This window comes from Ruminococcus sp. AM42-11, assembly GCF_003480145.1.
Lineage (GTDB): Bacteria > Bacillota > Clostridia > Lachnospirales > Lachnospiraceae > Blautia_A > Blautia_A faecis.
Genome location: NZ_QUIO01000006.1, coordinates 57,672 through 115,342 on the forward strand (window position 1 = coordinate 57,672; position 57,671 = coordinate 115,342).

Here is a 57,671-nt window from a genome sequence, read left to right on the forward strand (position 1 = left end):
CGTTAGATAAATAATAGCGTTTCTTCTGCTTAAAGGTCTGCCATCCGGAATAACGAATACCACCTTTCTGAAGATAATATTTCTTACCCTGGATCGTAACCCATCCAGACTGCTGAAGGAAACTACCATCCTCCTGCCTCCACTGGTATCCCTTTTCCACAGATACCCAGCCAGGTTTCGGCTCGGGCTGAGCACTTTCATTCTCATCTCTTATCTCGGCTCCGGTCTCCTGGGAAACAGTTCCTGTCAGATTATCCACTGCAGGCTCTGCATATACCAGCTGTAAGGGCTCAATAGCAAGTGCAGCTGTTATTAACAAAATCAGCACACGACCTCTCTTCTTCATATAATTCTCCCCTTCCACTTGATACCTCATTATATCGCATTACTTTATTTAATTGTAAAAGCAGTTTTCCATATTATAACAAAATCGAGTATAATTTTCCACTTTTAGAGCGTAGAATGTATAAAATTAACTTTTTCGTAAAGACTTTTATATAAACTTTACAAGGAGGTTTTTATGTTGCCTGTAATTTTACTTATTGTTTTATTTTTTGCGTTGCAGCTGCTTGTACTTTTCTGTTGTGTTGCGGCGGGAAATGATCCTTATTCACAGTTTCTTTCAGACGAGGAACAGGTGGAATATCTGGCGCATTGGAAAAAAGAACATGGATATAAATAATCTTTGATAAGGAAAGGGAAGCGCCACAGTTTTCCGTATATTGGTAAGTACCCATAAAGTATTTTTATATATGAAAAAAGGCAGTGCTTATAACAATACTGCCTTTTTTCATAAAACACCTATATGATAATACACACAAGACCGCCTTTACTGTCATTTACGATTTTCTGCATGGTATCCTGAAGCTTCACCTGGCTTTCCTCTCCGATCATGGTCAGCTTGCTGCGGATGCCATCCTGTACCAGCTGTTCAATGGATTTCCCGAAAATATTCGTCTCCCAGATGCTCTCTCCTCTTGCATCGCTTTCTCCAATATAAGTGATCAAGTCTTTTGCCTGCTGCTCCGTACCTACGATCGGAGCAATTTCAGTTTCAATATTTGCTTTGATCATATGAATAGACGGACTCTTTGATTTAATTTTCACACCATATTTATTTCCCTGGCGGATCACAGCCGGCTCTTCCAGCTGAATCTGGGAAAGCTCTGGTACAACTACACCGTAACCGCTGCTATTTACTGCATCCAGGGCATCTTTAACCTTTACATACTTTTCCTTCATTGCAGCAAGCTCCTTCATCGTATGGATCAGCTCATACTCACTTTCCATGGGGATTCCACTCATATCGCTAAGCATCTTATAGTAATATTTATCATCTATCTGAAGCCGTATCTGAATGGTTCCATCAGAAAGACCTACGTGATCCAGAAGAGTATCCTGTACATAAGGACCTTCCAGTTTTACCGATTCCCTAGTAACATCACGAATGTGTAAAAGCTTCTTCATGCACACTTTGATCTGGGAAAGGATCTGGCTTTTCAATTCGCTGTCTGCAGGCAGCATTTCCACCCATTTGGGAATAAAAAACTGCAGCTGGGCAATGGGAAATTCATATAAGATTTTTTCCAGGAGCAATGCGACATCTTCTTTTTTCAACTGCTCACAGTTAACTGCAACAACTGGTACCTGGTACTTCTTCTGAAGCCCGTTAACCATCTGAGTAGTTTCCTCTTTATATGGAAACTGAGAGTTTACTACAATGAGAAATGGCTTTCCCTGTGTTTTCAATTCAGCCACAGTCTGTTCCTCGGCCGGAACAAAATTTTCCCTTGCTATTTCTCCAAAGCTTCCATCAGCGGTAATCACAAGACCGATTGTGGAATGTTCCTGGATAACCTTTTCTGTTCCTGCTTTTGCAGCTTCATGAAAGGGGATTGCCCTGGAAAACCAGGGTGTTTTTACCATCCTCTCTTTACCATCCTCAACGTTTCCTCCGGCATCCTTTACAAGAAAACCAACACAATCGATAAGCCGCACTTTTGCCTTCCTGTCTTCGCCAAGATCAACTGATACAGCTTCTTTTGGGATAAATTTGGGTTCCACAGTTGTGATCATTTTTCCGGAACCACTTAATGGAAGCTGGTCCCTGACCTCTTTCTGCATTTTTTCATCCATTCCGGGCAAAGCCACCAGTTCCATAAATCTGCGGATAAATGTTGATTTTCCTGTACGGACAGGGCCTACAACGCCTATGTATATATCGCCTCCGGTTCTGGCCTGTATATCACGGTAAACCTGAAAATTTTCCATACAAAAAAGCCCTCCTGCCTGATTATTTAAAGGTCTGCAAGATTTGTTTACAGCGTAATGCTTATACTCTTCCTCTAAATAATATGCAGTCGGGCTTTTTATTATACTTGTACATCGAAAATTAAGTTTCTGCTATATTGACGCAGGATGATCTCTTCATATGCAAGGCGGAGGAAGAAGGCGTAGCGGTGGTTACGGTGGCTGACGCAGCCGCTTTCAAGAGCCTTTTCAAGCGCGCTCTTGCGCACCATATTATTGCCTGTCCAGCTACTATATTTCAGCATCAATAGAAATCATTATGGAGCAGTTTGTGTTCTTTGCCTTTAAGCAGTCCCTGATACAGTTCCAGAACCATAGGGTTCTCGTCGGATTTCTTGATCAGCATTGTATTGTCGGCATTATACAAACCTTTCGCTCTTGCAGCTTTGGTTCTGTCACCGGCCCGTACCGGCTGGCCACCGCCCATAATACAGCCACGGCGGCATGCCATTACTTCAATGAGATGATAGTTTGCTTCGCCGTTCTTTACACGTTCCATAACGGTTCTTGCATTTGCAAGACCACTGGCCACACATACATTGATATCCATTCCCTTGTATGGAACTGTGAATTCTTTGATTCCTTCATCTCCACGGACACCACACTCAGAAATCTCCCGCATGGTCTCCTTGGAATGATCCGGGCTTAAGCGGCGTAGAACCGCCTCTGTAACACCGCCGGTAACTCCAAAAATAACACCTCCGCCAGAGCCAAATCCAAATGGCATATCACATGCTTCAGGCTCTAACTGTGCAAAATCAAGACCAAAGTTATCGATCATGCGCAGCAGCTCTGTAGTTGTAATTACAATATCTGTATCCTGTTTCTCATCGGTAAAACTGTTCGGACGGATTGCCTCAGCCTTCTTGGCTGTACATGGCATAATAGATACCATAACGGTCTTTTTACCCTTGGCATTCTCCGGATCACGGAAGTATTCTTTAATAACTGCAGACATCATTCCCTGTGGGGATCTGCAGGTAGACAAATTCGGGATATAATCCTTATACTGGTCCGTAATAAATTTCACCCAAGCAGGACAGCAGGATGTCAGAAGCGGAAGCTTCTCCCCTTTCTCAACTCTTTTTAAGAACTCTGCGGACTCTTCCATAATGGTAAGATCGGCACTGAAAGTGGTATCATAAATCTCGTCAAATCCCATTCTGTGGAGTGCATTGACAATCTTACCCATTACGCTCCGTCCCTTCGGAAGGCTGTAATGATCACCTACCGCAACACGAACTGCCGGCGCAATCTGTGCTACTACACGTACATCAGGATCTGCAAGAGCTTCCCAGACTTCATCCATATGCGTCTTAATGGAAATGGCACCTGTCGGACAATATACACGGCACTGTCCGCAGTTTACACACTGGGTTTCTGCGATTTTCTTATTAAACGCAGGAATTACAATAGCCTCTGTTCCACGGTATGCAAAGTTCAATGCTCCGATTCCCTGAAGCTCCTCGCAGGCACGGACACAGTCACCACAGAGGATACATTTGTTCGGGTCACGGATCAGAGATGGTGAACTGTCATCAATCTCATACTGCTCTCTTGTATTCTGAAAACGGATGTTATGTACTCCAAGACGGTGAGCCAGCTCCTGAAGCACGCATTCTCCACTCTTTACACAGGTTGTACAGTCACGGCAATGTGCTGCGAGAAGCAGTTCCACAATCAGTTTCCTGTATTTTTTGATCTTACCTGAGTTTGTATAAATTACCATTCCATCCCTTGGCTCCTCAGAACAGGAAGCGAAGGTTCTTCCTCTGTCATCCTCTACTGTGCACAGACGACAGGCTCCAAAAGTGGAAACCTCTGAGTGATAACAAAGTGTAGGAATATTAATGCCTGCCTTGCGGATTACGGTCAGGACATTTTTTTCATCTGTAAATTCGACTTTTCTGCCGTCAATCGTCATTGTACCCATAATCTGTCCTCCCTACATTTCCACATATATTGCATCAAAGTTACAGTTATCCTTACAGCTGCCGCACTTGATGCATACATCGTTATTAATATGATAAGGTGATTTGATCTTGCCGGAAATTGCCCCGGCAGGACAGTTCTTGGCACATTTTCCGCAGCCGATACAGAATTCCGGATTAATGTGGAACTGACGGAGTGCTGTGCAGACCTTTGCCCGGCACTTCTTGTCCCGGATATGCTCTTCGTATTCCTCGCGAAAACGCTTCATGGTACTGAGGACAGGAAGAGGTGCACTCTTTCCAAGTCCGCAAAGAGCCATGCTCTGAACCATTTTGGCAAGCTCTTCCAGCTCGTCAAGATCAGACATCTCCCCATTGCCTGCTACAATCTTCTCCAGGATCTCCAGCATACGCTTGGTACCCTCACGGCATGGAACGCATTTTCCACAGCTCTCCCGCTGGGTAAAGCTCATGAAGAAACGGGCAACTTCTACCATACAGGTATTCTCATCCATGACAACAAGACCGCCTGATCCCATAATAGCATCAAGCTTCTTTACAGAATCAAAATCAAGAGGAGCATCCAGCTGGTCTTCTACAAGACATCCGCCAGATGGTCCGCCAATCTGAACGCCTTTAAATGCAGCACCGCTCTTCAGACCGCCGCCAATATCATAAATAATCTCACGAAGTGTTGTTCCCATTGGAACTTCAATAAGACCTGTATTCTCAATTGCTCCGGTCAGTGAGAAGGTCTTGGTTCCCGGGCTTCCCTCTGTTCCGATGGTGTGGAACCAGTCAGCACCCTGTATGATAATCTTCGGAACATTTGCGTAAGTCTCAACGTTATTTAATACAGTTGGCTTGCCCCACAGACCTTTCTCAACAGTACGAGGTGGTTTTACACGAGGCATACCTCTGTTTCCCTCAATGGAAGAGGTAAGGGCAGAACCTTCACCACATACGAAAGCTCCTGCACCACGATTAATATGCAGATGGAAATTCACACCGCTGCCAAGGATATGATCTCCAAGGAGACCATATTTCTCAGCCTGGGAAATAGCAAGACGAAGTCTGGCTACGGAAAGAGGATACTCTGCACGAACATATATGTATCCGTTCTCAGCGCCAACTGCGTAAGCGGCAATGATCATGCCCTCGATCATCTTATACGGATCGCCTTCCATAACGGAACCATCCATAAATGCTCCCGGGTCACCCTCATCACCGTTACATACTACATATCGGGTTTTCTCAGCCTGTCTGGCTACCTGTGACCACTTCTTACCAGCCGGGAAGCCGGCGCCTCCGCGTCCGCGAAGACCAGATCTGGTAACTTCATCAATTACATCCTGGGGAGTCATCTCTGTAACTGCCTTGGCAAGAGCAGAAAAACCGCCTGCTGCAATATATTCGTCAATGGATTCCGCGTCAATCTTACCACAGTTTTCAAGAACGATCCTGGTCTGACGGTTAAGGAACGGGATATCCTCAGGCTTTGGACAGATTTCATCTCCATGGCGGTAAAACAGACGATCTACAGGATGTCCAAGGCGTACAGTTCGCTCCACGATCTCCAGGCAGTCCTCCTCCTGAACATGTACATACTGATATCCGTATGGTTCAATCCTTACAAGAGGTCCCAGCTCGCAAAGACCCTGGCAGCCAGTCTTGATAACGCCTACGTGAGGGATATCTTTCTGCATTTCAATCTCTACACCATCAATACCTTCACAGAGTCTTACCATCTCATCATAGATTTTCTGAGCACCGGAAGCCATACATCCGGTACCGGAACAGACAAGAACACGGCATGTGAAGCTCTGGATATTCTGTTCGATCTCAGCTTTTTTGCTTTGCAGCTCTTCTTTACTGTTAATCCTCATCCGTTCTCACCTCTCAATCTGTTAATAAGCTCTACTACCTTCTCCGGTGTCATCTTGGCATGCACTTCTTCATTCACCATACAGGTGGGAGCAAGCCCGCAGGCACCAAGACAGGATACGGTCTCCACAGTGAACATCATGTCATCTGTGGTATGCTTCTTATTGCTTAATCCCAGTTCTTTCATGAATGCTTCTTTAACCGGGATTGACTTTCTTACATGACAGGCTGTGCCATCGCATACCTTGATAATGTATTTTCCTTTAGGTTCAAAAGAAAAGTTCTCATAAAAGGTTGCAACACTGAAGGCCTCGCTTCAGTAACGCCGATCTGTCCGGCTACGTAGGTCAGAAGTTCTGCAGGCAGGTACCGATATTCCGCCTGGATATCCTGCATGATGGGGATTAATGAGGCAGCACACCGCTCATAATGCTCAATAATCTCATCTGCTTTCTTGTAATATGACTGATCTACCATTTTGTTAACCTCCTTACTTGCCAGATGCCTCCAGGTCTTTTGTCCCCGTCCTCCAAAGCTTCCGGCTTTGCGTATTTTTTAACAGACATGACTATTTTTGTAATGAAATTATATATTTTTTTGTTCATTTTGGCAAGCAAATATGAATAAGTTTATTTATTAACAATATTTTTGCACAATTATGTATCTGGAATTATATTGAAATATACAAAAAGCCGGATTGCTTAAGTTGTACAAATGATACAACAGCAAATCCGACTTTTCTAAATCGTGTTTTCTTTTATTTTTCAAAATCATCCACCGATTTGAGCCATGATGTGGGATTCTTCGTTTCCCTTCTTATGTTCCTGAAAATTGTGGCCTACAGGCTTTTCATAAATGACTTTTTCTATCGTTTCTTTAAGCATCCCATCAGAACAACCACTTCGAAGCAAAACCTTCAGATCTGCTCCGTCCTCAAATTGCAGGCAGCCTTTCAGAAATCCGGTAGAAGTAAGCCTTACACGGTTGCAGCTGTCACAGAATTTGTGGGACAGGGCACTGATAAATCCGATCCTGCCTGTAAACTTCTCCAGGGTATAATAATGACAGGGACCATTTCCAAGCTTTTCTTCCGTTGGTGTCATTGACCCATATTTCTTTTCCAGAACAGACTTTATCTGTTCCTCTCCCCTGGCTGCAAACTCCTTGCCCAGACCGATTGGCATCATTTCAATGAAACGCACATGAAGAGGATTCTCCCTTGCAAGAGCTGCCACCTGTAAAAGTTCCTCGTCCGACTGAAAAGTGGGGACACAGTTCAATTTCACTTTCAGGGAAGGGTAGGAAAGTGCTGCCCTAAGTCCCTTTAAAACCTGGTGAAAATCGTCCCTACGGGTGATTTTGCGAAATGTGGTTTCTTCTAAAGTATCCAGACTGATGTTTACGGCATCCAGACCGGCCTCCATCAGGCCCGGAAGCTGTTCTCCCAAAAGGATTCCGTTGGTGGTCAGTGTAACCTGGCAGATCCCGGGAATGGCTTTCAGCTCTTTTACTAATGGGGTGCAAATTCTGCGGACAAGAGGCTCTCCTCCTGTCAGTTTGATTCTGGAAATCCCAAGTTCACTGGCCACCTTACAGATTCTCACGATTTCATCTGTATCAAGAAGTTCTGTCCTTGGAATCTGACGGATTCCCTCTTCCGGCATACAGTAGATACAGCGGAGATTGCACCTGTCTGTCAAAGATATCCGCAGATAATCAATATTTCTTCCGTATCTGTCAAGCATAAACCATTTCATCTCCCTCAGAGATCACACCGCCTTTGATTACTCTGGCAAAAACACCTTCGCGGGGCATAATGCAATCTCCCATGATCTTGAAAATCTCGCAGCCGTTGTGACACTGCTTTCCAATCTGCGTGATTTCCAGAATCACATCGTTGCATTTCAGACGGGTTCCTACTGGAAGGGTCTTAAAGTCAAATCCCTGTACGATCAGATTTTCCCCGAAAGCACCATCCTTTACCGGCGCGCCTTTTGCCTTAAATTCTTCTATTTTTTCATAAGACAGAAGGCTGACCTGACGATGCCAGTTTCCTGCGTGGGCGTCATTCTCCAGTCCATAATTTTCAATCAGTTTTACAGTGTGCACATTGACCTTCTGAGTTCCTCTTTTAACACTGATGTTCACTGCCATCACTTTTCCCATAGTGAGTTACCTCCATATATCTGTACCCTCTATAGTACAATATCTTACTGAGAAAAGCAAATTTTTTGTAATAGCAAAACAAACTTTTGCCGCAATAAGGATTTCAATAAAATTTTCTGCAACAAAAAAACTCTCCAGTTTTTACCCTGAAGAGTTTTTCTTCCGCTTGTACACATGATGTACTTCAGGTACATCGTTCTATTAACTCTAAACCAATTAAATATTAAGCGTTCACTTTACGCATAGCAGCCTCTACAACATGTCCAACCAGGACAGATGTTGTAACGCTTCCAACTCCGCCAGGAACTGGTGTAATAGCATCTACGATCGGCTCTACTGCTGCGTAGTCAACGTCTCCGCAGAGCTTGCCTTCTGCATTTACGTTGATTCCTACATCAATAACTACCTGTCCTGCTTTTACATAATCAGCGCCAACAACGCCAGCACGGCCTGCTGCTACGATGATAATATCCGCTTCGCGTGCCACAGACGGCATATCGACTGTTCTTGTGTGGCAGATGGTTACAGTTGCGTTTTTCTTAACAAGCATCATAGCTGCCGGTTTACCTACAACAAGGCTTCTTCCGATTACTACTGCCTTCTTACCTGTACAGTCGATTCCGTAATGATCAAGGATTTCCATACATGCCTGTGGTGTACATGGCGGGAAACCGATCTTCTTGCCTGTAAAAACACCAGACATGGAAAGGTCTGTCATACAGTCGACGTCTTTCTCAGGAGCAAGTGCATTCTCGATCACAGCCTGATCCAGATGTTTCGGAAGCGGACGGAACAGAAGTACACCATGGATATGATCGTCTTTGTTTACCTTATCAATGACTGCAAGAAGCTCGTCCTGAGCAACATCCTCCGGAAGAAGAATTTTCTCGCATGCAACACCTAATGTCTCACAACGCTTTGTTGCACCTTTCTCATAGGAAATATCACTTGGATTCTCTCCTACACGGATAATGCAAAGTGTTGGGTTAACGCCTTTTTCCTGAAGAGCTGCCACATTGCCTTTGATACGCTCGTTTAATGCAGCAGTTACTTCTTTACCTAATAACTGTTTTGCCATTTTTTAGTAATCTCCTTATATTATGATAAATCCAGTCATGCTCATACCAGTTTCATGGTAATACAGCATTTTGAGACTGCAAAAAAGACTTGCAGGATTTTGCTCCTGCCAGTTCTTTTCTTTTTTATCTTTATTTCAGTCTGCCAAGTACGCTGTCAAATGTCTCGTCTGCAAGCTTGCAGTATTTTTCAAGCATTGCATCAGCCTTTGCATTTAATTCTTCTGCATACTCTCTGTCTGCCATGGACTTTGTGTTGATATAAACGTTCAGGCTTGCACCTTTTAATGCAGCTTTGCAGAAAGTTGCAGCTACACCAGCGTCACTGATGGCAAGCTTGGAGCCTTTTGCAGCAAATTCCTTGATCAGGTCAAGTGCCTCACAGCATTTCTCCATGATTTCCATAGGAACAGAGCAGGCATCTTTTAATACGATTGCCATAACTCTTGCTTTTTCAGCTTTCTCTTCTTCTGTTTCTTTCGGCATTCCATATGCTTTGGAAAGCGGCTCGAATACTTCGGCGTCACGCTCAATCAGACGAAGGAAATCTTTCTGAAGCTGGTCGCATTTACCTTTCAGCTCCCACATTTCTTCCTCAACATCAGCATATTTCTTCTTACCAACAGTAAGGCTTCCTACCATGTTTCCAAGTGCAGTTCCCACAGCACCTACCAGTGCAGATGCTCCGCCGCCGCCTGGAACCGGGGCTTTAGAAGCAAGAACTTCTACAAATTCTGTACATGTACTTGTTGAAAATCCCATTTCGTTGTCTCCTTATTGTTCTTAGTCATCATGTAAGCCATGACCTTTTTATAACGCCAGGCGGACAGGTATATCCGCCTGATGTTTCTTTTTTCTTTGATTAGAACAGACCTGTGATCTTACCAGTCTCGTCAACGTCGATTCTCTCAGCTGCCGGAACTTTCGGAAGACCTGGCATGGTCATGATCTCACCCGTCAGTGCAACAACAAATCCAGCACCTGCGGAAACCTTCAGGTTACGAACTGTGATCTCGAAATCTGTCGGTGCACCGAGTTTTGTCTGGTCATCTGTTAAGCTGTACTGAGTCTTTGCAACACAGATCGGGCAGTTGCCAAAGCCAAGAGCTTCTAACTGTTTTGCCTGTTTCTGAGCGTTTGCTGTGAGAACAACTTTCTTTCCGCCGTATACTTTCTGAACGATCTGGTTCAGCTTATCCTCTATAGAACCGTCAAGCTCATAGGAATAAGAGAAGTCATTTGGCTCTTCGCAGAGACGGATTACTTCCTCAGCAAGCTTCAGGCCGCCTTCACCGCCTTTTGCCCATACTTCGGAAAGTGCAACGTTAACACCAAGCTCTTTACATTTTGCTTCAACAAGGTCAAGCTCTGCCTTGGTATCGGTCGGGAATGCGTTGATTGCAACAACACATGGAAGTTTGTAAACATTTTTGATCGTGTTTACATGTCTTAAAAGGTTCGGGATACCTTTCTCAAGAGCCTCAAGGTTCTCATTGTTAAGGTCTGCTTTTGCAACACCGCCGTTGTATTTAAGGGCACGTACAGTAGCAACGATCACAACTGCATTTGGATGAAGACCTGCCATACGGCATTTGATGTCAAGGAATTTCTCTGCACCAAGGTCAGCACCGAATCCAGCCTCTGTGATGGCATAATCAGCCAGCTTCATAGCCATCTTAGTAGCTGTTACAGAGTTACATCCATGAGCGATGTTTGCAAATGGTCCACCGTGAACGATTGCAGGTACATGCTCCAGAGTCTGAACCAGGTTTGGTTTCAGAGCGTCTTTCAGAAGAGCTGTCATAGCACCTTCTGCGTGAAGATCACCAGCTGTTACCGGTTTCTGCTCAGATACTTTGCCATATGTATAACCAATGATCATCTTGGAAAGTCTATTCTTCAGGTCTGTGATGTCGCTTGCAAGACAGAGAACTGCCATGATCTCGGAAGCAACTGTGATGTCATAACCGTCTTCACGAGGCATACCGTTTGTTCTTCCTCCAAGACCATCGATCACGTTACGAAGCTGACGGTCGTTCATGTCCACGCATCTCTTCCATGTGATCTTACGTGGGTCAATGTTCAGTGCATTGCCCTGGAAAATGTGGTTGTCGATCATTGCTGCAAGAAGGTTGTTTGCAGCTCCGATTGCATGGAAGTCACCTGTGAAATGAAGGTTGATATCCTCCATTGGAACAACCTGTGCGTATCCGCCGCCTGCAGCGCCGCCCTTAACACCGAATACCGGTCCAAGAGATGGCTCACGAAGTGCAACCATTGCGCTCTTTCCAAGTCTCTGCATTCCATCAGCAAGTCCTACAGTTGTAGTTGTTTTTCCCTCACCAGCCGGGGTCGGGTTGATTGCTGTTACAAGGATCAGTTTTCCGTCTTTCTTGTCGCTCTCTTTTAAGAGATTGTAGTCGATTTTTGCCTTATACTTTCCATACTGCTCCAGGTATTTGTCATCAATACCAGCTTTCTCTGCAATCTGGGTAATCGGCAGCATTTCGCATTCCTGTGCGATTTCAATGTCACTCTTGTATCCCATTGTAACTTACCTCCTTTTTACGTCACCGCTGTTACAGCATGACGCCTCCGCTTAATTTGGATTTATCAAAACGGATCCTGGTGCAGGCTCAAACACCCGCACTCCAGTCCGCTTTAATCAAAAAATATACAGCTCATGCATTTAGAAAACTTTAAATCTCGGTTAACTTTCACGCAGAATCTGTTTTACAATAACCTTACTGCTCTTTCGCTGCTTTCAGAAAAGCCTTCAAAGAGCCAATGATCACATCTCCCATAACCGCCATATCTTCCGCAGCAAAGGATACCGGGAAATTGTCGGAAAACAGGATCTGGGAAGACGGCGGGAACTCATCGTCCCCCTCCCACAGGATCATCTGGATCTGATATCCCGGATAAATGGAAAGCTCATAAGCCACATCTCCGAATTTCACCGGAGTGCATTTCATATGATCCATTACAAGCCGGAAATCATCCAGTCTGTTTCCATAGGTAAATGCAAGCCTTTTGATACAACGTCCGTCAAACTGTCTCAGGTACACTTCTCCCCATGGCATTTCCCGGTAAGTTTTAAACCTGCCAGTCCCCACAGAGGCGGAACCATTTAACAGAAAACGAATGGTAAGAATCTTTGCGTAGATCATATCCTCCAGAGGATAACATTTCTTCTCATCTGCCACATGTTTTACCTGGAAATCCGGATATGTGATCTTATATTCAGAGCCCAGGAAAGTCAGAGTAAATTCCTTAGCCTCTTCATCATATGGAATGGAAAGTCTGGATGCGATCTCCTTCGGGTCAGCTTTTGCATACAGCTCAAGATAATGCTCCCATGGCATTCTCTCCTTGCTGTCTTTATCATAATTTAAGTCATCAATTGTAAATGGCATTTTATTAATTACTTCCTGTTCTGTAAATCATTCATTACATCAGGGAACATTCCCGTATCTGTATGAGGAATAAAGCACGCTCCTACAAATTCGTCCATATAAGTTGGCACTGTAGAAAGCTCCATATATGTCATGTTTGCAGCAAGCTCATAGGTCTTCTTCTCGGCCTCTGTAGAAAGAAGCATCAGATAGGAACCCGTCAGGGAAGAGTTGCCGATATAATGGAATTTCTCCAGAGGGATATCCGGGAACATTCCGATGTTTACAGCATTTCTCATATTGATTCCGCTTCCAATACCACCGGCAACGTATACATCATCGATCATGCTCACGTCAAAATCAAGACTATTTATCATAGTTCTGATAGCTGAGAAAATAGCACCTTTGGCACGGATAAAGTTGTCAATATCAACCTCTGTGATCTCAATATCCTTCACAGAGCCTGCATCCTTTTCAAATGCGATCACATAGCTTCCCATTCCGTATTTATCGTGACGGATTCTCTCCCCCTCACGGACAAATTTACCCTTAGGTTGATGATTCCGCACATAAAAAGCTCGCTGATCACATCAATGATTCCGGAACCACAAAGTCCAACCGGCTTGGTTCCCGGTTCTCCAACTACTTTATAAGTTGGTTCCATAGTCTCCTTATCAATGGTACAAGCTTCAATAGCTCCATCAGTTGCACGCATACCGCAGCTGATATCACCACCCTCAAAAGCCGGACCAGCGGAACATGCACAGCTCATCATAAAATCAGAGTTGCCAAATACCAGCTCACCGTTAGTTCCAAGATCGATAAATAAAGAAAACTCTGGTCTGTTCCAGATCATGCTTACTAAAGTTCCGGCAGTGATATCACCGCCTACATAGCTTCCGATATTTGGCGCAATGATAATATGCGCATCTTTATTGATAGCAATTCCCACATCAGAAGCAAAAAGGGAATTGGTTTTGAAGAATGCTGGAATATACGGCTCCATACGGACCGGATCCGCGTTGATCCCGGCAAACAGATGATTCATCGTTGTATTTGCTCCCACAGACATTCTGTAAATATGGCTGGCTGGAATGCCTGCACTTTTACACATCTGTGCGATCATTGGATTGATTGTCTCTTTAATGACTGCATCCTGCAGTTTCTTCTTACCGCCTGGCTTCTGCTGTTCGATGATACGGTTGATAACATCTGCTCCGAAACGGATCTGTCCGTTTCCAGAGGAAGCCTTGGCAAGAATCTCTCCGGTCTCCATGTTGATCAGGACTGCAGAAACAGTTGTGGTACCAATATCCACTGCAAGTCCGCCCACTACCACTTCTTCATCTTTTCCGAAAATATCGTATACAAAAAGATCATTAGGAGCAGTACGAACTACACATTTTACTTTGAAATGATTTTCCCGGAGGACATCCGGCAATTTTCTTAATACAGCGTAAGGGATCCTTACCTGTTTCAGATTCATGTATTTCTTTAAAGCTCTTGTAAGGCGCTCATTATCCGGCATGGTGTCATCAAGACTTGGCTCATTCATATCAAGTTCAATTACATCCAGACTGTTTCTGAGCTCAATACCGGTCATTTCTACGTCTCTTTTGGAATTCTCGAAAATGGCAATTTCCTCTTTGGAGCTGAGATCTGCAACCTTCATTCTGCTCTTGTAAGCAGACGCAATATCAGGTACCAGTACGGTCACATCTGCACAGATCTTGCTGGTGCAGGCAAGACGCCATCCCTCCTGATATTCTTCCTCACTGATATGTAAGGTTTTCTTGCTGTCCAGTTCTCCTTTTTTTAACTGTACCCGGCACTTTCCGCAGGAAGCATTTCCGGAGCACGGCGCGTCGATGGCCACATTGGCCTCTCTGGCTAATTCAAGTAAATTGTCCCCCGCATTGGCAAAATGTTCTACCACACTGCCATCTTCAAAAGAAAATGTAACCTTAAACATCCGGCACTCACCTTTCTCATATGGTCATATATCTGCCAAAACAGACATCATTATTATTCTTATCCGTTAGAAAAAGGGACTGAGGCCAAAGCCCCAGCCCCTTTTGTATCTTACGTCCCTATTTAGAAACGAATTACAAATAATTACAGTTCAAGATAGGAATCAGCATACAGGGTGTTGCCCTTGAATACATCGCAGGATTTGATTGTTTCCATAAGACGAAGGTCGTTAGGGTTAACAATTGCGGATGTAAGGCCCTGCATCATAGCCATAGCAACTAATGCGGAATCCATGATTGGACGGATGTTCTTCGGCATACCGTTACTGTTGTTGGACAGACCACCTGTAGAGTTCAGTCCCATATCGGAGAACATTTTAATAGCCTCAAGTACTTCCATCTGTTTGTCCTGCATTCCTTTAACAACCAGGAACAGCGGGTCAAACCACAGATCACTTGCGTCCATACCATGCTCCATACCTCTTTCAAGAAGCATCTGGCAGTACATCATACGCTCGTCGTTGTCTTTTGCAATACCTTCACCGTTGCAAAGAGCGATAACGATTGCATCGTTAGCTGCTGCAAGGTCGATGTTCTCAATTCTTCCAGCTGCATCAGCAGAGTTTACGATTGGTTTTCCTTTGGAACGGTTGTATACGGAAATACCAGCCTCAATTGCTTTTTTGTTGGATGTATCCAGAGACAGCGGAACGTTGTCGAAGTTCTCCTGAAGAAGCTTAACAGCCCATTTCATCAGGTCTTCTCCATCGTTCTCAGCTGGTCCGATGTTTACATCAAGATAAACAGCACCAGCATCAAGCTGCTGTTTTGCTCTCTTTAAGATCGGCTCAGGATCTCTCTCTGTAAATGCTTTGTTTACAGAAGGTGCTGTTGTTGAAAGTCTCTCTCCAATTGTAACAAATTTTGCCATGTCAAATGTTCTCCTTTACATTTATAGTGGTGCCGCCCATAAGCGGCATACCCTTTTAGGGTCTTAAAGGCTTAAATCAGCCTTCAAGATCCTTTAAGAACTTCACAAGCTGTACAGCTTCTCTTGGTCCAACGATGATTTCCCATCCTGGAAGTTTTGCTTCCAGATCACCCTTCAGGACTGCAACCTTACCTGGGATTACCAGACGTCTGCTCTTAACATTTGGCTCTACTTTCTCTTTGAAGAATGTAGAAATACTGTTTCCGGAGAATTTTCCTGCTGCCCAGGATGTCAGTACGGATAAACCGCCGGCATCGTTGATAACAAGATTAAGCGGAACACCGGAACGCTCCAGCTCTCCAGATACAAGGAAATATGTAAGAGCGAAGTCAACAGTTGTAACAACAAGAGAATTCTCATCTCCACCGTTCATCGGGTAGATACCTGGCTCTACACGCATTGGCTTCTGCGGGTCAGTAAATACGTTCTGACGCAGACCATATAACGGAAGTGCCTCTGCATATGTCATACGCTCCATAACAACGATGGAACCGTATTTCATTGTAAACATAGCTGCCAGACCTGCCTGAAGGTGATAGTCACCACCAGCGATCTTTGCAAGGTTTACGATGGATGGATAACCGAATGTTCTGTCCTGATCCTTCAGAGCTGCACGACGTACCTGTACGGCATTGCCGAAGGTCTCTTTGATGTCAGCGCCTGTTACATCAAGTACCAGATTCTTGTTTCCAAGTTTCTCGATTGCTGCTGTAGTATCATATAACTCGTTAAGATCTTTGCCAGATACACCAAGAACAACACCAGCTGCTGTTGCAACTGCGTTCATAGCCTCATAGTTAGAAGCATTTGCTCCGTTTAATACCGGCTTGCTGTCTTTGCAAACCTCAAGGGCTGCTTTTGCGATCTCCGGATCAGAACATCCAAGGATCAGGGTACGTCCAAGAGCTGCTGCTTTCTGTACAAGTGCTACATATTTGTCAGCTGTTGCTTCTGCATCGCAGTTTACGTAAACGATCTCTGCGTACATTCTCTCACCGATACGGTCATAATCAACCTTCGGGATCTCAGCCAGTTTTGCATCTACAGTAGCGTCATCCATGCATGTGCAAAGCTCTACTGCATATCTTGTCTTGTTTACAAAGGTCTTCTCATGTCTGAAAAGAACGGTCTCACCACCAAGGGTAAGCTCCTCATCGCCAGTACCAATCTTGATCGTCTTCATTGGCGGAGCAGTTGCCTCGGAAAGAGATGCTAATGCTTCCTCAGACATATGTGGACACTGCTCAATCTTTAAAGCGCCCTGTGCAACTTTCATGGAGAAAGCCATACATGTCGGGCATCCACATTCCTTACAGTTTTTCTTTGGTGTTAATTTAAAAATCTGAATACCATTCAGTGCCATATCAATTTTTCCCTCCTAAAAATATTACACAAGTGCTTTGATCATCTTAGCGATGGTCTTTACAGACTCTGGATGTCTTAAGATAACTGCGTCAGATCCTGCTGCCAGGTCTGCTGCTGCTGTCATAACTTCCATGTCGATACCACGCTCATCCTCTGAGCCCCATTCTGGCATATCTTCCTCAGTTGCAACTGATTCCTTTACGCCCCATGTCTCAGAAGAAACTGGTGTAATAATAGGCATCTGCAGCATGTTATCATTCTGGGATAATGCTGCACCTTTGATACGGTCCATAGTGGAAACAACATACTCGTAACCATAACCAACGGTAGCTGTTCCTACGTTCATAACGATCTTCTTCGCATCAACACCTAACTGTGTTGTTACTACGTTCAACTGTTTTGCAAGGTTGATATCATCAGCGGACTCAGCGCCTACGATCTGGTTGTAAGCAAGTCCTGCTGCAGCACCGATTGCCTTGTAGTTTTCTTCCTTCTCAGACATCACGATCACGTTTCTGCCCTGAAGTGCCTCTGCAACCTTCGGAAGAAGTTCCGCATCCTTCTCCACATTTTTGCAGCCTTCAACTACTAATGGACAGTCGATTGCATCTGCAACCTCTTTTACGATTGCAATAAGTTCTTCTGTAGATTTGTTTACTCCGTTTGGATCTCCGCCTTCCAGGTTGAGTACAACGAAATCTCCACCTTCCATAGCTGCTGCTTTCTGAGCGATCTCAGCCATGGTGGTGCATCCTTCATAATATGCTTTGATTCCAGGTGCAAAGTCATCAAGTCCCATATCCGTGATCTCTACACCGATTTTCGGGCTGTTCTCGGTTGGTGCGTCAAATGTATAGAAAGGAAATGTAGAATTTCCTCCAATAGTAACCGCTTTATCGCCAGTTCCAACCGTAACAGTGTTGATCTTTGCGTTGAACTTCTGTGGTTTCTGATTAAATGGCATTTCTTAAAGCCTCCTTAAAAATTTGTAAAAATTATACAGAACCATTATACTACATCATCGGATCCATTGACAATGCAGGATGGTTATGTTCTGTTAAAAATGCAACAAGAACTTCCGGATCTGTGGCAACGGTCTCATCACCGATCATATCAGTGAAGTTGTCAATGCCATAGAGTTCTTTTGCAGTCTTATTGAGTCGCTCCGCCACGGTCTCTTTTAATTCCTTTGGCATCCATACGATACGCTCAATTCCGCCCTCTGCCTTCATGAATTTCTTGGATGAAATAAAGTGTTTTCCATGTCCCATAAAGCCTGGTGTCTGAACACCGCCGCCGGTCATGGAAGCCATCTCGGAGAACGTCATTCCAAGAGGTGTCATGCCTGCATACTCACGGTTTGCGATAACCACACCATTAGAAAATGGCTCAATACCGCAAATACACTCGAAGCATCCGCAGGAGGTCATAGGATCCTGCATGATGGAGTACAGAGTAACATGCTCCAGAGCACCCTGGGAATATTTCTTTACTGCTTCATCAACATCCTCGTAAGAGCCCAGATTTACATCGATCGGGCGCTCCTTGGTGATGATCTGACATGGGCCGTTTGGATCCAGTTCATTGGTTGCTTTTGCATCCAGCCATGAAACGGCTCCACAAAGTCCAAGTCTCTCCGGTGTTACTACGCAGACATGTGACGGAGAAAATGCCTGACACAGGATACAGCTGTAATAAACATCTACAGATTCATCAGTCAATGTCTCCAGACGTGCATCACGTTTGTCAAAAGTAGGGATTGCTACTTCATGACGCATTCTGGTACACTCATCCGGATCTGTATAGACAGTTACCTGACACTTATCTACAACAGCCTCGAACTCATTCTTTACCTGAGTGTAAAGAACTTCACCAAAGTGTTTTGCTCTGAAACCTGCTGCAAAAGCATCATTGCTGATACGGATACGGAACATATCCCTCTGTCCTGTGTGATATACACCTTCAATGCAGTTTATATAATTGTGGAATTTACGCTCGATAACCGGTTCAAAATCCGGCTGCATCTTCTTACCAGCTACTTCTACCACGTAGGCAAGGCTGTGCTTGCTTCCAGGTTCGAAGCTATCGACTTCCGGACCTACGACAGTAATCTTGTGATCCTCGACCTCGTTCATTTCCTTAGTCTGCACAAGCTCTACGCAGTCCACACGGGAACCGTCAAATTCCACACGCATATCTTTACGACGAATGATCTCACCTTCAAAGGCAGACGCAAATGCTACCGGAATATCCACCTTTGTGATCTTGATCTTGATTCCTCTTGCTTCAAGGGAAACCTTATTAAAGTCAGCAACGTTCGGACACGCGATCAGGGCTCCTGGTACTTCCACAATGTTCTCATCCTCATTGGAGATTACCGGGAAACCAAGCTTGATCGCACCAGCACCGGCTGCAAGAACTACATCATCAACAGGTTTGAAAGCATTTACAAATGCCGGAACCCTGTCTTTGGTGTATGTAAGAAGGCTTGCTGCATCGCCAGGTGTTACATTGCCGAAGATCAGTGCTGCACGAAGTGCAACAGATACAACGTGGATAACAGATGTTACGTCTTTTCCCAAAGGAACAATTCGTAAATTATAGCCCATCTTAAGACCAAGCTCCTGTGCCTGGTCAATGATACCGCCAACTAATGTTACCAGGATACCCTGTGCCTGATAGCTCTTGATCAGGTCAACACCTTCCTGTGCAGTCGGTGCGCTACCAAGGATAACGGCTACACCAGGGATATCTCCTGTTACAAGCGGTACACCAAGCTCACGGATAATGGAATCTGCAAGATGGCCATAACAAGGCTCCTGATAGGGTTCTGCCCCATCAAGATACTTCAGTGCTTCAATAAATTCCGCACAGAGGGCTGTTGCTACACCTGACATAAGAGCATCATCCAGAGCATGCTCTCTTGTCATAAGAGATTTTACGACGCCAAGGGCTGCCTGCAGTTCTCCAAGTGTTTTGATCTTCACACCGGTTACTGCATAATAGCATGGAAGACAATATGCTGTGTGTGGAAATCCCACTGCCTTATCTGCACCATGCTGCTGTACAGCATCGTTTACGGCTTTTTCTGTTAGACCGTATACTGCATCATTACCGCTGAAAATTCTGTTAATTAACAATTTTCTGCATCTCCTTTTCTGTTAATCTTCTATCACAAACCATGTAAGGCTCCGCCTCTATCCATTGGTTTGCTGCTAAATAAATTATCAGATACAGATCATTTCATTCCGCAATCAAAATGATCTGCTTGTTCGCCCTCCGCAGCGAAACTATAAATCAGTATTCCTGCCGGAAATAGTGGATCCCGGAGCCTGTCTAAAGGAGACAGACTCCAGGGAAATTATCTCCATTTTGCAGCAGGAGCTGCTGGATAAATTACATCATCGGGTCAAGTCCAAGTGCCGGATGTCCCTTCTCTGTAAGGAATCCTACCAGAGTCTCAGGATCTGTAGCAACAGTCTCATCACCGATCATATCTGTAAAGTTATCGATTCCGTAAAGTTCTTTTGCAGTAGCATTTAATTTCTCTGCGATGAACTCTTTTAATTCTTTCGGCATCCATACGATACGCTCGATACCGCCCTCAGCCTTCATGAATTTCTTGGAAGCGATGAAGTGTTTACCATGTCCCATGAATCCAGGAGTCTGAACACCACCACCTGTCATGGAAGCCATCTCAGAGAAGGTCATTCCGAGAGGTGTCATACCTGCATACTCACGGTTAGCAATAACTACACCGTTGGAGAATGGCTCGATACCGCAGATACACTCGAAGCATCCGCAGGAAGTCATAGGATCCTGCATGATGGAGTACAGGGTAACGTGCTCCAGAGCACCCTGGGAGAACTTCTGAACCGCTTCATCAACGTCTTCATAAGAACCAAGCTCTTCATTGATCGGACGCTCTTTGGTGATCACCTGGCAAGGTCCGTTCGGATCAAGCTCGTTGGTAGCTTTTGCATCCAGCCATGAAACGGCACCGCAAAGTCCAAGTCTCTCTGGTGTAACAACACAAACGTGAGACGGGGAGAATGCCTGGCAGAGGATACAGCTGTAATATACATCAACAGACTCGTCAGTGAGGTTTGCAAGACGATCATCACGTTTCTCGAATGTCGGAATTGCAACTTCATGACGGATTCTGGTACACTCAGCAGGATCTGTGTAGATCACAACCTCACACTTGTCAACAACTGCGTCAAATTCGTTCTTAACCTGAGTATAAAGAACTTCACCGATATGTTTGATACGGAATCCTGCATCAAATGCTGCATGGCTGATACGGATACGCTGCATATCTCTCTGACCGGTGTGATATACACCCTCAATACAGTTGATGTAGTTGTGGAATTTACGCTCGATAACAGGCTCAAAGTCAGGCTGCATGTTCTTACCGGCAACCTTAACAACGTATGCAATGCTGTTCTTGCTTCCGTCTTCCATCTCGTCAACTTCCGGTCCTACAACTGTGATCTTGTGATCCTCGATCTCAGAAGCGTCACAGGTATGTACAAGCTCAGCACAGTCAACACGGGAACCATCGAACTCAACACGCATGTCTTTACGACGGATGATCTCGCCCTCGAATGCAGATGCGAATGCAACCGGGATATCGATGTTTGTGATCTTGATCTTGATGTCACGAGCCTCAAGGGAAGTAGCGTTGAATTTGCTTACGTCCTCCTGAACGATAAGGCTCTTCGGTACACGGAAGATGTTCTCTGTCTCGTTTGTGATTACCGGGAAGCCAAGTGCGATAGCGCCAGCTCCGCAAGCAACTACAACGTCATCCAGAGGTCCGAATGCGTTAACGAATGCCGGAACACGGTCCATTGTATATTTCATAAGTGTACCTGCATCTCCAGGTGTTACGTTACCGAAGATCAGAGCTGCACGAAGTGCAACAGATACAACGTGGATAACTGCTGTAACGTCTTTTCCAAGAGGAATAACACGTACGTTTGCTCCAGTGTTCATGCCAGCTTCCTTCACCTGGTCAATGATTCCGCCAACCAGTGTTACAAGAATACCCTGTGCCTGATAGCTCTTTACAAGTGCAACACCCTCTTCTACAGATGGAGCTGTTCCAAGGATAACGGCTACACCAGGGATATCGCCTGTTACAAGCGGTACACCAAGCTCACGGATCACAGCATCTGCAAGGTGGCCATAGCATGGCTCCTCATATGGTGTTGCTCCGTCGATATATTTCAGAACTTCGATGAACTCTGCGCAAAGTGCGGTAGCAATACCGGACATGAATGCGTCGTTCAGTCTTTTCTCTCTTGTCATAAGAGTTTTTACAACGCCAAGAGCCTCTTTTAACTCTTTTAAGGTTGTAACCTTGGTTCCTGTTACTGAATAGTAGCAAGGAAGGCTGTAAGCGGTATCAGGGAAGCTTACTGCTTTGTCTTCGCCATGCTGTGCGATGGCTGCATCAATAGCGCCCTCTGTTAATCCATAAACAGCGTCGTTTCCGCTGAATACTCTATCAAATAAAGTCACTGTAGTACCTCCTATTATTTACAGACTTGATTCGTTGTCTATCTTTTCTTTAATCTTTCTGATCTCAGATGTTACTGTCTCACTGAAATCATAGGGTGATTTACCCTGGCGGTCTGCGTCCATAACTTCTACATTGTAATGGATCATTCCAAGAAGATCTTCTGCCGGAATCTTGTTGCGGATAAATTCTTCATCCTCTTCGTTCCGTACTTTGTTGGCCACTACCTTAACCTGAGTAATGCCAAGATCCTTTGCAAGACGTTTTACGTTTTTGTAGGTCTGTACACTTCTTGCACCTGGTTCGATCACCACAATAAATTCGTCCATGCTCTCCGTGGTTCCCCGGCCCAGATGCTCCAGACCGGCTTCCATATCCATAATTACCACATCATCCCTGTGCACTACAAGGTTGCTGATGATTCTTTTTAACATGACATGTTCAGGACAGACACATCCGCCTCCGCCTGTTTCCACGGTTCCAAGGACAAGCAGCTTTACACCATTACAAACCTTTCCGTAGGTGTCCGGAATGTCGTCTACCTTCGGATTCAGTGTATAAAACTGATTCTGGCTGTTGGCTCCGGTACGCTCCTCTACCAGCTTACGCATCTTGGAAATGGGAACGATGGAATCTAAAGTCTCCTCATCAAATCCAAGAGCCAGTCCCAGGTTTGCGTCCGGGTCAACATCAGCTGCAAGGACCTTTTTCCCTTCATCTGCATATAGTCTGGCAAGTGTTGCCGCAAAAGTTGTCTTTCCTACTCCGCCTTTACCGGTTACTGCTATTTTCATAAGTTAATCGCGCCTTTCCTTCGATCAGATTCCGAGAGCGTCACGTTTTTCTTCGATTCTCGCAATCATAAGATCGCCTAATTTATCAATATCTTTCTCAACTGTATATGCTGCCTCTACCCAGTCACGTACCCCTTCTGTAAGGAGGCTTGCAACCTCTGTAGAACCGGAAACATATGGGTCTACACCAAGATATGTATCAAGACCAGTTGCTACTACATAGTTTCCAATGGAAACTGCCTTCTCAGACATCCACTCAGGAGCACATCCTACTACTGGAAGCTGGGAAATGTTCAGTCCGGAATCCTTGGCAAGCTCAGAAGCAAGGATCAGCATACGGCTGATATCAACACAGGATCCCATATGTAATACTGGCGGGATATCTGCAAGCTCGCAAACACGTTTCAGACCAGCACCGCAAAGGTCTTTTGCAGCTTTGTCCATAAGTCCTGCACGAGCAGCTGCCTGAGCGGAACATCCGGAAGCGATGATCACGATATCGTTTGCGATCAGTTTCTTCATAAGTTCGATGTGAGCTGTGTCAGGTCTGACCTTCGGGTTGTTACATCCAACCATAGCAACAGCACCACGGATAACACCAGATGTAATACACTCAAGAAGAGGTTTGGTGGTACCAGTCTCGTCTACCTGAGAGTTTGTTACGCCGTCAAGTGTCTTAACGATTGCTTCTACAGAGTAACCAACAGTAGCTTTATGTTTCAGATCCGGGATATGTACAAGCTCTGGTTTTCTGTTCTTGAAGTTCTCACATGCAAGTTTTACGATCTGTTTTGCTTTCTCTCCTGCTGTACCTGCATCAAATTCAATGAAATCGGAATCTGGCATCTGGCAGATTGGAGAAGTTGTGATGAATTTTGTATGGAAGCATTTGGAAAGAGGTCCAAGTGCCGGGAAAATACACTGAACGTCAACTACGATTGCCTCACAGGCACCTGTCAGTACAACGTTCTCCTGCTGTAAGAAGTTACCTGCCATCGGAATACCGCGACGCATTGCAACCTCATTAGATGTACAACATACACCGGAAACAGTGATTCCCTTAGCACCCATGGATTTCGCATAGTCGATCATCTCTTTGCTGTCTGCATACTCACAGATCATCTCAGAAAGACTCGGGTCATGTCCATGAACAACGATGTTACATTCTCTGCATTCATAACACCAAGGTTAGCCTCGGTATCGATTGGCTTTGGAGTTCCGAAAAGGACATCAGAGAACTCAGTTCCGCACATGGAACCGCCCCATCCATCGGAAAGACCGTTACGAAGCGCCTGACGGATCAGAGCCTCCGGTTTACTTGTGTTACCCATATGAGTCATATGAAGTGCACAGGAAACCTCACGGTCGATTGCTCTTGGCTCAATTCCAGCTGCATGCCACAGATCCTGTGTATGCTGAGGTGCTCTCTTAAGCCATCTGGAATATCCTCTGATCTTTCCGTATTCTTCCTGAGCAAGATCAGACATTTCATGAGCCAGATCATAGATATCTTTGCCTTCTGTCTCAACGCCCCACTCTTTTGCAATACGGATCAGCTTCTCAGGATCTTTTACCTGGTAATCGCCGCCCTCTTTTGCATGTCCAAGTGTGATACAGATTTCGCGTCCGTGATCAGAGTGTGTAGCTGCGCCGCCTGCTGTGAAACGAAGGAAGTTTCTTCCTACGATACCATGTACATCGCATCCGCAGATACCTCTCGGTGCCTTAGGTGTAATACGGCACGGACCCATTGAACAGATTCGGCAACATACGCCCTGCTCACCGAATTTACAGTGTGGAGTCTGATTCTTAACACGCATCTGCCAGGAATCAGCGCCTACCTTTGCACCAGTCTCAAGAAGACGGGCTGTGGCAGCTTCGAATTCTTCCACTGTAGTTAATTTGAATTCACTCATTATTGACCTCCTCTAAGTATGTGTTACTTTTGATAAATTTATTTATATTCCGTTTTCCGGAACCCATCCCCTCCCATGGGATAAATACCTGACAAAAATTCCGCAGCAGCGTTCTTGCATGCTGCGAATTATAATGCCATTTCTATCCTCTTATCACATAAACATGTGGGGTAAGGGGGACTTCCCTTATAAAACAAGCTTATCTACGATCTCACGAAGAGCCATCTTTACCGGATTATCTTCCGGAAGCCCTGCAGTCGGTTTACCCTCGCAGTCATACTCGTAAACAGTCTCATCCTGCGGCACTACGCCAAGAAGATGAAGACCCTGCTTCTCAATCTCTTCTTTGATTCCGTCATTCAGCTTTCCGCCAGGAGCACGGTTAATGATAAGGCCTACTGTATCCGGGTGCATATCACATTCTTTAATAAGCTCTGCAATACGACCTACAGCCTGTACACCTCTTCTGGAACAGTCACTGACCAGAATCGCTGTCTGCATGGACGGAAGTACTCCCCTGCTGATGTGCTCCATACCAGCTTCGTTATCAACTACGATATAAGGATAATTATTCTGGTATTTGGCAAGCTGGGTCTGAAGAAGTCCATTTACAAAACAGTAGCAGCCTTTTCCCTGGGTTCTGCCCATAACCAGAAGATCAAAATCATCATCTTCTACCAGAGCATCCTCAAAACGTCTTTCAGCGTAATCCGCCTTGGACATTCCCGCCGGGATCGGATTCTCGCTTGCAAGCTCTGCGCGAGCAATTTCTTCCCTTACATCACCAAGTGTAGTCTCCACTTCTACTCCAAGAACTTCGTTCAGATTTGAGTTTGCGTCAGCATCTACTGCAAGGATCGGTCCTTTGCCTTTCTCGCAGAGATACTGGATCAGCATTCCGCATAATGTGGTTTTACCAACGCCGCCTTTACCTGCGACAGCAATTACATGTGCCATAATACTATCAATTGCCTCCTGAAAAATTTAAGTCAAAATCGATTAGATTAAAGTACAAAGTCCGGATCTGTCAATGATCTCGGATACATCTTTCCATTTATTCAAAGCATACAGATGGATGCCATCTACGCCGAGAGCGCGGTACTCGTCGATCTGTCTGATCGTGTACTCGATTCCCTCTTCTTTGAATCTCTTGATCTTATCATCATAGAACATATCAAACGGCTTGCCATCAGCATCTTTTGCTGCAAATGGATTCGGGAACAGCCAGTTTCTGGAGATGAGTCTGCAAAGCTCACGGTCCATTACACAACCGTTACGGGAAAGTGCCATATTAATTGTAGCGGACATGTCAAGAATTGGCATAACTCCTACGTCTACAGGCATTGTAACACCAGCCTCACGGATTGAATCCAGCCAGTATTTAAACTGCTCCATATCCCAGCAAAGCTGAGTCATGATATAATCGGCACCATTGTCCTGTTTCTGTCTCAGAACTGCAATATCAGCATCAAGGCTGCGGCATGCAATGTGTCCCTCCGGAGATCCTGCAACTGCGATTTCGAATTTGTCACCAAATTCGTCACGGACAAATTTAACAAGATCTGTAGCGTAGTTGAAATCACCGCAGGTTGTTGTTTCACCAAGCGGAATATCTCCACGAAGTGCAAGCATATGATCTACACCCTCTGCAAGGTACTGATCCAGCTGCTCTTTGATTCCCTCTTTTGTGTTCTTGATTACTGTGAAATGGGTAACCGGTGTTGTTCCGGCTTTCTTGATCATCTGGCATACTTCTCTGTTAGCACCAACGTTTCCGCCGCCTGCACCGTATGTACAGGAAATGTACGCAGGTTTGTATTTCATCAGATGATCGATCGTCCCAGGAAGGTTATCCATCCCCTTTTCTGTCTTCGGCGGAAATAGCTCGAAAGACAGAAGCATTCTTTCTCTCATTGCTTCTGACAATTTCATAATTACATACCTCCACGTATTAAGTAATTTTTATTCTAAAGGCATAATGCCTCAAGATCTGATAAGCATCACGGATTACTGAAGCAATCCGCTTTTGTTCTTCTGTATCAGCAGAAAACGTTACTGTACACTTTGTTTGCAAATGCACCTTATGAAACATTTCCACTGAACAGTAATCAGAAAATCCATGTCAGTCACATTTTACTTTAACGATACTGTTCGCAAGGTCTACCATAAGGATGGTTCCCTCTACCACTCTTTCATCACCCATAATATCGCGGAGAACAAGTTTGTTTCCATCTACATTAATACGGCTGACGTTCTTGAAGATTACAGAATCGTCATTTTCTTTATATACAGTTGCTAAACACATAATAATGCCTCCTTATTTCATTTCCTCTTTTACAAGAGTTAGGGCAAGGCCAAGGCGCATGTTGCCTTTCTGGAAATCAGATACGCTTTCCTTAATGGTCTTCGCAGCGGCATCCATACCCATCTTGGCAAGATTATCCGCCATCTGGTCAAGTTCTGCTGCATGGTGTTCATTGTGCTGCAACATATAGGTAAGAAGAGCTACTGTCTCATTCTTGCAGTCCCCTCCCTGACAGCCGCCGCAGTCTGTACTGCAATTCTGTCCCTCATTATGTGTATGGTCATGACCTTCTGATCCGTCATGGGTATGCGCATGTGTATGGCTCACTCCGTCTGCATGGGTATGCTGGTGAGTATGCTCATGACCATGCTGGATCAGATTGCCGTTTTCATCTTTGATCAAATGCATAGTAAATACTCCTTTCCGCCTTGAATGTGGCAGACAAATCATAACATCGTTTCTCTTCCAGGCACGAAAAAAACTCACGCCGGCAACGTGAGAAAACATGTAAGAATGGATATAAAGATATTCTATTCCCTTTTAATATAATGAGATTCCGCATACCTCATACCTTCATGCATAACACATTTTCTTTCTTCTACCTAAAAAATCGCAGAGTTATGACATAAATTTATCAAATTTTTCTTTTATTATACAACCTTTCTCATTATTACGCAAGGAGATAATTATAAAATTTTACCAAATTTCAACGCTTTACCACACAAATATATGTTTTAATTTCTGTACAATTTTACCAGTTATTTCTAAAGTTTGTCTAAAGATTAACGAATGCGTATTTAAGCAAAAAACAGGTGAATGTTTTGTAATTATATGCTATAATGAATGAAATTTATTGGTTGCTGATTACTTCATGAGCAGCAGCATTTATTGTTTAATGAGGAGGAATTAGCTTTGAGAGAAACCGTATTCCTGAATACCGACAGAGAAATGCCCCTTTTAGGGCTTGGTGTATATAAAACAGCAGATAACGAAGCAGAGACAGCCATTACAGCTGCAGTGAACGCGGGCTACCGTCTTATTGACACTGCTTCCGCTTACAAAAACGAAGAAAGTGTAGGCAAGGCAATTGCCAAATGTGGTGTCCCACGCAAAGAACTTTTTATCACCAGCAAGATCTGGAACAATGCGCAACGACTTGGAGATGTAGATGGTGCTTTTTACAGAAGCATGGAGCGGTTGAAGCTGGATTATCTGGATCTTTATCTGATTCACTGGCCGGTGCCTGGCTGCTATACCGGAACCTGGCTGGAGATGGCCAAACTTCTTGAAACCGGCCGTGTACTTTCCATCGGCGTCAGCAATTTCCAGATTCATCATCTGGAAGAGCTTAAGAAAATTTCCGGTATTGTACCTGCTGTCAACCAGATCGAATGTCATCCGCTTTGCTATCCGAAAGAACTGATTGAATATTGCCAGTCGGAAGGAATTCAGGTTCAGGCTTATGCACCGCTTGCCAGAGGTGCTTACCTTGACAATGATGTAATGTGTGTTCTCGGAACCAAGTATGCACATACTCCTGCTCAGGTCGGTCTTCGCTGGGCAATCCAAAAGGGTATTTCTGTAATTCCGAAATCCGTCAATCCAGACCGCATTGCTTCCAACGCCAATATTTTTGATTTCAACATTGAGGATGAAGATATGGCGATCATGGATACTTTAAATGAAGATCTCCATACATCCCATGTGCCGGATGATCTGAAGGATGTTATTTTTTAATCTTTTCACTCTTTGTAAATTATTAACTGCCAGAACATTGAGCATACTCTTTCGTTTTTTTGCTCACTGCTCTGGCAGTTTTTTGCGGTTCTATTCTTTCAGTTATATTTTCTGTATTTTATATTTTGCAACAGCTTATTTGCTGAATATAGCATTCACAGTTCCCAGGAAATTTCTCCCTGTTTCTCTCTCTGCATCAGGTCTTTCACAGCTTCAGATGCAGGCTTGTTTTCAAACAGAAGCTTATTTACTTCCATAATGATCGGCATTTCCACATTATATTTCTCAGCCAGCGCTTTGGCTGCCTTTGCGGAATAAACGCCCTCCACAACCATCTGCACTTCATCCATAGCCTGCTTCATGGTGTAACCCTGTCCCATCAGATAGCCGGCGCGTCTGTTTCGGCTGTGCACACTGGCACAGGTAACAATCAGATCACCAATTCCGGAAAGGCCGGCAAAAGTCTCCAATTTAGCGCCCATCTTGACACCAAGCCGCGCCATCTCTGCTATTCCTCTTGTGATCAAAGCAGCCTTTGTATTATCTCCATACCCTAAGCCATCAGCAGTCCCTGCTGCCAGGGCGATTACATTCTTAAGGGCACCGCCAAGCTCTACCCCCAGCATATCCGGTGTCGTATACACCCGGAAAACAGGCTCATAAAAAGGCCCTGGAGATATTCAGCGGTCTCTTTTTTGCGGGCACTGACTACACACGTAGTAGGGAGTCCGCGGCTTACTTCTTCCGCATGGCTTGGTCCTGAAAGCACACAAACATCTGCCTGAGGAATCTCTTCTTTAATAATATCACACACAGGCATAAGCGTATTTTCTTCTACACCTTTCGCCACATTTACAATAATCTGTCCCCGTCGAATCAATGGGGAAAGTCGTTTGCTGATAGCACGCATATAAGCAGATGGTGAGGCAAATACAACTATATCTGGTGAATCCAAAGCTGTCTTTTCATCACCGGTTATCACAATTCCATCCGGAATTTTAATTCCGGGAAGCTTTTTCGGATCCTCCCGGGTCTGATTCAGACTGGCTGCTTTTTCCGGATGTGCAGACCACAACATAACCTGATGACCATTGTTGTGAAGCAGTATTGCAAGTGCTGTTCCCCAGCTTCCGGTTCCCATTACGCTGATTTTTGCCATTTTATCACCTCATCTTATTTGGCTGCAGTTTTCGCTGCACCAAGCTTATTCTCAGTTCCATTTAAAAGGCGGTAAATATTCGCCCTGTGTCTGTAAATTGCAAGTGCTGTCATAAGTCCCATGATCACATCCATCTCAAATGTATGAGGGAAATCCATGCCATAACTTCCCGCAGCGCCAAACCCAATGAAACAAATCAGCGCACCTACATATGCTGCCATTGACCCCAATGACACATAGCGGGTAATAGCTACCAGCCCAATAAAGATCACCGCGCAGATCAGAAATACTCTCCAGTCCATTGCCAGCAGCATTCCCGCAGAAGCTGCAATTCCCTTGCCGCCCCTGAATCCAAGATAAAACGGAAAATTATGTCCAAGCACGCAGCCTGCTGCCGTGTACATGCCAAGCAATGGAAGAATTTCCTGATACCGATTCTTAAATACTGCATCCACGATCAGAATGGCAATCACACATTTAAGCATATCGCCAATAAGAGTCATTGCCCCCGCTTTTTTTCCAAGAGTACGAAGGGCATTGGTAGTTCCTGCATTGCCGCTTCCATATTGACGGATATCCATGTGATGGATTTTTCCGATAATGTATGACGTCTGAAACATTCCAAACAAATATCCAATAGCCAGACAAATAATACGTTCCATCTTTATTCCTTCTCTCCGCGCTCTCTTACAATAAATTTCAGCGGTGTGCCCCCAAAGTCAAAGGCATCCCGGATTTTATTTTCCAGATATCTGGTGTAGGAAAAATGCATAAGTTCTTTGTCATTGACAAAGATTACGAATGTAGGCGGTTTTACCGCAACCTGTGTCATGTAGAAAATTTTCAGACGGCGGCCCCTGTCAGACGGCGGCTGCTGCATGGCAACTGCTTCTGCAAGGATCTCATTAAGCACACCAGTCTGGATACGCATAGTTTGATTCTCAATTACCGCATCCAGTGTCTCAAACATTCTGGAAATCCGAAGTCCTGTTCGGGCAGAAATAAACACGATTTCTGCATAAGGCATAAAGGAAAGGACCTCCCGAATACGGTTAGTATGTTTGTAAATGGTCTTGTCATTTTTCTCAATAGCATCCCATTTATTCACTGCAATGATCACGCCCTTGCCTTTCTCATGGGCAATTCCGGCAATTTTTGCATCCTGCTCTGTAACGCCTTCTGATGCATCGATCATTACAACTACAACATCTGCACGTTCTACAGCTGTTACAGTACGGATCACACTGAAGCGCTCAATTTCTTCTTTTACTTTTGCTTTACGGCGGAGTCCGGCTGTATCGATAAAAATATAATCTTTTTCGTTCCAGGTAACCTTCGTATCAACTGCATCACGAGTGGTTCCAGCAATATCTGAAACGATTACACGGTCTTCCCCCAGCAGCTTATTGATCAGAGAGGACTTACCAACATTAGGTTTACCTACAATCGCAATCTTCGGAATATCAGAATCCTCATCCTCTCCCGTATCCTCCGGGAAATGTTTTACGACCTCATCAAGCATATCTCCAAGTCCCTGACGGTTAGCTGCAGAAATGGCAAATGGCTCGCCGATTCCCAGATTATAAAATTCATAAACATCCATCATATATTTCTGAATGCTGTCCACCTTATTCACTGCAAGTACCACTGGCTTGCCGCTGCGGCGAAGCATATCTGCAACTTTCGCATCAGAATCCACAAGTCCCTGATGTACATCTGTAATAAAGATAATGACATCTGCAGTATCAATAGCGATCTGAGCCTGCTCCCTCATCTGAGAAAGAATCACATCGCCACTATCCGGTTCAATACCACCTGTGTCAATAATAGTAAAATCATTATCCAGCCATGATACATCTGCATAAATTCTGTCTCTGGTTACACCTGGCGTATCTTTAACAATGGAAATCTTATCCCCTGCCAGTACATTAAACAATGTGGATTTTCCTACATTAGGCCTGCCCACAATTGCTACTACCGGTTTGCTCATACATTTGTCTCCTTTTCTGTTTCTTATGTTCAATCGGATCAAGGACTGCAGACACAAGGTCTGAACCACCTTCATCCACAATTACAATTTCTACGTTCAGTTTCCTGGAAAGCTCTTCCACAGAGATATCATCCAGAAAAATATCTTCTTCATTTTTCAGCATGTTGCAGGGAAGCAAAAGCTTCTCTCCAAGATCTCTGCCGCTTAATTGTCTGATCAGATCCTGTCCCGTGATCAAACCAGACACCGTAATCGTTTCTCCGAAAAATTCGTTTCTTATGGAGATCACATCCACGTCTACATTTGGAAATTTCTCATGGATCATCTCCATATATTTCTTAATAAATGGTGCCGCCAAAGCTCCTGTAGCACTGACAGCCTTTATCCTTCGGTCATCTCCTGCCCTGCCTGCAACAGCTTCTTTCACTTCTTCGCCAAGGAGCCGAAGCATTCCCACACCGTTTTCCAGCTGAAGATAGCCATCATAGGACTCTTCCATGGGCAGATCCTTCCCTGCCAGAATGTACCATTCATCTGAAGCATGGATAAAATGAATGCCATACTGGTCCATCATTTTCTTCTGCCAGGAATGAATAATCTCCAGAACTTCTAATGCATCTTCCTTCTGAAACTGTTCCATCGGATACAACCCCTCACGAAACTTAGTCAGACCAACCGGAACTACTGAAACGCTCTGAAGTACTGGTGCATAGGCAGACATCTTGCGAATACTGTCATCCAGTTCCTTACCGTCATTAACTCCTTTGCACAAAACAATCTGCCCATTCATAGTGATTCCTGCATCATACAGTTTCTGAAGCTTCTTCAATGCATCCCCGGCGAAGCGGTTATGGAGCATTTTACATCTCAGTTCCGGATTCATGGTCTGGATGGAAATATTAATGGGCTCCAGATGGTACCGGATGATCCGGTCTATATCATGATCACTCATATTGGTCAGGGTCACATAATTTCCCTGTATGAAGGACAATCTGGAATCATCATCTTTAAAATAAAGAGTATCTCTCATTCCAGGCGGCATCTGGTCAATAAAACAGAAAATGCAGTGATTGGAACAGGAACGATAATCATCCATCAGATCCTTCTCAAAGGTAATCCCAAGGTCTTCTTCATATTCCTTCTCCACCTCCAGCTCCCAGATCTCTCCGTTTGCCTTTTCCACTTCCAGAACAACGAATTCTTCATTCATCAGATATCGGTAGTCAAATATATCTTCCACAGGCTGACCGTTTACAGTGAGCAGTATATCTCCCGGCACAAGCTCCAGTTCCTGTGCGATACTTCCATCCTGCACAATTGCAATCACGTGTTTATTTTGTTTCTTCACATTTATCTCCATTATAAGTCAAATGCGATCTGTCGCGTCAGCTCTGTTCCAGAATCTGTTTGAAAAATCATTTTTCAAATACATTTTTAGATTCAGAGACCCGAATACAACATCACAGATCGTCCATCTCTGGCTCAGCATAATAAAGCCATTATTTTTAATATAACAAGTTTTCCCGAAAAACACAACAAAAACTTTCATTTCCTGCTCACGTCCGGGTAATTTTTCAAGTAAAAATCAATAAATTCCTTGACGACATTTAGGGCAAATGTTATAAATATAAAGAAGAGATCTGCAAAGGTAAAGGACATGTGTCCCCATTTTTTTGCAGATAATCGAATCGATAATTAGCATACTACTTAGGAGGAATATCATGCCGAACATAGAATTGCTTGAGAAATCTATGCCTGTCGCACCTATTCGTATCGCTGCGCTGGAGGGCTGCCGCGAACTTGCAGAGGAGGTAGACAGAAACCTGGTAAAATTCCGTAAGGAACTTGTAGAAAAGAAGGGCCTTGACAATGTTCCACAGGGATACAGCGAGGACTCTTTTATCGTGGAGTGCGAATGTCCGCGTTTCGGTACCGGTGAAGGTAAGGGAATCATTAAGGAATCTGTCCGAGGAACCGACCTTTACATTATGGTAGACGTTACCAACTACAGTTCCACATACACTGTCTGCGGTCACGAGAATCACATGTCTCCGGATAACCATTTTCAGGACCTGAAGAGAATTATTTCCGCAGCTACAGGTAAGGCACATCGTATCAATGTAATCATGCCATTCCTTTATGAAGGCCGTCAGCACAGACGTAAGAAGAGAGAATCTCTTGACTGCGCACTGGCACTTCGTGAATTAAGTGATATGGCGTAGCCAATATCATCACTTTTGATGCTCATGACCCGCGTGTGCAGAACTCCATTCCGTTAAATGGTTTTGACAACTTTTTCCCAACCTATCAGTTCCTGAAAGCTCTGATAAAGAACGTTGACAATTTCCAGGTTGACAATGATCATCTCATGATCATCAGTCCGGATGAGGGTGCTATGTCCAGAGCCGTATATTTTTCCAATATTCTGGGCGTTGATATGGGCATGTTCTATAAGAGACGTGATTATTCCACAGTGGTAAATGGCAAGAACCCCATCGTAGCTCATGAGTTCCTTGGCGACTCTGTAGAAGGTAAAGACGTTGTTATCATCGACGACATGATTTCTTCTGGAGAAAGTATGCTTGACGTTGCCAAACAGATCAAAGAACGTCACGCCAACCGTGTATTCATCTGCACTACTTACGGTCTGTTTACAGAAGGTATGGATAAATTTGACGCTTACTATGAGAAAGGCTGGATTGACAAGGTTATCACAACCAACCTGAACTACCGTATTCCGGAGCTTCTTACCAGACCTTACTATGTGGAAGCAAATATGAGCAAATATCTTGCAAGTATTATGGATATCATCAACCACGATGTTTCTGTTGAGAAGGTTCGTTCCAGCAATGAGAAGATCATGGATCTGATGAAGCGTGTAAATCAGTAATAGACAATAAACAAACAAAGCCCTGTTCCACATTATCTCGTTTGTGGTACAGGGCTTCTTTATATTTACTTATTTACATGGGCAGTAAAACGCATCTGCACTTGTCTGTAACATTATTTTTCCCGACGAATGCCCAGAAAAGCTGCCAGATTTCCTCTCCTTCCATGGGATGCCCTGTGGGAAAAGAGGAATTCCGGATTACAGCAGGTGCAAATTCCAGGCATGGAAATATGCTCTTCTTTTATTCCTGCCTTCAGAAAAATAATGTGGTTTGCTTCCCAAAGATCCAGCTGGTACTTACCATTCTTCTTTTTATAAAAAAGCTTTTCCCAGTATTTCTCTTCAAAAGCTTTCTGAAATTCCAGAATCACATCTTCGCTTACTTCATAGCAGTCCTGACAGATGGAGGGACCAATTGCCGTAAAAATCTCCTCCGGATCTGAGCCAAACTGCTCTGCCATTTTCTCTATAGTCACCTTACCGATTTTCCCAACTGTCCCACGCCATCCTGAATGAGACAAGCCTATGGCTTTGTGAACCGGATCTACGAAATACAGCGGCACACAATCTGCATAAAAGGTGCATAAAACAACACCTGGAACATTGGTGATCATTCCATCCACATCTTTATATGTTCTTGGACGCGTTACACCTTTCCCCCTGTCTTCTGCCCCCACCAGCTGCACGTTTGTAGTGTGTGTCTGATCAGATGTGACAATATCTTCCAAAGAAAAGCCTACCGCTGCACTAAGTCTGCGATAATTGTCTTTTACCGCGTTTTCTTCATCACCTCTTGTAAAGCTAAGATTCATAGATGAGAAAATCCCCTGGCTTACACCGCCAAGTCTTGTACTGAAACAATGCACAATATCCGGGAACTGTTCAAAAGAGGGATAAGTAAGATAGGTGACTCCATTATTTTCTTTTACTTGCATATGAAGTTTATTATCGTTATGCCATTTAATCTTCATCTGATTCTCCTCTTCTTCTGATCTCACAGTTCTTCTCGAACCTGTTAAGAATTCATTCTCTAGAGCGTGTTTGAAAAAGGCTTTCTGCAAGATGTGCGTCACAATTTGTGGGAGATTTTGTCCGGATAAGGGCGCCGCAGCGGGCTACGTCAACAGAATTCTGGCATAGTATACCGCAAAGTGGGGCATACAGATTGCAGGAATATTTTTTCAAACAGGCTCTGGCTCACTGACAGAAATCAAAGGCATTTTTTATCCAACAAATCTTATCGCCGTTGATTCCCACCACATCAAACCTGCATCTCACATCCATGCTTCTGTAATGATTCTTCAAATATTCCACTGCCACCTTGGAAATCACCAGCTGCTTTCTGCCGTTCACTGCTGCCAGCGGACTTCCTGAGCGTTCCGAACTTCTGTACTTAACCTCCACAAAAATCAACCATCCATCAGCAGTCATTCCGATCAGGTCGATTTCCCCCAGCCAGTTCCTGTAATTTCGCTCCAGAATCATCACGCCCTGGGAAACCAGATAATCTGCAGCGATTTCTTCATAAAAAGCACCTACTTTTCGCTTGTTTTTCTGCATAAAAACTCCCATATATACTTCTGTGTAGGTATCTTTTGTATTCATAACCGCAAAACATATTCATATCCGGACCATCAGCCTTTTCAAAATTTCACATTATCCTATAAAATTCTTTATAAAAGTTGCCCTGTGAATCGGACTTGGACCATATTTTTTCAAGGCTTCAATATGTGCTGCAGCTCCATACCCCTTATTTGAGGCAAAGCCATATTCCGGCATCACTTTATCGTACTCTACCATCATCCGGTCTCTTGTGACCTTAGCTACAATGCTGGCAGCTGCAATGGAAATACTCTTGGCATCCCCTTTTATGATCGGCACCTGAGGTATGGTCACGTCGGGAATGGTTACTGCGTCATTGAGAAGAATCTGCGGCACCGGCTTCAGCTTGCTGACAGCCTCACGCATTGCCTCATAGGTAGCCTGAAGAATATTGATCTCATCAATTCTCCGGGGACTTGCCATTCCGATTCCAACAGCTACCGCATTCTCCATGATCACATCATACAATTCATCCCTTTTTTTAGCGCTCAACTGTTTGGAATCATTCAGATACAGGATTTTGCAGTCTCTTGGCAAAATAACAGCCCCCGCTACAACAGGACCTGCCAGCGGGCCTCTTCCAACTTCATCAATTCCGCACACATAGCCCAGATCTTCGTATTTGCGCTCAAATTCCTTCATCTTTTCTGTGCGCAGAAGTTCCTTCTGGTAAGCCTCTTCTTTCTTATGAAGCTGCTCCAGAAGCTTCCTGACTCCACTTCTTGTATCCTCTTTGTATTTTTCAAAAAGAGTGGCATATTCTCCCGGTTCAGCAGCCTGGATTTCACACTTTATTTCTCCGATTTTCTGCATATTATTTACCTTCTTCCGGCACCCACTCCAAAGTAATTTTTCCAATCTTTCCAGAGCGGAAGTCATCGAACAGAATCAGAGAGGCCTTGGCATAGTCCAGCTCCTCCCCCTTCTTCAGACATCCTCTGGAACGCGCGATTGCTTCTAATATCTGCACAGCTGTGCCTTCCTCCTGGATCTGATAGCGTTTCTCCAATGCACCAGAATATTTTTCCCGAAGGAAATCAATAAGCGTAAGGGAAAGCTCCTCCATATTCAGTATATCGTCCTTGATAGAACCAATATAGGCAAGGCGCATTCCCACTGCCTCATCTTCAAACTTGGGCCAGAGAATCCCAGGAGTATCCAGAAGCTCCACATTCTTATTCAGGCGGATCCACTGTTTGCCCTTGGTTACACCTGGCTTGTTTCCCGTCTTGGCGCATGCTCTTCCAGCAAAAGTATTGATAAAAGTAGACTTACCAACGTTAGGAATTCCTACTACCATAGCACGGATCGGGCGGTTTTTGATTCCTCTTCTTCTGTCCCTCTCCGTTTTCTCCTTGCAGGCTTCCTGAATAGCCGCCTGAATTGCTTTCATACCAGAGCCGCTGCGGGAATCTACTTTTACCACATAGAACCCCTTCCCCTGAAAATAAGCTTTCCATGCTTCATTCTGGCGTTCATCTCCAAGGTCTGATTTATTCAAAAGAATCAGCCTTGCTTTATTTTTCCCAAGCTCGTCAATATCCGGATTCCGGCTTGCAAGGGGAACTCTGGAGTCCACAAGCTCAATGATCAGGTCGATCAGCTTAATGTCCTCCTGCATCTGTCTTTTCGCTTTGGTCATATGACCAGGATACCATTGTACGTTCATATTTACCTCATTCTTACAGCTGTTCAGCAGATACCGTTCCACAAAGCGTGTAACCGCGAACGTGCTGAACAATCACATATTTTTTATAAAAGTCTCACAGTTTAATTATTCAACGGCCCTATGTCTTTCTTCGGGGATATCTGGAACCAGAGCTTACCAGTTATATATTTCTTATTCACTCGTCCGATATCGCCATAACGGCTGTCTTCGCTGTTATTACGGTTATCGCCCAGGACAAAGTACTCTCCCGCTTCCAGTGTAATGGCATTGGCTGCCATTCCCGGATTGTTGATCGTGGGAAAATCTTTGCCTTCTTTATATGTCTCTCCATTGATCAAAATTCTTCCATTCACGATCTGAATCGTCTCACCTGGAAGTCCGATCACACGGCGGATATGAAGAGCCGCATCATCACTTGCATTTGTGCGGAATACAATAAGGTCGCCGCGTTTCGGCGAGGACGCTTTATAAGCAAGCTTGTTTACAAAATACCGGCTTCCAACTGCCAGAGTAGGCTCCATGGAGCTCTCCTGCATCGTCACAGACTGAAATAGCATCATGGAGGTCAGCACTGCAAAGATCAGTGTAACTGCGATCTCGAATACCCAGATCAAAACTTTTTTCAGTTTACTGTCTTCCAATTTCTCCATGGCACCAGAAAAAGATTTTTTCTCCAGTTTTGCAATTTCCGGCATGTTGAACAACTGCTCTTTTTCTCTTTTATTTCTTCTGTCGCTCATATCTACTCCATTCGTGTCATAATTGCATGTCCTGCGTCTGGTTCCAAAACGCTTTTTTCATCTCAGGCCAGATACTTTATTATCTTATCACATATCCCCAAAAAGAAAAAGAAAAAATAATCAAAAAAATGCTGCCCAGACAGTCATCACGGCCATCTGCGCAGCAAATGTCACTGTTCGTATTCACTTCGTTCACGAAAGCACTTCGCGGAACATCACCAGTGAACAGCAATCAGCAATTTTCGATTGAAATTATTTAACAAGCTCTTTAACCTTAGCAGCTTTACCTACACGGTCTCTTAAGTAGTTCAGTTTCGCACGGCGAACTTTACCACGACGAATAACTTCTACTTCTTTTACGTGTGGGGAATGAAGCGGCCATGTTTTCTCAACGCCAACGCCATTGGAAGCTTTTCTTACTGTGAAAGTAGCTCTGGTGCTTCCGCCCTGTTTCTTTAATACAGTTCCCTCGAAAATCTGGATACGCTCACGGTTACCCTCTTTGATCAGTGCGTGTACTCTTACGGTATCACCTACGTTAAACTGCGGTACGTCTTTTTTCAGCTGTTCTGCTTCGATGTTTTTAATAATTTCGTTCATTTTATTCTCTCCTTATTCTCTGGATGTTCTTAATACCCATCACGGTAACAGCGGACCATCTTTTTTCACAACATAAGTGATTATACTATAATTATTTTCTGTTTGCAACCATTATTTTTATAAAAAGCCCATAAAACAAGTCACAAATTTTTTTCAAAGACAACCTTCCAAAACCATTACCAACAGATAACCTCGCAGCCATCCTCTGTTACCAGTACGGTTACTTCCCACTGGGCTGAAGGCATACCGTCCTCAGTGCGTACTGTCCAGTCATCATCCTCATCTGTATATACTTCATCGCTTCCCATATTTACCATAGGCTCAATGGTAAACATCATTCCCGGCTCCATGATCACGCCGCTGTTCTCTTCGGACGTATAGCTTACCCAGGGATCCTCATGAAATTCCAGGCCAACGCCATGTCCGCCGATTTCTTTTACAATTGTGTAGCCATTTTCAAGTGCATGCATATGAACAGCGTGACCCATATTTCCAATAGGTTCCCATGGTTTTACCTTGGAAATACCGATTTCCACACATTCTTTGGTTACGCGGACCAGTTTTTCTTTCTCAGGACTTACATTTCCAATACAGAACATACGGGATGAGTCAGAAAAATAGCCATTGTAAATTGTAGAAACGTCTACATTTACTATATCACCGTCCTTCAGGATCTCATCCTCAGATGGAATTCCATGGCATACCACCTCATTCACAGAAGTACACACGCTTTTTGGAAACCCTTCATAATTCAACGGTGCCGGGATTCCTCCATGACGCACAGTTTCCTCATGTACCCAATGATCGATTTCTTCTGTTGATACACCAGCTTTAATATGCTCTGCCACATAATCAAGTACTGCAACATTGATTCGACAGCTCTCTTTAATCTTCTCAATCTGCTCTGGAGTCTTGATCAGTTTATGATCCAGAACCGGATATCCTTTCTGACGCAGGATTTCTACTTTCGCATCAAAAGCCTCATGGCATTTTTTATATTTCTTTCCACTGCCGCACCAGCATGGATCATTACGTCCGATTTTTGTTGACATTTCACTCTCTCCTTTTATCTGTGACTGCTGCGAATGCTACAGCAGTACTTTTTCTTTTGTAAAACATGATATAAACTCACTCTGTTTCTCATTTTATACTTGAAACAGATAAATTGCAACTAATTTTCTATAGAAGACTCTACCTCCTGCAATTCATGTGTTACTGTTCACTCCGTGACCAGTAACGCGCTTCGCGATGCACAGAAATCATGCATTCGCATGATTTCGCGCCGCAATTCTCGGGTTTTCTGTGAACTTTGTTCACAAAAAACACCTCGCGGAACGTTACCAGCGAACAGTAATTGTTCATATTTTTTCAACTGTTTTCATTTTCCCACGCAAACAGTTAAAAAAGTTTCAAACGCAAAAAGAGTATTTCATTTTCTCTGATCTAAGAATTTGAAATACTCTTTTGCTTTTGAAAATTATATGTAACTAATTAGCTGCTGCATCTGCGCCTGCCTCTGTGGCAGTATCTGCTGCACTCTCTTCACTTCCCGCCATGATCTTACTCAGTTCTTCGATCATCTCGTCATCCTTCAGTCTGAATTTGACCTCAACACGACGGGAAGCCTCTTTATCTACATTTCCATCTGCATCCAGAATCGGATTCGCCATGGAATGTCCGTTTACAGTCAGGTAATCCTGCAGATTCAGGCTCTGGTCCTCAGTCAGAAACTCCCCCTGAATATCAAGAAGATACTGCGCCACTGCAAGTGAACGCTGCTGGGAAAGCTCCAGGTTATACGCATAATCACCATCTGTATCTGTATAACCGTCAATAATGATCTCAGCAAGATAATTCTTATAAGTATCCTCCATCAACACCTTACAGTAAATCGGAAGTACGTTTCGGAGTGCTTCCTTACCAGCATCTGTAAGCTCCGACTCATCAACATCAAACAATACACTGGCATCCAGTGTCAATGCACCAGTCTGGGAATCCAGATTTACATTGATATTATTTTTCTGGAATTCTTTTTGAAGTGCTTCCACAACTTCAGCCTTGACACCAATAATATTATCGATCTTTGTCTGCTGCTCACTAAGCTGCGTGGTCTTCTCATCCAGATCCGTCTGCTGCTGATTCAGAAGAGCCTGCTGCTCTTTTAACTTGGCTTCCTGCTCTGCCAGAGTCTGTGCCAGTGCAGTCAGCTTCTCATCTTTGGTCTTAATAGTTCCTTCCTGTTCTTCAATGGTATTCTGCTTGGCAAGAAGATCAGCCGTATACTCTGCCTGCAGAGCCAGTTTCTCATCTCTCTCCTGAATACTCTCGTCGTAGCTCTTCTGAGCCTGGAAAAGCGTCAATGACATGATCAGTATGAAAAGAAGCAGAACGCCGGCCATAACATCGGAATAAGAGCGCCATATATTAAAGCCTCCATCCCCTGATTTTCTTTTTTTGCGCATGTCTATCTCCTCTTATCTGAATAAGCCAAATTTTCCTTTCTGTGCCGCCTTGGAAAGCTCTTTCATGTTCTTGTTGATTTCCTCAAGAAGAGCCTGCTGTCCCTCATTCTGCTGAGCAATCAGATTGCCCAGCTTCTCTACAGAATCATTTCTTCCGCTTGCGATCAGAGATACATCTCTGGTATTCGCTGCAGTCACCTCACTGAGGAGCTTGCGGACCTGTTCCATTGTTTTATAGGAAAGTCTCTGATACTGGGCAAAATCCTCCATCTGGGCCGTAAACTGCTCTGCCATCTTGCTGTTTGCCTGAATCAGATCTGCACTTGCCTGACCTGTAGCCCCTACTCTCTCAATAGAAGAAGCTGCTGTTTCAACATATTTCTGCATTGCCTGGTTGCAGGCAACCCAGAACTTAGCTGCAGATTTCTCGGCATCCTTCAGATAATCCACAATATGCTGATAATCCTGCTGCTGCATCTTCTGGATCTCCTGATTCTCAGAAAGGATACGATTGGCAGTAGACATGTAGCGGGTCTGCATGCCTCCCATCTCCCTTACCATATCTGTAATGGCTTTGTCCTGCTTGTCATAGGTCTCAGAAAGCTTCTGGCTCATAGTCTGGTACATGGCAGAAGTATAAGCTGTATTCTCTTTCTGTGCCTTTTTCAGCTGATCCAGTGCCACATTGAAATCACGGAACTGCATATGGAAAGAATTGTTCATCTGCTTTAAAAATTCGTCCGATATTTCACGAATAGCATCCTCCTGACATCTGGTTACAGAAGAAACCAGCATATCCAGAGAATCATTCATCTTCTGGAAGGTAGGTGTGATAACCTTCTCAAAGCTGTCTGCCATCTGAACAGAAAACTGCTCTGCCATCTGTTTCATGGCGCTTGTCTGCAGCTTCTGACTTGCAAGCAGCAGATTTCTGGACTCATTCTCCGCTGTAGGCATTACATAAGAATGAAACTTTTCAAGGAATCCCTGAAGTTCCTCTGTCATGGATGAATACTCTCCCTTCATCCCAAAGGTATAAATAATAGAAAAAGAGATACCATAAATAGAGGTAAGGAATGCTACTTTAATACCTTCCACCAGCGCTTCTACAGAAGAAGTCATGGCGCTGTAATCAGTAGGCTGGAAATCCCGAAGACCCCAGACAAGACCAAGGAAAGTACCTAAAATACCAAGACTGGTGAAGATATCCGGAACCATTTCCAGAAGCTTCTTATGAACATGGATATCCAGCTCATCTTCATTAATGAATTCCTCAATATCCCCAAGACCTTCTTTACTATTGTTAATGCTGTCTGTAAAGCTGTCCATCTTCTGATCCAGATATTTATCATCGAAGAGCTCGCCTAAATATGTAAGATTCCTGGGATCTGTCTTCCCTGGAGTCTTGAACATACCGTTCAGCTCCTCTACTGCTCTGTGAAATGCCGTACTCAGATTATTCATACGGAACATTCCACCAAACATTGCGATCAGATACAGGACTGCGATCACCGCCAGAAATACGAAATTGTAGATCGTAGATGATAAGTTCCCCCTGCCGGCAAATAAAGTCAAAGCAGTGGTTCCTGCAAGAACCGCAACAAACAATACAGAATGTGTGATTTTTTTCTTCATTGTCTGCCTCCCCATTTGTATTTTCACAAAATAGATATGCTGTCTGTCGACGGCATCACCATATATGAATGCCAACTACTCTGCGCTTATAGCATATGCAGAGCTGTTTGAAAAATCATTCCCGCAATCTGAACGCCCAAGGCTTCCATCGTAATAAATTGGTGCATTTTGTGAATTTTCCATTAATAATGGTACATTTTTTATCATAATATCACAATTTTCTAATAATAACAAGAAAAAACATACCCCTTGCCTAATGAAAAATGTTACCTGTTACTGCTCACAACCTTCACAGTAATCGTTTCACACCTTTTTCATACAGCCAGGGGTATTATATCATATTTCATATTTTCAGGCGTAAACCTTATCTTCCTCCAGGAATCTGGCCTTACCATCCTTCACTTCTACCAGGTTAATGCTGCAGTTAGGCGGCACACATCCATGCCAGAAATGTTCAGGATCCTTGTACAGGTTCTGGAGAAGAGCCCGCACTGCACATCCATGGGAAGACACCAAAATCGTTTTGTCTGCCAGAGACGGATCCGAGGTTTTTTCAAGCCAGAATTCTCTGGTACGATCCAGGATATCCTGAATATTCTCTCCGTTTTCCGGACGCGGAAATTTCAGAGGATCCTTAAAAAACAGATCAAATTCTTCGCAGTTGGACTCCATAGTATTTCCAGTTCTCATAATGTGCCCTTCCAGAACCCCGAAATTAATTTCCTGAATCCTTTTATCCGGTATCACAGGAATATCACGGCCACCCAGAACTAACCGGGCAGTCTGTCTCGCACGGGTAAGAGGACTTGTAAAACAGATATCAAACTTTACATCCATCAGAGCCTCGCCCGTTCTTCTGGCAAGATCAATTCCCTCCTGAGCAAGAGGAATGTCTGCTGAACCCTGAGCCTTATGAAGGTGGTTCCAGGGCGTCAGACCGTGTCTTACAATATATAAAAGCATCAGCTTCTCAACTCGATTCCAAGGCCTTCCAGACCATTTAAAATTTTCTTCATTGCCGCAGAAATCTCGCTTTCTTCCAGGGTCTTATCGTGATCACGGAATACAAGCGCATAAGCCATAGACTTGTAGCCACCCTTGATCTGGCTTCCTTCGTAGATATCAAACAGCTGATAGCTCTCCAGGATCTTTCCGCCTCTCTGAGCAAGAATGTCCTCGATCTGACCTGCAAGCACCTGTTTCGGAACCAGCATACTGATGTCACGGGTTACTGCCGGATATTTTGCAATTCCGGTAAACTTGCGGTCAAAATTTACGAATTCAAGAACGCTCTTGATATCGATCATTGCGATATATGCGCGCTCCCCAATTCCATAATTATCTGCAACCAGCGGATGAACCTCTCCAAGGTAACCTACAACGGTTCCCTCGTATACCATATCGGCCTGTCTTCCAGGATGAAGAAATGGTTTTCCGCTTGCCGGATCATACTCCATTTTCTTCTTCATACCGATTTTTTCGAAGAACTCCTCACAAACGCCCTTCATGTCAAAGAAATCACCGGTTCCGTACATTCCAAGTGTAAACATGGTTCTTTCATCTGGAAGCTCGGTGAGTGGAAGTGCTTTCGGAAGATATACATTTCCAAGCTCATAAAGACGAACGTCTTTGTTTCTTCTGTTATAGTTAGTTGCCAGGGAAGAAAGCATTCCATTCAGTGTACTGGTACGCATAATGCTGTAGTCCTCGCCAAGAGGATTGCTGATGGTGATCACCTGACGAAGTACATTATCTTCTGGAATTCTCAGTTTGTCAAATACCTTCGGGCTCTCAAATGAGTAAGTCATGCCTTCTGAGAATCCGCAGTACTCTGCAATATCTCTTGCGATATTTTCAATGCGAAGCTTGAATGGCATTTTTCCTGTAGTAGCCTCACCGGATGGCAAAGTTGTAGGAATCTTGTCATATCCGTAGAAACGTGCAACTTCTTCTGCAACATCTGCCATGCAGTGGATATCCTGACGGAAAGTCGGTGCTACGATTTCATTTGTCTCCTCATCATAGGTAAGTTCGATCTTTGCAAGATAGCCAAGCATCTCTTCTTTGGAAAGATTTGTTCCAAGAAGACCGTTGATACGATCTGGTTCAAATTTTACACGGGATGGCTCGCTGACCTTATTGCAGATATCAACCATACCGCCAACAACCTCACCGGCACCAAGCTCTTCCATCAGCTGGCAGGCTCTGTCGATTGCAGCCTTTGCATTATTCGGATCAAGACCTTTCTCAAACTTACCGGAAGCATCTGTACGAAGTCCGATTCTCTTGGAAGAAAGTCTGATGTTTGTTCCATCAAAGCAGGCTGCCTCAAACAGAACTGTGTGTACGTCATCTGTGATCATGGAATTCTCGCCACCCATAATACCAGCGATTCCAACAGGTTTCTCACCATCGCAGATCATCAGGACGTTCTCGTCCATAATACGTTCCTGTCCATCCAGTGTGACAAATTTCTCATCTTTACTTGCACAGCGTACAACAATTTCATGTTTTGCAATCGTATCGAGATCGTAAGCATGCATTGGCTGTCCAAACTCTTCCATTACATAGTTGGTGATATCTACCAGATTGTTGATCGGGCGGATTCCATTGGAAGCCAGGCAGCGCTGCATCCATTTCGGAGATGGTCCGATCTTAACATTTTTTACAACTCTTGCACAGTAACGTGGGCAAAGCTCCGGTTTCTCTACAGTTACCTTTACGTAATCAGAAGCTTTTTCAGCATTTCCTGTCTCTTTAACTTCCGGAGGGTAAAATTTCTTACCAAAAGTAGCTGCTGCTTCTCTTGCAATTCCAAGAACACCATAACAGTCAACACGGTTGGACGTAATCTCATATTCAAATACAACGTCATCAAGTCCAAGAGCCTTAATAGCGCTCTCACCTACAACTGCGTTTTCCGGGAATATATAAATTCCATATTCCGGGGCTTCCGGATACATATCCCGGTTGCTTCCCAGCTCTTCGATGGAGCACATCATGCCGTTGGACGGTACTCCGCGAAGTTTTCCAGCTTTGATCCTGATTCCGCCAGGAGTCATTTTTCCATCATGTCCTCCGGCTACACGACCTCCGTCAAGAACAACCGGAACCTTGTCTCCCTCTTTTACGTTTGGAGCACCAGTAACGATCTGGATCACCTCAGATCCGATATTCACCTGGCAGATGATCAGCTTATCTGCATCCGGATGTTTCTCAATTTTCTCAATCTGTCCGATCACAATCTTTTCAAGGTCAGCATCAAGCCTGGTGAAGCCTTCTACCTTTGTACCTGACAATGTCATTGCATCTGTATATTCCTGTGCGGTTACATCAAGATCCGGCACATACATTTTCATCCAAGATAATGAAGTATTCATTTATTTAATCCTCTTCTCACTCTAATATTTATATTATGAAAGGTAACTGTTCAGTATCTTCACAGTTACACGCTTCGCGACGCCCAGAAATCAGAACTGTTTCAGGAAACGGACATCGTTTTCATAAAGCAGACGCATATCATCAATCTCATATTTCAGAAGCGCAATACGCTCAAGACCTACGCCAAATGCAAAACCAGTGTACTCTTCCGGATCGATTCCACACATGCGAAGTACATTGGGATGAACTGTTCCACAGCCAAGGATTTCGATCCAGCCGGATCCTTTACAGAAACGACAGCCTTTTCCGCCACATTTGAAGCAGGAAACATCAACCTCTGCACTTGGCTCTGTAAACGGGAAGTGATGTGGTCTGAATTTTGTTTTGGTTTCCGGTCCGAAAAGTTCTTTTGCAAATACTTCAAGAGTTCCTTTCAGGTCTGCGAACGTAATATTCTTATCTATTACAAGGCCTTCGATCTGATGGAAGGATGGAGAATGAGTTGCATCTACTTCATCAGAACGGAATACTCTTCCAGGTGCGATCATACGAATCGGCAGTTTGCCTTTTTCCATGGCACGTGCCTGAACCGGAGATGTCTGGGAACGAAGAAGTATGGAATTATTGATAAAGAAAGTATCCTGCTCGTCTCTTGCCGGATGATTCTCCGGAATATTCAGCTTGGTAAAGTTGTAATCTGCATATTCAACTTCCGGACCTTCTACAACTTCATAGCCCATTCCAATAAAAATGCGCTCAACCTCTTCCAGCGCAATGCTGTTGGGATGACGATGACCGATTCTGGATTTCTTTGCAGGTAGGGTAACATCGATTACTTCTGCTTTCATCTTCTCTTCTCTGACTGCTTCTTCCAGTTTCTGTCTGGACTCTTCAAGAAGACCTTCGATCTTAGCTCTGGTCTCGTTTACAAGCTGGCCAACCTTCGGTCTCTCCTCCGGGGAAACGTCTTTCATTCCTTTTAAGATTGCGGTAAGCTCTCCCTTTTTTCCAAGATATGCCACACGCACATCATTTAATTTATCCAGGCCTTCGGATTCTTCAATCCGTACTCTGGCGTTCTCAGCCAGTTCCTGAAGTCTTTCTTTCATATCCATGGTTCATTTCTCCTTTATTTTTATAATCTGCCAGATGAGGGGGGGGGAAGGAAGGTAAGAAAATATCTACATAGCAGATTTTTTCTTTCGTAAAGCGGATTGTTCAGCGCTCGCGCTCCAAGGACTTTACAATGCGAAAAACCCGCTTTGCGTATTTCCTACATTTTCGCGGCAGTCACCAAGTTCTCACCCAAGCGTGGACTTTGACTCTTGCTCGTGAAAATAAAAAAGCTCCGTCCCCAACAAAAGGGACGAAGCATATTCCGCGGTACCACCCTGATTCCTGTATATACAGGCTCTCCCGCCGCTTAACGCGCAGCTTCACGTCGCTTCCTACTGAAATTTCAGAAACGCGGCTCCGGTGCGAAACTCAGAAACTATCTGAACTTAAGGAAGCTTACAGCCGGTGGCTTCCTCTCTCTGAAAGAAAATAATTTCCTAAAAACACCTTCCTGGCTTTTTCTCTTTTATAACTATGCCACATCAGAGTGAATCTGTCAAGAGGTTAATTTGTCTGTTGCTCTTCCTTCTTTTTCTCAGCTGAAGCTTTCATCTCAGTCTTTTTCTTTCTTCCATTCTCTTTTTCCAGATATTTTTTCTTCTCTTTATTAAGCTCTTTTTCCGCCTCATCGCGCTCGCGGCTGAGCATTTCCCTCATGGATGCCTGGGCCATTCTGAACTGTTTTTCAAAATAAGCGTTGATCTCTGCTCCATACAGCAGCAGATTCATACAGATATACAGCCACAGCATCACCATGATCAACGCAGTCAGGCTTCCATACATATTACTGAAGCCTGGAAACATGTCAAAATAAATAGAAAAGAAATAGGAAAACAGGGACCACCCTGCTGCAATCAGAAGAGCTCCCGGCACCTGACTTTTAAAAGTAGCTTTACGGTTTGGAAGCATTTTATACAAAATCAGAAAGATCAGAAACAGTCCGGCAAATACAAGCGCCGTCCTGGCTCCAATGATCTTTCCGATAATTCTCCCAAGGAATGGAACGTACTTTCCTGCCATAATCTGAATCTGATTTCCAAGAACCAGAAGCAGAAGACTTGCAATAATTGCAATGCTGAACAGAAATGTATAAACAACTGCATACATTCTGGTAATCAGCCAGTTACGGGTCTCATGGACGTGATAAATGCTATTCAGTCCGTTCGTAAGGGATTGCATGGCTTTTCCTGCAGACCACAATGCCATGATAGCAGAAATCGGAACTACCGCCGTGCTTCTGCCATATACTTCTGATACAATGGTAAGCACAAAATTCTGTATATTGTGGGGCACAAATGCCCGGATGGTTTCGCTGACCATATTGTATGTTAAAGGTGTATATCGAATTATAGTCGTGAGAAACAGAATAAACGGAATAAAAGACATAATCAGGAAATATGCTGCCTGTGCCGCATAAGCTCCCACATGGTCTCCATTTGCCCTGTCCATAAAACCGAACAGAAGCTGGAGAACGCTCTGTTTTTCTTTCTTCTTATCCATATGATTGCTCCTGTTACATTTTCGTAATCATTTTTTGTATCATATCACGAAACATGCTTTCTGTCTACTTTTTCCTGGTGTTACTGTTCTTTCCGTTCACAGCAACAATTACTGTTCACTCCATAATCAGTAAACGCTTCGCGATGCACAAAAAGACGAACCTTCCTGTGACAAGCACAAACAGCAGCGTTTGCTGCGCAAACTTAATTCTCGGGTTTTCTGTGAACTTTGTTCACAAAAATACCTTGCAAAATGTCATGTTTCCCGCTTTGACAGGTTATTCCCCACCACTTCCAACGTAATATCCTTAAAAAAATAATTTAGGATTTCCTGCCAGCCATAGCCTTCCCTGGCCATTTCATTTGCCCCGTTCTGGCTCATTCCCACACCGTGGCCATACCCTTTCCCCTGAATCTGTACTGCCTTACCGGATTTCACGTTCAGTTCAAAATAGGCACTTGGCAGAAGATTACTGCCGTTCACAATACTTCCATCTTTTTCTGTAATCAAACACCCTGCCGGGGAAAGAAATTGCCGTATTTCATATTCGCCTTCCAGCTGTATACTTTTATTTTCCGTCACAATCTCCATTCCCGTAACTGCACCACTGATATTCTTTTTAATAACCTGAAGTCCTATAAATTTCCCACTGCCTTCCAGATTTCCCGATCGTTTCTCCAAAGTTTCCCAGGGAATTTCCACGCTCCAGCTGCTCCATGGCATATTCTGGTCAAAATCACATTCTACACTTTTCAGATAAGCTGCTGACCTGTCTGCTCCCCATATCTCATCTGTGCTTGTCCTGCCTGCTGATGTAGAAAAATAATAAGCCGTGATCGGTTCTCCATTCTGGCATAGGATCTGACCTTTTGTATCCTGTACTGCTTTATTTGTTCTTTTATCTGCCCCAAAATTGTTGTAAACCTGATAATTCACGCTGTCATCTACATCCGCCCCATATTTTTCCAGACTGTTTTCCTGTATCTGGCAAACTGCATAGGTTCTGGCACATACTGCCTGGGCCATCAATGCCTGTTCTTCATAGGATGCAGGCATTTCACTTGGGACTACAGCTTCCAGATAAGCTTCCAGGGACAATTCATTAATAATCAGCAGCCCCTGCGCTGTCTTTTTAATTTCCAGAGTTCCATAATAAACAGGAGGATTCTGAGCTCTTTCAATAGAGGGAATCGCAATGCCATCAGTTCCCCCGTCCAGAAGCAGACTATCATTCTGGAGTTCCCGTGAATCCGGGGTGTAGGTATGTTCTTTTCCTTTTTGTTCTATGGTTACTGACTGGTGATAACAGGATTGCCAGGACGAGTCTGTGAGCAGAACGCGAATGGAAGGCTCTCGTTGTTGCACCTTGTTTTCGTCGGTTTCCTTTTTCTTTTCTTTCTGCTCCCTTTTGGCACTTTCTTCACTCCTCTTGTTCATTTCTGCGGCTTTTCCAAACAAAAGCAGCCAGCCCAGCAGTACAATCAGAAAATAATTCAATCCATAAAAAAATCTGGTCTTCTTCATACAAAAGTATATGAAGAAAACCAGACAAAAATATCTGTATTGTAATTATTTTCTTACGTCAAATTTATATGCAGTAAAAGACTGATACTTCTCACCAGCTTCAAGTACTGGTGAATGGAATGCTTCCACATTTACTGCATTTGGTTCAACCTGTGTCTCAAGGCAGAAGCCTTCACGCTTGTTGTAAACATGTCCATTCTTACCCTTCTCATCAATAACAAAATTACCGGCATAGAACTGCACACATGGACAATCCGAAATCACATCCATCGTAATACCAGAGGTCTCATTGTAAGCAACTGCAACCGTTCTCCGACTGCCTTTCGCGTAATTGTCAGTCACATAATTGTGGTCATATCCGCCAGTGTACTTCAGCTGCTGGAAGTCTGCCTCGATTTCCTGGCCAATCTTTTTCGCCTTATTAAAATCCATAGGAGTACCCTCTACTGCTGCATATTCGCCTGTAGGAATAGAGAACTCATCCACCGGATTATAATCTCTGGCATGGATCGTAAGATATGTATCAAGAACCTTGCCGCTTCCCTCCCCTGTAAGGTTGAAGTAGGAATGGTTGGTCATATTTGCCAGTGTCGCCTTGTCACTGATTCCGCTATAGTAAATCTGCAGGGTATTGTCCTCTGTAAATTCATATGTAACAGACACCTGGAATTCTCCCGGGAATCCATTCTCGCCATCCGGGCTGATTCTGGAAAAAGTAATGGCATTTTTGTCAGAATCTGTATTCTTAACAGTCCAAATCTTCTTCTCGAAGCCATTGGGGCCGCTGTGAAGATTATTGTCATTCTCATTCTTGTCAAGCTGGTATTCCTGTCCATAAAGGGAAAATCTGGCACCTGCGATACGGTTTCCGCTTCTTCCTATGATCGCACCAAAGAAGCAGCCATTTACTTCGTACTGCTGAACATCGTCATAACCAAGCACTACATCTGTAAGCTCCCCATCTTTGTCCGGAACGCAAAGCTTCACAAGAATGGCACCGTAATCCATCACTTCTGCATATGCACCGGATTTATTCTCCAAATGGTATAAAGTAATCTCTTCCCCAGAGGTTAAGTTTCCAAATTTCTTTGCTGTAACACCCATATTACCTGCCTCCCTGTTCTAAAAAATCCCAGAATGCCGTTCCCTTTCTTTTGACGCCTAGCTAACCGCTAGGTGGGTATCCTCAACAGGACTTCTGCCTACCACAACGAGAGGTCTGACATCCGCACTGCGATATTGGATTCCCTTGATGTCAATGTAGGTTCAAAAATAAAAGGGGCCTCGCACATCCCAGGATTCATTTTTCTAAAAATAATTATACTCTAGTATATACTGTTTTTCAACAGAAAATGCACAAATTCTTTTTACTGATTTTTAACTGATTTTTAGAATCTCTTTCACAGTTGCAGGCATATCTTCTGCATCAACTACCCGGTCATGAAGTACTGGTGCAGTACGGATATCGTTGACTGCCTTCGGAACTGCCACCCCGGAAAGCTTCTCAAGTGCGTCTGCAAGCCCGAAATCATCCAGATTCTCATGTCCCTCGGAGATTGCATCCATAACACTTCTGGTAAACTTGTATGGACTTGCTGTAGAAGCAATAACTGCCGGAATCTTATCTCCGGTATCTTTCACATATTTTTTGTATACGCCAGCAGCAACTGCAGTATGTGTATCAATCACATAATCACTTGTCTTATATACTTCGCGGATAGCTTCCTTCGTCTCTTCTTCGGAGCAGTAGTTTCCATAGAAATCCTTCAGCTGGGCTTTCATCTCAGGTGTAATAGTGTATTCACCACCCTTGGAAAGATTTTCCATAAGTTTTGCACACTCCTCAGGATTTCCGCCTGTAATGCGATAGATCAGGCGCTCCAGATTGCTGGAAATCAAAATATCCATAGATGGAGAACTGGTAAGGATAAAATCTCTCTTTCTATTGTATGTACCTGTGGAGAAGAAATCAAACAGAACCTTGTTCTCATTAGAAGCACAAATCAGCTTGTTCACCGGAAGTCCCATCTGTTTTGCATAAAATGCTGCCAGAATGTTTCCAAAATTTCCTGTAGGAACTACTATATTGATCTCCTGTCCGGCTTCGATCTTGTTCTGGCGCACCAGCGCAGCATATGCATATACATAATAAACGATCTGGGGAACAAGACGTCCAATGTTAATGGAGTTTGCAGAAGAGAATTGGAATCCAGCCTGGGAAAGCTCTGCTGCCAGTTCTTTATCATTGAACATTTTCTTTACAGCTGTCTGGGCATCGTCAAAATTACCTGTGATACCCACAACGTAAGTATTGGCACCTTTCTGGGTTACCATCTGCTTCTCCTGGATCGGGCTTACGCCATGTTTCGGATAGAATACAATAATCCTGGTTCCCGGAACATCGGCAAAACCTGCAAGTGCTGCTTTTCCAGTATCTCCGGAGGTCGCAGTCAGGATAACGATTTCATTTTTTACATTATTCTTTCTTGCTGCAGTCGTCATAAGATATGGCAAAATGGAAAGTGCCATGTCTTTAAATGCAATTGTAGGACCATGGAAAAGTTCCAGATAATATGCCCCGTCAGCTTCCTTAAGAGGTGCGATCACATCTGTGTCAAACTTCTTGTCATATGCTCGGTTGATACAAGTGCGCAACTCTTCTTCTGTAAAGTCAGTAAGAAGGCGGCTCATTACCTGATAAGCAGTTTCCTGATAAGTCATTCTGGAAAGTTCATCCATAGAAACATCAAGTGCCGGAATCTGTGTTGGTACAAACAGTCCTCCATCTTCAGAAAGTCCCTTTAAAATAGCCTGGGAAGCGGTTACCGGTTCTCCTTTTCCTCTGGTGCTCTGGTACATTACCTGCATTTGTTATTCCTGCCTTTCGCTATTGTTATGAGGTACACATTCCGGAATCTGTAACCTTCCGACAGTCATCCTCTCTTTGTTATCATATTTTAACTTTACAGGTATTATACATACTTCACCGTGCTAAATCAACACCCAATTTGAAAAAGCCACCTGGAATTGTAATTTCCTGGCGGCTTATATCTCTTTATTACAGAATGTTACTGTTATTAAAATATTATTTTTTCACCATCTGAACAACATTTGTGTCATCTTCTGAGGTTTCATTCTCAGTGTTCTGTGACTTAGCTTCATCCGGGTAGGTGTAAAACTCGTGAACACCATATTTAAATAATTTTTTTAAATCCTTATCAAACCAGGACACGTTCTTTTTGTCCGCAGCAGAACGCTGAACAAAGAACAGAGCTCCTTCTGAATAGTCAGTTCCCTCTAATGCCTGTTTCACAGCTTCCCTGGTCTCATCTGTTACCGTTACTTCATAAAACTTACCATCGTAAACAGGTGAAAACTGAGGAATTCCATTTCTCTGATCCAGAATAACACCTGTAATGGTATCTGGAAATTCCTCATGGGAAAGGCGGTTCATAATTACATTTGCGATCAGTACACGACCTTTAATGTCCTCTGTGCCCGCCTCTGCCTCTACTATATGAAGCAGGTTATCATAATCTGCGTCCGACATGATCTTCGGATTTGCAGACATGGATACTGCAGCTGCATCAAGGCTCGCAACTGTATCAGCCATAGAGTCCCCTACATTCAGCTCATCCACGTTTCCTTTTATCTGCTTCACGCGCTGGCCTACCATGACTCTCTCGCATGAAGTTCCAATTCTTGTTACAGATGTTCCTGCTGAAGGAGTATCTGCAACACTGGTTACCATACCGGCAATTCCGGTAGGCAGATCATACTCTACACTTCCAAGGTCAGTCCAGGCATCCGCGGATCTGTTCTCTTTGTCCGAAGCTGCATATACCTGGCTCCGTGGACCAAACTCTGCCACCTTCGTTCCAACTGCCAAAATCATTGCCAACGTGGCGCAGGCGCTAAGAGCTACAAAATTATGTACAAGAGCATTTCCATTCTTTTTTTTCTGGGCATCGCTCTTGCAAGTTGTTACATGTTGTAAACTTCTTTTTAATTTCATATTCTTCTTTCCTTGCACTTCTGTTATGTTTTGATTTCTTTTATTATTTATTCTGTAACATTTCTGTAATTTATAGGAAAATTATATTTAATAAATTCCAAAATGTCAAGTTTTTTTTGCTTTCTATAGCTTTTTTCTCTAAAAACAGGTAAAAAAAGAAAGGCAACAAGAAAGAAATAGGATGATTCATTCAAAAATCATGTAATATTTTTGATAAATTTACCCTGTTTCTATTTGTCCCCTTTTATTCTTAGGTATGGTTATTTCTCCCCTTCTTATGGATTTTATTATAGCTTTTCTTTTTCTGTTCGTCAAACCTTTTTTATCGCCGAATTCTGACAAAAAGCGCCGTTACCTTTCAAAGCAGCAAACCACCGCACAGTCTTTTTTATGAACTGATTTGCGGTGGTTTGTCTTTTTGTTATCAAATATGCTTCTTATTATAAATAAGGTTTAAACAAATCTCTCAGCGGTTATTAATTGCTGTTACAAGTGCATCAATGGAAGCACGGATAATATCCGGGTCTACGCCTGCTCCCCACGCCATAGTTCCGTCAGGTTTCTTGATTCCAACATATGCTATAGCCTTGGAACTGGAGCTGCGCTCTAACGCATGTTCCTGGTATACTTCCAGAGAATACTTCAATTCGTATGCTTTCTTCAGGGCATTGCTCACTGCGTCAAGACGTCCATTTCCCACAGCCTCTGTGCTAATTGTTTTTCCATTAAATGTGGAGGTTACCTTAGTTGTAATTCCCTCGCTCGTCTGCTGGAAGTGCACTTCATTAATGCTGTACGGCTGTCCCACATTCTCAAAAGTCTTTTTGAACAGATCAAAGATTTCATCTGGATGAAGCTCTTTATGAAGGTGATCAGAAACACCCTTGGCTGCGTAACCCATTGCCTCACGCATTTTTGGCGGAAGGTTCAGACCGTATTTTGTTTCCAGAATGTAGCCTACGCCGCCTTTGCCAGACTGGCTGTTGATACGGATAACATCTGCATCATAATTACGTCCAACATCTGTGGGATCAATTGGCAGATACGGAACTGTCCAGCGGTTCGGATCTTTTTCCTCGATCCAGCGCATACCTTTGGCAATTGCATCCTGATGGGAACCAGAAAATGCTGCAAAAACAAGTGCTCCACTGTATGGACTTCTCTCTCCAACTGTCATTCCCGTGCAACGCTCATACACCTCGCAGATGTGAGGCATATCGGAGAAGTCAAGCTTCGGATCTACTCCCTGGGAATACATGTTCATTCCAAGTGTTACAATATCAACATTACCAGTACGCTCTCCGTTTCCAAAAAGAGTTCCCTCGATACGGTCTGCTCCGGCAAGAATTCCCATTTCAGAATCTGCCACACCACAACCTCTGTCATTGTGAGGATGTAAGGAAACGATTACATTTTCACGGCGAAGCATATGTTTGCACATATATTCAACCTGACTCGCATATACATGCGGCATGGAATGCTCCACTGTTACCGGAAGGTTGATGATACATTTATTGTCCGGAGTTGGCTGCCATACATCGATAACTGCATTGCAGACCTCAAGGGCATATTCCGGCTCAGTTCCTGTAAAGCTCTCCGGGCTATACTCGAACTGGAAGTTTCCTTCTGTCTGTTCAGCCAGTTCTTTTAATAATTTCGCACCTTCTACGGCAATCTTTAAAATCTCTTCTTTGGATTTCTTAAATACCTGTTCACGCTGTGCAACAGATGTGGAATTGTATACGTGAACAATAGCTTTAGGCGCACCTTTTACGGCTTCAAAGGTTTTACGGATAATATGCTCTCTTGCCTGAGTCAGTACCTGGATCGTAACATCTTCAGGAATCAGTTTGCGATCGATCAGGGTACGAAGGAACGTATACTCTGTCTCGGAAGCAGCTGGAAATCCTACTTCAATCTCTTTAAACCCAATCTGTACAAGAAGTTTGAAAAACTCAACCTTCTGTTCCAGGCTCATTGGGATGACAAGTGCCTGGTTTCCGTCACGAGGTCTACAGAACACC

At 43.9% G+C, this 57,671-nt stretch carries 45 protein-coding genes, 1 other RNA gene, 5 pseudogenes and 1 other annotated feature (2 of these 52 cut by a window edge); of the genes and pseudogenes, 3 read left to right on the forward strand and 48 right to left on the reverse strand.

Annotated elements, in window-relative coordinates; genetic code table 11:
* Positions 1 to 346, reverse strand: the start of a protein-coding gene (locus DW904_RS05440) for a hypothetical protein (RefSeq protein WP_202187674.1). 680 nt of this gene lie to the left of the window's left edge; only the first 346 of its 1,026 coding nucleotides appear in the window; it begins with the start codon at positions 344 to 346; the stop codon falls past the left edge of the window.
* Positions 347 to 520: 174 nt separating this feature from the next.
* Between DW904_RS05440 and DW904_RS22765 the strand changes: the two genes are divergently transcribed.
* A complete protein-coding gene (locus DW904_RS22765) occupies positions 521 to 682 on the forward strand; it encodes a hypothetical protein (RefSeq protein ID WP_173773229.1) in 162 nt (53 codons plus the stop codon).
* Positions 683 to 801: 119 nt separating this feature from the next.
* Here the strand turns inward: DW904_RS22765 and spoIVA are convergent, their stop codons facing one another.
* From spoIVA to DW904_RS05550, 23 genes and pseudogenes are all read right to left on the reverse strand, one after another.
* Positions 802 to 2,271: a stage IV sporulation protein A gene (gene spoIVA / locus DW904_RS05445; protein WP_118578427.1), complete on the reverse strand. Its 1,470-nt coding sequence runs from the start codon at positions 2,269 to 2,271 to the stop codon at positions 802 to 804.
* Between the two features lie 283 nt (positions 2,272 to 2,554).
* A complete protein-coding gene (locus tag DW904_RS05450; RefSeq protein ID WP_118578428.1) occupies positions 2,555 to 4,243 on the reverse strand; it encodes a [FeFe] hydrogenase, group A in 1,689 nt (562 codons plus the stop codon).
* Positions 4,244 to 4,255: 12 nt separating this feature from the next.
* Positions 4,256 to 6,127 carry an NADH-quinone oxidoreductase subunit NuoF gene (locus DW904_RS05455; RefSeq protein WP_118578429.1) on the reverse strand — a complete coding sequence of 624 codons (1,872 nt, stop codon included), beginning with the start codon at positions 6,125 to 6,127 and terminating at the stop codon, positions 4,256 to 4,258.
* A pseudogene (locus DW904_RS05460) lies at positions 6,124 to 6,602 on the reverse strand (NAD(P)H-dependent oxidoreductase subunit E). Before DW904_RS05460 ends, DW904_RS05455 begins: the two are co-directional and overlap by 4 nt.
* Positions 6,603 to 6,895: 293 nt before the next feature.
* Positions 6,896 to 7,870 carry a GTP 3',8-cyclase MoaA gene (gene moaA, locus DW904_RS05465; protein ID WP_118578430.1) on the reverse strand — a complete coding sequence of 325 codons (975 nt, stop codon included), beginning with the start codon at positions 7,868 to 7,870 and terminating at the stop codon, positions 6,896 to 6,898.
* Positions 7,863 to 8,291 (reverse strand): MOSC domain-containing protein, encoded by a 429-nt coding sequence (locus DW904_RS05470; RefSeq protein WP_118578431.1) that lies wholly within the window; start codon positions 8,289 to 8,291, stop codon positions 7,863 to 7,865. The genes moaA and DW904_RS05470 overlap by 8 nt, the downstream gene beginning before the upstream one ends.
* 223 nt (positions 8,292 to 8,514) lie before the next feature.
* A complete protein-coding gene (locus DW904_RS05475; RefSeq protein ID WP_118578432.1) occupies positions 8,515 to 9,369 on the reverse strand; it encodes a tetrahydrofolate dehydrogenase/cyclohydrolase catalytic domain-containing protein in 855 nt (284 codons plus the stop codon).
* Positions 9,370 to 9,499: 130 nt separating this feature from the next.
* Positions 9,500 to 10,129 carry a cyclodeaminase/cyclohydrolase family protein gene (locus tag DW904_RS05480; protein WP_118578433.1) on the reverse strand — a complete coding sequence of 210 codons (630 nt, stop codon included), beginning with the start codon at positions 10,127 to 10,129 and terminating at the stop codon, positions 9,500 to 9,502.
* Positions 10,130 to 10,229: 100 nt separating this feature from the next.
* Positions 10,230 to 11,915 carry a formate--tetrahydrofolate ligase gene (locus tag DW904_RS05485; protein WP_118578434.1) on the reverse strand — a complete coding sequence of 562 codons (1,686 nt, stop codon included), beginning with the start codon at positions 11,913 to 11,915 and terminating at the stop codon, positions 10,230 to 10,232.
* A gap of 196 nt (positions 11,916 to 12,111) precedes the next feature.
* A complete protein-coding gene (locus DW904_RS05490) occupies positions 12,112 to 12,783 on the reverse strand; it encodes a DUF3786 domain-containing protein (RefSeq protein WP_118578435.1) in 672 nt (223 codons plus the stop codon).
* An 8-nt stretch (positions 12,784 to 12,791) separates the two neighbouring features.
* Positions 12,792 to 13,262 (reverse strand): ASKHA domain-containing protein, encoded by a 471-nt coding sequence (locus DW904_RS25025; RefSeq protein WP_347562029.1) that lies wholly within the window; start codon positions 13,260 to 13,262, stop codon positions 12,792 to 12,794.
* Positions 13,247 to 14,734, reverse strand: coding sequence for an ASKHA domain-containing protein (locus tag DW904_RS05495; RefSeq protein WP_347562030.1), 1,488 nt, complete (start codon positions 14,732 to 14,734; stop codon positions 13,247 to 13,249). Before DW904_RS05495 ends, DW904_RS25025 begins: the two co-directional genes overlap by 16 nt.
* Positions 14,735 to 14,877: 143 nt before the next feature.
* Positions 14,878 to 15,663, reverse strand: coding sequence for a carbon monoxide dehydrogenase/acetyl-CoA synthase methytransferase subunit (acsE, locus tag DW904_RS05500; protein ID WP_118578436.1), 786 nt, complete (start codon positions 15,661 to 15,663; stop codon positions 14,878 to 14,880).
* 76 nt (positions 15,664 to 15,739) lie between these two features.
* The gene (gene acsC, locus DW904_RS05505) at positions 15,740 to 17,086 is read right to left on the reverse strand and encodes an acetyl-CoA decarbonylase/synthase complex subunit gamma (protein WP_118578437.1); all 1,347 of its coding nucleotides are present in this window, start codon (positions 17,084 to 17,086) and stop codon (positions 15,740 to 15,742) included.
* A gap of 24 nt (positions 17,087 to 17,110) precedes the next feature.
* The gene (gene acsD, locus DW904_RS05510) at positions 17,111 to 18,052 is read right to left on the reverse strand and encodes an acetyl-CoA decarbonylase/synthase complex subunit delta (protein WP_118578438.1); all 942 of its coding nucleotides are present in this window, start codon (positions 18,050 to 18,052) and stop codon (positions 17,111 to 17,113) included.
* A 49-nt stretch (positions 18,053 to 18,101) separates the two neighbouring features.
* A complete protein-coding gene (acsB, locus tag DW904_RS05515) occupies positions 18,102 to 20,228 on the reverse strand; it encodes an acetyl-CoA decarbonylase/synthase complex subunit alpha/beta (protein ID WP_118578439.1) in 2,127 nt (708 codons plus the stop codon).
* 256 nt (positions 20,229 to 20,484) lie between these two features.
* Complete coding sequence (gene acsB / locus DW904_RS05520; RefSeq protein WP_118578440.1) at positions 20,485 to 22,614, reverse strand: acetyl-CoA decarbonylase/synthase complex subunit alpha/beta; 2,130 nt, start codon at positions 22,612 to 22,614, stop codon at positions 20,485 to 20,487.
* A gap of 18 nt (positions 22,615 to 22,632) precedes the next feature.
* Entirely contained in the window at positions 22,633 to 23,406 is a 774-nt protein-coding gene (locus DW904_RS05525) for a carbon monoxide dehydrogenase accessory protein CooC (protein WP_118578441.1), read from the reverse strand.
* A 24-nt stretch (positions 23,407 to 23,430) separates the two neighbouring features.
* Positions 23,431 to 25,322, reverse strand: a pseudogene (cooS, locus tag DW904_RS05530) (anaerobic carbon-monoxide dehydrogenase catalytic subunit).
* Positions 25,323 to 25,508: 186 nt separating this feature from the next.
* The gene (locus DW904_RS05535; RefSeq protein ID WP_118578442.1) at positions 25,509 to 26,279 is read right to left on the reverse strand and encodes an AAA family ATPase; all 771 of its coding nucleotides are present in this window, start codon (positions 26,277 to 26,279) and stop codon (positions 25,509 to 25,511) included.
* Between the two features lie 42 nt (positions 26,280 to 26,321).
* Positions 26,322 to 27,254, reverse strand: a complete 933-nt coding sequence (locus DW904_RS05540; RefSeq protein WP_118578443.1) for a methylenetetrahydrofolate reductase — start codon at positions 27,252 to 27,254, stop codon at positions 26,322 to 26,324.
* 190 nt (positions 27,255 to 27,444) lie between these two features.
* Positions 27,445 to 27,627, reverse strand: a complete 183-nt coding sequence (locus DW904_RS05545; RefSeq protein ID WP_118578444.1) for a CooT family nickel-binding protein — start codon at positions 27,625 to 27,627, stop codon at positions 27,445 to 27,447.
* 12 nt (positions 27,628 to 27,639) lie between these two features.
* Complete coding sequence (locus DW904_RS05550) at positions 27,640 to 28,035, reverse strand: cobalt transporter (RefSeq protein WP_118578445.1); 396 nt, start codon at positions 28,033 to 28,035, stop codon at positions 27,640 to 27,642.
* Positions 28,036 to 28,539: 504 nt separating this feature from the next.
* Here DW904_RS05550 and DW904_RS05555 point away from each other — a divergent pair.
* Positions 28,540 to 29,364 carry an aldo/keto reductase gene (locus tag DW904_RS05555; protein ID WP_118578446.1) on the forward strand — a complete coding sequence of 275 codons (825 nt, stop codon included), beginning with the start codon at positions 28,540 to 28,542 and terminating at the stop codon, positions 29,362 to 29,364.
* Between the two features lie 155 nt (positions 29,365 to 29,519).
* Here the strand turns inward: DW904_RS05555 and DW904_RS05560 are convergent.
* From DW904_RS05560 to DW904_RS05575, 4 genes and pseudogenes are all read right to left on the reverse strand, one after another.
* A pseudogene (locus DW904_RS05560) lies at positions 29,520 to 30,523 on the reverse strand (NAD(P)H-dependent glycerol-3-phosphate dehydrogenase).
* A 14-nt stretch (positions 30,524 to 30,537) separates the two neighbouring features.
* Positions 30,538 to 31,185 (reverse strand): glycerol-3-phosphate 1-O-acyltransferase PlsY, encoded by a 648-nt coding sequence (gene plsY / locus DW904_RS05565; RefSeq protein ID WP_118578447.1) that lies wholly within the window; start codon positions 31,183 to 31,185, stop codon positions 30,538 to 30,540.
* 2 nt (positions 31,186 to 31,187) lie between these two features.
* The gene (gene der / locus DW904_RS05570) at positions 31,188 to 32,513 is read right to left on the reverse strand and encodes a ribosome biogenesis GTPase Der (RefSeq protein ID WP_118578448.1); all 1,326 of its coding nucleotides are present in this window, start codon (positions 32,511 to 32,513) and stop codon (positions 31,188 to 31,190) included.
* Positions 32,476 to 33,873, reverse strand: coding sequence for a DUF512 domain-containing protein (locus DW904_RS05575; protein WP_118578449.1), 1,398 nt, complete (start codon positions 33,871 to 33,873; stop codon positions 32,476 to 32,478). The genes der and DW904_RS05575 overlap by 38 nt, the downstream gene beginning before the upstream one ends.
* Before the next feature lie 361 nt (positions 33,874 to 34,234).
* Here DW904_RS05575 and DW904_RS05585 point away from each other — a divergent pair.
* A pseudogene (locus DW904_RS05585) lies at positions 34,235 to 35,403 on the forward strand (ribose-phosphate pyrophosphokinase).
* Positions 35,404 to 35,516: 113 nt separating this feature from the next.
* Here DW904_RS05585 and pgeF read toward each other — a convergent pair.
* The 20 genes and pseudogenes from pgeF to DW904_RS05680 form a co-directional block, all read right to left on the reverse strand.
* Positions 35,517 to 36,374: a peptidoglycan editing factor PgeF gene (pgeF, locus tag DW904_RS05590; protein WP_118578451.1), complete on the reverse strand. Its 858-nt coding sequence runs from the start codon at positions 36,372 to 36,374 to the stop codon at positions 35,517 to 35,519.
* Between the two features lie 52 nt (positions 36,375 to 36,426).
* Positions 36,427 to 36,588 carry a DUF6783 domain-containing protein gene (locus DW904_RS25030; protein WP_306467810.1) on the reverse strand — a complete coding sequence of 54 codons (162 nt, stop codon included), beginning with the start codon at positions 36,586 to 36,588 and terminating at the stop codon, positions 36,427 to 36,429.
* A gap of 12 nt (positions 36,589 to 36,600) precedes the next feature.
* A complete protein-coding gene (locus tag DW904_RS05595) occupies positions 36,601 to 36,963 on the reverse strand; it encodes a YraN family protein (protein ID WP_118578485.1) in 363 nt (120 codons plus the stop codon).
* Between the two features lie 96 nt (positions 36,964 to 37,059).
* On the reverse strand, positions 37,060 to 37,818 hold the full coding sequence (locus DW904_RS05600; protein WP_118578452.1) for a ribonuclease HII: 759 nt from the start codon (positions 37,816 to 37,818) through the stop codon (positions 37,060 to 37,062).
* Between the two features lies 1 nt (position 37,819).
* Positions 37,820 to 38,674 carry a ribosome biogenesis GTPase YlqF gene (ylqF, locus tag DW904_RS05605; protein ID WP_118578453.1) on the reverse strand — a complete coding sequence of 285 codons (855 nt, stop codon included), beginning with the start codon at positions 38,672 to 38,674 and terminating at the stop codon, positions 37,820 to 37,822.
* A gap of 101 nt (positions 38,675 to 38,775) precedes the next feature.
* Positions 38,776 to 39,414 carry a signal peptidase I gene (lepB, locus tag DW904_RS05610; protein ID WP_330386410.1) on the reverse strand — a complete coding sequence of 213 codons (639 nt, stop codon included), beginning with the start codon at positions 39,412 to 39,414 and terminating at the stop codon, positions 38,776 to 38,778.
* A gap of 252 nt (positions 39,415 to 39,666) precedes the next feature.
* Entirely contained in the window at positions 39,667 to 40,014 is a 348-nt protein-coding gene (gene rplS, locus DW904_RS05615; protein ID WP_118578454.1) for a 50S ribosomal protein L19, read from the reverse strand.
* 176 nt (positions 40,015 to 40,190) lie between these two features.
* Positions 40,191 to 41,066, reverse strand: a complete 876-nt coding sequence (locus tag DW904_RS05620; RefSeq protein WP_118578455.1) for a methionyl aminopeptidase — start codon at positions 41,064 to 41,066, stop codon at positions 40,191 to 40,193.
* Between the two features lie 435 nt (positions 41,067 to 41,501).
* Positions 41,502 to 42,476 carry an OmpA family protein gene (locus tag DW904_RS05625; RefSeq protein ID WP_118578456.1) on the reverse strand — a complete coding sequence of 325 codons (975 nt, stop codon included), beginning with the start codon at positions 42,474 to 42,476 and terminating at the stop codon, positions 41,502 to 41,504.
* 12 nt (positions 42,477 to 42,488) lie between these two features.
* The gene (locus DW904_RS05630) at positions 42,489 to 44,111 is read right to left on the reverse strand and encodes a MotA/TolQ/ExbB proton channel family protein (protein WP_118578457.1); all 1,623 of its coding nucleotides are present in this window, start codon (positions 44,109 to 44,111) and stop codon (positions 42,489 to 42,491) included.
* A gap of 351 nt (positions 44,112 to 44,462) precedes the next feature.
* A complete protein-coding gene (locus tag DW904_RS05635) occupies positions 44,463 to 45,074 on the reverse strand; it encodes a histidine phosphatase family protein (RefSeq protein WP_118578458.1) in 612 nt (203 codons plus the stop codon).
* Positions 45,074 to 47,491 (reverse strand): phenylalanine--tRNA ligase subunit beta, encoded by a 2,418-nt coding sequence (gene pheT, locus DW904_RS05640; protein ID WP_118578459.1) that lies wholly within the window; start codon positions 47,489 to 47,491, stop codon positions 45,074 to 45,076. The genes DW904_RS05635 and pheT overlap by 1 nt, the downstream gene beginning before the upstream one ends.
* A 90-nt stretch (positions 47,492 to 47,581) precedes the next feature.
* On the reverse strand, positions 47,582 to 48,601 hold the full coding sequence (gene pheS / locus DW904_RS05645; RefSeq protein WP_118578487.1) for a phenylalanine--tRNA ligase subunit alpha: 1,020 nt from the start codon (positions 48,599 to 48,601) through the stop codon (positions 47,582 to 47,584).
* A gap of 250 nt (positions 48,602 to 48,851) precedes the next feature.
* Positions 48,852 to 49,070: a binding site (T-box leader), on the reverse strand.
* Positions 49,071 to 49,112: 42 nt separating this feature from the next.
* Positions 49,113 to 50,108, reverse strand: coding sequence for a YihY/virulence factor BrkB family protein (locus DW904_RS05650; protein WP_118578460.1), 996 nt, complete (start codon positions 50,106 to 50,108; stop codon positions 49,113 to 49,115).
* Positions 50,109 to 50,363: 255 nt separating this feature from the next.
* Positions 50,364 to 51,545, reverse strand: a complete 1,182-nt coding sequence (locus tag DW904_RS05655; RefSeq protein ID WP_118578488.1) for a SpoIID/LytB domain-containing protein — start codon at positions 51,543 to 51,545, stop codon at positions 50,364 to 50,366.
* 132 nt (positions 51,546 to 51,677) lie between these two features.
* Complete coding sequence (locus DW904_RS05660; protein WP_118578461.1) at positions 51,678 to 52,736, reverse strand: aldose epimerase family protein; 1,059 nt, start codon at positions 52,734 to 52,736, stop codon at positions 51,678 to 51,680.
* Positions 52,737 to 52,757: 21 nt separating this feature from the next.
* Positions 52,758 to 52,935: non-coding RNA, 6S RNA (gene ssrS, locus DW904_RS05665), on the reverse strand.
* Between the two features lie 74 nt (positions 52,936 to 53,009).
* Positions 53,010 to 54,500 carry a threonine synthase gene (gene thrC / locus DW904_RS05670; RefSeq protein WP_118578462.1) on the reverse strand — a complete coding sequence of 497 codons (1,491 nt, stop codon included), beginning with the start codon at positions 54,498 to 54,500 and terminating at the stop codon, positions 53,010 to 53,012.
* A gap of 217 nt (positions 54,501 to 54,717) precedes the next feature.
* Positions 54,718 to 55,647 (reverse strand): cell wall hydrolase, encoded by a 930-nt coding sequence (locus DW904_RS05675; protein WP_118578463.1) that lies wholly within the window; start codon positions 55,645 to 55,647, stop codon positions 54,718 to 54,720.
* 466 nt (positions 55,648 to 56,113) lie between these two features.
* A pseudogene (locus tag DW904_RS05680) lies at positions 56,114 to 57,671 on the reverse strand (2-isopropylmalate synthase); it runs 97 nt beyond the window's last position.

Coding starts and splice junctions, on each gene's coding strand:
- DW904_RS22765 (WP_173773229.1), top strand. CDS start 521: ATGTTGCCTGTAATTTTACTTATTGTTTTATTTTTTGCGTTGCAGCTG.
- spoIVA (WP_118578427.1), bottom strand. CDS start 2,271: ATGGAAAATTTTCAGGTTTACCGTGATATACAGGCCAGAACCGGAGGC.
- DW904_RS05450 (WP_118578428.1), bottom strand. CDS start 4,243: ATGGGTACAATGACGATTGACGGCAGAAAAGTCGAATTTACAGATGAA.
- DW904_RS05455 (WP_118578429.1), bottom strand. CDS start 6,127: ATGAGGATTAACAGTAAAGAAGAGCTGCAAAGCAAAAAAGCTGAGATC.
- moaA (WP_118578430.1), bottom strand. CDS start 7,870: ATGCTTGACAGATACGGAAGAAATATTGATTATCTGCGGATATCTTTG.
- DW904_RS05470 (WP_118578431.1), bottom strand. CDS start 8,291: ATGGGAAAAGTGATGGCAGTGAACATCAGTGTTAAAAGAGGAACTCAG.
- DW904_RS05475 (WP_118578432.1), bottom strand. CDS start 9,369: ATGGCAAAACAGTTATTAGGTAAAGAAGTAACTGCTGCATTAAACGAG.
- DW904_RS05480 (WP_118578433.1), bottom strand. CDS start 10,129: ATGGGATTTTCAACAAGTACATGTACAGAATTTGTAGAAGTTCTTGCT.
- DW904_RS05485 (WP_118578434.1), bottom strand. CDS start 11,915: ATGGGATACAAGAGTGACATTGAAATCGCACAGGAATGCGAAATGCTG.
- DW904_RS05490 (WP_118578435.1), bottom strand. CDS start 12,783: ATGCCATTTACAATTGATGACTTAAATTATGATAAAGACAGCAAGGAG.
- DW904_RS25025 (WP_347562029.1), bottom strand. CDS start 13,262: ATGGGAAGCTATGTGATCGCATTTGAAAAGGATGCAGGCTCTGTGAAG.
- DW904_RS05495 (WP_347562030.1), bottom strand. CDS start 14,734: ATGTTTAAGGTTACATTTTCTTTTGAAGATGGCAGTGTGGTAGAACAT.
- acsE (WP_118578436.1), bottom strand. CDS start 15,663: ATGGCAAAATTTGTTACAATTGGAGAGAGACTTTCAACAACAGCACCT.
- acsC (WP_118578437.1), bottom strand. CDS start 17,086: ATGGCACTGAATGGTATTCAGATTTTTAAATTAACACCAAAGAAAAAC.
- acsD (WP_118578438.1), bottom strand. CDS start 18,052: ATGCCATTTAATCAGAAACCACAGAAGTTCAACGCAAAGATCAACACT.
- DW904_RS05525 (WP_118578441.1), bottom strand. CDS start 23,406: ATGAAAATAGCAGTAACCGGTAAAGGCGGAGTAGGAAAGACAACTTTT.
- DW904_RS05535 (WP_118578442.1), bottom strand. CDS start 26,279: ATGGCACATGTAATTGCTGTCGCAGGTAAAGGCGGCGTTGGTAAAACC.
- DW904_RS05540 (WP_118578443.1), bottom strand. CDS start 27,254: ATGAAATTGTCAGAAGCAATGAGAGAAAGAATGCTTCTGTCTTTCGAG.
- DW904_RS05545 (WP_118578444.1), bottom strand. CDS start 27,627: ATGTGTTTAGCAACTGTATATAAAGAAAATGACGATTCTGTAATCTTC.
- DW904_RS05550 (WP_118578445.1), bottom strand. CDS start 28,035: ATGCATTTGATCAAAGATGAAAACGGCAATCTGATCCAGCATGGTCAT.
- plsY (WP_118578447.1), bottom strand. CDS start 31,185: ATGGAACGTATTATTTGTCTGGCTATTGGATATTTGTTTGGAATGTTT.
- der (WP_118578448.1), bottom strand. CDS start 32,513: ATGAGCAAACCGGTAGTAGCAATTGTGGGCAGGCCTAATGTAGGAAAA.
- DW904_RS05575 (WP_118578449.1), bottom strand. CDS start 33,873: ATGGAGATAAATGTGAAGAAACAAAATAAACACGTGATTGCAATTGTG.
- pgeF (WP_118578451.1), bottom strand. CDS start 36,374: ATGAAGATTAAATGGCATAACGATAATAAACTTCATATGCAAGTAAAA.
- DW904_RS05595 (WP_118578485.1), bottom strand. CDS start 36,963: ATGCAGAAAAACAAGCGAAAAGTAGGTGCTTTTTATGAAGAAATCGCT.
- DW904_RS05600 (WP_118578452.1), bottom strand. CDS start 37,818: ATGCAGAAAATCGGAGAAATAAAGTGTGAAATCCAGGCTGCTGAACCG.
- ylqF (WP_118578453.1), bottom strand. CDS start 38,674: ATGAACGTACAATGGTATCCTGGTCATATGACCAAAGCGAAAAGACAG.
- lepB (WP_330386410.1), bottom strand. CDS start 39,414: ATGAGCGACAGAAGAAATAAAAGAGAAAAAGAGCAGTTGTTCAACATG.
- rplS (WP_118578454.1), bottom strand. CDS start 40,014: ATGAACGAAATTATTAAAAACATCGAAGCAGAACAGCTGAAAAAAGAC.
- DW904_RS05620 (WP_118578455.1), bottom strand. CDS start 41,066: ATGTCAACAAAAATCGGACGTAATGATCCATGCTGGTGCGGCAGTGGA.
- DW904_RS05625 (WP_118578456.1), bottom strand. CDS start 42,476: ATGCGCAAAAAAAGAAAATCAGGGGATGGAGGCTTTAATATATGGCGC.
- DW904_RS05630 (WP_118578457.1), bottom strand. CDS start 44,111: ATGAAGAAAAAAATCACACATTCTGTATTGTTTGTTGCGGTTCTTGCA.
- DW904_RS05635 (WP_118578458.1), bottom strand. CDS start 45,074: ATGCTTTTATATATTGTAAGACACGGTCTGACGCCCTGGAACCACCTT.
- pheT (WP_118578459.1), bottom strand. CDS start 47,491: ATGAATACTTCATTATCTTGGATGAAAATGTATGTGCCGGATCTTGAT.
- pheS (WP_118578487.1), bottom strand. CDS start 48,601: ATGAAAGAAAGACTTCAGGAACTGGCTGAGAACGCCAGAGTACGGATT.
- DW904_RS05650 (WP_118578460.1), bottom strand. CDS start 50,108: ATGGATAAGAAGAAAGAAAAACAGAGCGTTCTCCAGCTTCTGTTCGGT.
- DW904_RS05655 (WP_118578488.1), bottom strand. CDS start 51,545: ATGAACAAGAGGAGTGAAGAAAGTGCCAAAAGGGAGCAGAAAGAAAAG.
- DW904_RS05660 (WP_118578461.1), bottom strand. CDS start 52,736: ATGGGTGTTACAGCAAAGAAATTTGGAAACTTAACCTCTGGGGAAGAG.
- thrC (WP_118578462.1), bottom strand. CDS start 54,500: ATGCAGGTAATGTACCAGAGCACCAGAGGAAAAGGAGAACCGGTAACC.
- DW904_RS05675 (WP_118578463.1), bottom strand. CDS start 55,647: ATGAAATTAAAAAGAAGTTTACAACATGTAACAACTTGCAAGAGCGAT.